At 34.7% G+C, this 57,671-nt stretch carries 48 protein-coding genes and 2 pseudogenes; 9 read left to right on the top strand and 41 right to left on the bottom strand.

Features of this window, described 5'->3' with window-relative positions:
• Nucleotides 1-2: 2 nt before the first annotated feature.
• Both BAQ44_RS18890 and BAQ44_RS18885 read right to left on the bottom strand, forming a co-directional pair.
• Nucleotides 3-539 (bottom strand): TetR/AcrR family transcriptional regulator, encoded by a 537-nt coding sequence (locus BAQ44_RS18890; RefSeq protein ID WP_071722924.1) that lies wholly within the window; start codon nt 537-539, stop codon nt 3-5.
• A 477-nt stretch (nt 540-1,016) separates the two neighbouring features.
• On the bottom strand, nt 1,017-2,243 hold the full coding sequence (locus BAQ44_RS18885; protein WP_071722922.1) for a cytochrome P450: 1,227 nt from the start codon (nt 2,241-2,243) through the stop codon (nt 1,017-1,019).
• 159 nt (nt 2,244-2,402) lie between these two features.
• Between BAQ44_RS18885 and BAQ44_RS18880 the strand changes: the two genes are divergently transcribed.
• The 3 genes from BAQ44_RS18880 to BAQ44_RS18865 all read left to right on the top strand — a co-directional run bounded on the left by BAQ44_RS18880 (nt 2,403) and on the right by BAQ44_RS18865 (nt 5,499).
• Entirely contained in the window at nt 2,403-2,987 is a 585-nt protein-coding gene (locus BAQ44_RS18880) for a TetR/AcrR family transcriptional regulator (protein ID WP_071722920.1), read from the top strand.
• Nucleotides 2,988-3,560: 573 nt separating this feature from the next.
• Nucleotides 3,561-4,502: an alpha/beta hydrolase gene (locus tag BAQ44_RS18870; protein ID WP_071722918.1), complete on the top strand. Its 942-nt coding sequence runs from the start codon at nt 3,561-3,563 to the stop codon at nt 4,500-4,502.
• Between the two features lie 43 nt (nt 4,503-4,545).
• Nucleotides 4,546-5,499: an alpha/beta hydrolase gene (locus BAQ44_RS18865; RefSeq protein ID WP_071722916.1), complete on the top strand. Its 954-nt coding sequence runs from the start codon at nt 4,546-4,548 to the stop codon at nt 5,497-5,499.
• A gap of 274 nt (nt 5,500-5,773) precedes the next feature.
• On the opposite strand, the gene BAQ44_RS18860 is transcribed toward BAQ44_RS18865, so the two are convergent.
• From BAQ44_RS18860 to BAQ44_RS18790, 15 genes are all read right to left on the bottom strand, one after another.
• Complete coding sequence (locus BAQ44_RS18860; RefSeq protein ID WP_071722913.1) at nt 5,774-6,226, bottom strand: hypothetical protein; 453 nt, start codon at nt 6,224-6,226, stop codon at nt 5,774-5,776.
• A 139-nt stretch (nt 6,227-6,365) separates the two neighbouring features.
• Nucleotides 6,366-7,076, bottom strand: a complete 711-nt coding sequence (locus tag BAQ44_RS18855) for an alpha/beta hydrolase (protein WP_071722911.1) — start codon at nt 7,074-7,076, stop codon at nt 6,366-6,368.
• 103 nt (nt 7,077-7,179) lie between these two features.
• Entirely contained in the window at nt 7,180-7,635 is a 456-nt protein-coding gene (locus tag BAQ44_RS18850; RefSeq protein WP_071722908.1) for a TspO/MBR family protein, read from the bottom strand.
• Nucleotides 7,636-7,746: 111 nt separating this feature from the next.
• A complete protein-coding gene (locus BAQ44_RS18845) occupies nt 7,747-9,177 on the bottom strand; it encodes a cryptochrome/photolyase family protein (protein ID WP_071722906.1) in 1,431 nt (476 codons plus the stop codon).
• Between the two features lie 85 nt (nt 9,178-9,262).
• Entirely contained in the window at nt 9,263-9,775 is a 513-nt protein-coding gene (locus BAQ44_RS18840) for a carbonic anhydrase (protein ID WP_071722903.1), read from the bottom strand.
• 80 nt (nt 9,776-9,855) lie between these two features.
• Nucleotides 9,856-12,477, bottom strand: coding sequence for a DUF2309 domain-containing protein (locus BAQ44_RS18835; protein ID WP_071722901.1), 2,622 nt, complete (start codon nt 12,475-12,477; stop codon nt 9,856-9,858).
• Nucleotides 12,477-14,009 carry an NADH dehydrogenase subunit 5 gene (locus BAQ44_RS18830; protein ID WP_071722899.1) on the bottom strand — a complete coding sequence of 511 codons (1,533 nt, stop codon included), beginning with the start codon at nt 14,007-14,009 and terminating at the stop codon, nt 12,477-12,479. Before BAQ44_RS18830 ends, BAQ44_RS18835 begins: the two co-directional genes overlap by 1 nt.
• A gap of 588 nt (nt 14,010-14,597) precedes the next feature.
• Nucleotides 14,598-14,960, bottom strand: coding sequence for a Na-translocating system protein MpsC family protein (locus BAQ44_RS18825; RefSeq protein ID WP_000798165.1), 363 nt, complete (start codon nt 14,958-14,960; stop codon nt 14,598-14,600).
• A 419-nt stretch (nt 14,961-15,379) separates the two neighbouring features.
• Nucleotides 15,380-16,075, bottom strand: a complete 696-nt coding sequence (locus BAQ44_RS18820; RefSeq protein WP_061678347.1) for a hypothetical protein — start codon at nt 16,073-16,075, stop codon at nt 15,380-15,382.
• Between the two features lie 12 nt (nt 16,076-16,087).
• On the bottom strand, nt 16,088-17,185 hold the full coding sequence (locus BAQ44_RS18815; protein WP_071722897.1) for a DUF58 domain-containing protein: 1,098 nt from the start codon (nt 17,183-17,185) through the stop codon (nt 16,088-16,090).
• Nucleotides 17,182-18,111 carry an AAA family ATPase gene (locus tag BAQ44_RS18810; protein WP_061678345.1) on the bottom strand — a complete coding sequence of 310 codons (930 nt, stop codon included), beginning with the start codon at nt 18,109-18,111 and terminating at the stop codon, nt 17,182-17,184. The genes BAQ44_RS18815 and BAQ44_RS18810 overlap by 4 nt, the downstream gene beginning before the upstream one ends.
• A gap of 917 nt (nt 18,112-19,028) precedes the next feature.
• A complete protein-coding gene (locus BAQ44_RS18805; protein ID WP_071722896.1) occupies nt 19,029-19,871 on the bottom strand; it encodes a polysaccharide deacetylase family protein in 843 nt (280 codons plus the stop codon).
• Nucleotides 19,872-20,126: 255 nt separating this feature from the next.
• Nucleotides 20,127-20,810: an N-acetylmuramoyl-L-alanine amidase family protein gene (locus BAQ44_RS18800; RefSeq protein ID WP_063263375.1), complete on the bottom strand. Its 684-nt coding sequence runs from the start codon at nt 20,808-20,810 to the stop codon at nt 20,127-20,129.
• Nucleotides 20,811-20,936: 126 nt separating this feature from the next.
• On the bottom strand, nt 20,937-22,721 hold the full coding sequence (locus BAQ44_RS18795) for a sensor histidine kinase (protein ID WP_071722893.1): 1,785 nt from the start codon (nt 22,719-22,721) through the stop codon (nt 20,937-20,939).
• Nucleotides 22,718-23,086, bottom strand: a complete 369-nt coding sequence (locus BAQ44_RS18790; RefSeq protein WP_063263377.1) for a response regulator — start codon at nt 23,084-23,086, stop codon at nt 22,718-22,720. The genes BAQ44_RS18795 and BAQ44_RS18790 overlap by 4 nt, the downstream gene beginning before the upstream one ends.
• A 404-nt stretch (nt 23,087-23,490) precedes the next feature.
• Here BAQ44_RS18790 and satA point away from each other — a divergent pair, with 404 nt between their 5' ends.
• Nucleotides 23,491-24,042 carry a streptothricin N-acetyltransferase SatA gene (gene satA / locus BAQ44_RS18775; RefSeq protein WP_071722891.1) on the top strand — a complete coding sequence of 184 codons (552 nt, stop codon included), beginning with the start codon at nt 23,491-23,493 and terminating at the stop codon, nt 24,040-24,042.
• Nucleotides 24,043-24,141: 99 nt separating this feature from the next.
• On the opposite strand, the gene menA is transcribed toward satA, so the two are convergent.
• Both menA and BAQ44_RS18765 read right to left on the bottom strand, forming a co-directional pair.
• The gene (gene menA / locus BAQ44_RS18770) at nt 24,142-25,053 is read right to left on the bottom strand and encodes a 1,4-dihydroxy-2-naphthoate polyprenyltransferase (RefSeq protein WP_071722888.1); all 912 of its coding nucleotides are present in this window, start codon (nt 25,051-25,053) and stop codon (nt 24,142-24,144) included.
• 366 nt (nt 25,054-25,419) lie between these two features.
• The gene (locus tag BAQ44_RS18765; RefSeq protein ID WP_071722886.1) at nt 25,420-25,905 is read right to left on the bottom strand and encodes a GNAT family N-acetyltransferase; all 486 of its coding nucleotides are present in this window, start codon (nt 25,903-25,905) and stop codon (nt 25,420-25,422) included.
• A 142-nt stretch (nt 25,906-26,047) separates the two neighbouring features.
• On the opposite strand from BAQ44_RS18765, the gene BAQ44_RS18760 reads away from it, so the two are divergent.
• On the top strand, nt 26,048-26,488 hold the full coding sequence (locus BAQ44_RS18760) for a MarR family winged helix-turn-helix transcriptional regulator (protein WP_063262073.1): 441 nt from the start codon (nt 26,048-26,050) through the stop codon (nt 26,486-26,488).
• Nucleotides 26,489-26,769: 281 nt separating this feature from the next.
• On the opposite strand, the gene BAQ44_RS18755 is transcribed toward BAQ44_RS18760, so the two are convergent.
• Both BAQ44_RS18755 and BAQ44_RS18750 read right to left on the bottom strand, forming a co-directional pair.
• Nucleotides 26,770-27,654 carry an alpha/beta fold hydrolase gene (locus tag BAQ44_RS18755; RefSeq protein ID WP_071722883.1) on the bottom strand — a complete coding sequence of 295 codons (885 nt, stop codon included), beginning with the start codon at nt 27,652-27,654 and terminating at the stop codon, nt 26,770-26,772.
• 176 nt (nt 27,655-27,830) lie between these two features.
• Nucleotides 27,831-28,628: pseudogene (locus BAQ44_RS18750) on the bottom strand (CgeB family protein).
• Nucleotides 28,629-28,971: 343 nt separating this feature from the next.
• Here BAQ44_RS18750 and BAQ44_RS18745 point away from each other — a divergent pair.
• From BAQ44_RS18745 to BAQ44_RS18730, 4 genes are all read left to right on the top strand, one after another.
• Nucleotides 28,972-29,727, top strand: a complete 756-nt coding sequence (locus BAQ44_RS18745; RefSeq protein WP_071722876.1) for an ABC transporter ATP-binding protein — start codon at nt 28,972-28,974, stop codon at nt 29,725-29,727.
• Nucleotides 29,728-29,750: 23 nt separating this feature from the next.
• Nucleotides 29,751-31,721: an FtsX-like permease family protein gene (locus BAQ44_RS18740; protein WP_071722874.1), complete on the top strand. Its 1,971-nt coding sequence runs from the start codon at nt 29,751-29,753 to the stop codon at nt 31,719-31,721.
• Between the two features lie 79 nt (nt 31,722-31,800).
• Nucleotides 31,801-33,390: an ATP-binding protein gene (locus BAQ44_RS18735; protein WP_071722872.1), complete on the top strand. Its 1,590-nt coding sequence runs from the start codon at nt 31,801-31,803 to the stop codon at nt 33,388-33,390.
• Nucleotides 33,368-33,970, top strand: a complete 603-nt coding sequence (locus tag BAQ44_RS18730; protein ID WP_071722870.1) for a response regulator transcription factor — start codon at nt 33,368-33,370, stop codon at nt 33,968-33,970. Before BAQ44_RS18735 ends, BAQ44_RS18730 begins: the two co-directional genes overlap by 23 nt.
• 236 nt (nt 33,971-34,206) lie before the next feature.
• On the opposite strand, the gene mntA is transcribed toward BAQ44_RS18730, so the two are convergent.
• From mntA to BAQ44_RS18630, 20 genes and pseudogenes are all read right to left on the bottom strand, one after another.
• Nucleotides 34,207-35,142 carry a manganese ABC transporter substrate-binding protein/adhesin MntA gene (gene mntA, locus BAQ44_RS18725; RefSeq protein WP_071722868.1) on the bottom strand — a complete coding sequence of 312 codons (936 nt, stop codon included), beginning with the start codon at nt 35,140-35,142 and terminating at the stop codon, nt 34,207-34,209.
• Nucleotides 35,143-35,159: 17 nt separating this feature from the next.
• The gene (locus BAQ44_RS18720; protein WP_000706177.1) at nt 35,160-36,026 is read right to left on the bottom strand and encodes a metal ABC transporter permease; all 867 of its coding nucleotides are present in this window, start codon (nt 36,024-36,026) and stop codon (nt 35,160-35,162) included.
• A complete protein-coding gene (locus BAQ44_RS18715; protein ID WP_071722866.1) occupies nt 36,023-36,772 on the bottom strand; it encodes a metal ABC transporter ATP-binding protein in 750 nt (249 codons plus the stop codon). Before BAQ44_RS18715 ends, BAQ44_RS18720 begins: the two co-directional genes overlap by 4 nt.
• A 470-nt stretch (nt 36,773-37,242) precedes the next feature.
• The gene (locus BAQ44_RS18710) at nt 37,243-37,842 is read right to left on the bottom strand and encodes a DJ-1/PfpI family protein (RefSeq protein ID WP_071722864.1); all 600 of its coding nucleotides are present in this window, start codon (nt 37,840-37,842) and stop codon (nt 37,243-37,245) included.
• A 218-nt stretch (nt 37,843-38,060) separates the two neighbouring features.
• Nucleotides 38,061-41,531 carry a glycosyl hydrolase family 95 catalytic domain-containing protein gene (locus tag BAQ44_RS18705; protein WP_071722862.1) on the bottom strand — a complete coding sequence of 1,157 codons (3,471 nt, stop codon included), beginning with the start codon at nt 41,529-41,531 and terminating at the stop codon, nt 38,061-38,063.
• Nucleotides 41,532-41,685: 154 nt separating this feature from the next.
• Nucleotides 41,686-43,755 carry a bifunctional aldolase/short-chain dehydrogenase gene (locus BAQ44_RS18700; protein ID WP_071722860.1) on the bottom strand — a complete coding sequence of 690 codons (2,070 nt, stop codon included), beginning with the start codon at nt 43,753-43,755 and terminating at the stop codon, nt 41,686-41,688.
• Between the two features lie 166 nt (nt 43,756-43,921).
• Nucleotides 43,922-45,712, bottom strand: a complete 1,791-nt coding sequence (locus BAQ44_RS18695) for an L-fucose isomerase (RefSeq protein WP_071722858.1) — start codon at nt 45,710-45,712, stop codon at nt 43,922-43,924.
• Nucleotide 45,713: 1 nt separating this feature from the next.
• Entirely contained in the window at nt 45,714-47,207 is a 1,494-nt protein-coding gene (locus BAQ44_RS18690; protein ID WP_071722855.1) for a rhamnulokinase, read from the bottom strand.
• A 27-nt stretch (nt 47,208-47,234) separates the two neighbouring features.
• A complete protein-coding gene (locus tag BAQ44_RS18685; RefSeq protein WP_071722852.1) occupies nt 47,235-47,885 on the bottom strand; it encodes a class II aldolase/adducin family protein in 651 nt (216 codons plus the stop codon).
• A gap of 53 nt (nt 47,886-47,938) precedes the next feature.
• On the bottom strand, nt 47,939-48,934 hold the full coding sequence (locus BAQ44_RS18680; protein ID WP_071722850.1) for an ABC transporter substrate-binding protein: 996 nt from the start codon (nt 48,932-48,934) through the stop codon (nt 47,939-47,941).
• A 47-nt stretch (nt 48,935-48,981) separates the two neighbouring features.
• Entirely contained in the window at nt 48,982-49,986 is a 1,005-nt protein-coding gene (locus BAQ44_RS18675; protein WP_084669566.1) for an ABC transporter permease, read from the bottom strand.
• A gap of 34 nt (nt 49,987-50,020) precedes the next feature.
• Nucleotides 50,021-51,526 carry a sugar ABC transporter ATP-binding protein gene (locus BAQ44_RS18670; RefSeq protein ID WP_071722848.1) on the bottom strand — a complete coding sequence of 502 codons (1,506 nt, stop codon included), beginning with the start codon at nt 51,524-51,526 and terminating at the stop codon, nt 50,021-50,023.
• 59 nt (nt 51,527-51,585) lie between these two features.
• Entirely contained in the window at nt 51,586-52,017 is a 432-nt protein-coding gene (fucU, locus tag BAQ44_RS18665; RefSeq protein WP_071722846.1) for an L-fucose mutarotase, read from the bottom strand.
• Nucleotides 52,018-52,070: 53 nt separating this feature from the next.
• A complete protein-coding gene (locus BAQ44_RS18660) occupies nt 52,071-53,081 on the bottom strand; it encodes a LacI family DNA-binding transcriptional regulator (protein WP_071722844.1) in 1,011 nt (336 codons plus the stop codon).
• 304 nt (nt 53,082-53,385) lie between these two features.
• Nucleotides 53,386-54,387: a phosphotransferase enzyme family protein gene (locus tag BAQ44_RS18655; protein WP_071722842.1), complete on the bottom strand. Its 1,002-nt coding sequence runs from the start codon at nt 54,385-54,387 to the stop codon at nt 53,386-53,388.
• A gap of 56 nt (nt 54,388-54,443) precedes the next feature.
• A complete protein-coding gene (locus BAQ44_RS18650) occupies nt 54,444-55,274 on the bottom strand; it encodes a GNAT family N-acetyltransferase (RefSeq protein WP_071722840.1) in 831 nt (276 codons plus the stop codon).
• 136 nt (nt 55,275-55,410) lie between these two features.
• Nucleotides 55,411-55,815, bottom strand: a complete 405-nt coding sequence (gene arsC / locus BAQ44_RS18645) for an arsenate reductase (thioredoxin) (protein WP_071722838.1) — start codon at nt 55,813-55,815, stop codon at nt 55,411-55,413.
• A 25-nt stretch (nt 55,816-55,840) separates the two neighbouring features.
• Complete coding sequence (gene arsB, locus BAQ44_RS18640) at nt 55,841-56,881, bottom strand: ACR3 family arsenite efflux transporter (protein ID WP_071722836.1); 1,041 nt, start codon at nt 56,879-56,881, stop codon at nt 55,841-55,843.
• 18 nt (nt 56,882-56,899) lie between these two features.
• A pseudogene (locus BAQ44_RS18635) lies at nt 56,900-57,220 on the bottom strand (ArsI/CadI family heavy metal resistance metalloenzyme); the annotation flags it as partial.
• An 83-nt stretch (nt 57,221-57,303) separates the two neighbouring features.
• On the bottom strand, nt 57,304-57,671 hold a 368-nt coding region (locus BAQ44_RS18630), incomplete at its 5' end, for an RNA-guided endonuclease TnpB family protein (protein ID WP_145925752.1).

Below are 57,671 nucleotides of genomic sequence, written 5' to 3'. Positions count from 1 at the left end.
ATCTATAAGTTCTTAGAAATTTGAATTAATTCTTCTTTTGTATATGAATATTCATTGTTTAACCATTTTTTTATAATCTCAAAAAAACCACTACAGTAGAAATCACATAATACCATTGGATAATCGGAGTTTTTGATTCGTTTGGAAAGTGGATCATTATATTCCATTGAATTTTCATATAAATTTTCTGCACCAAACTGAATCAATTTCTTGTATAACTCAAGGCTATTATTTTTACTTGTAATATTAAAAAACAATGTACGATTAACGTCTATGTATTCGATTATTTCCTCAAACAATGTACGTTCTAAATCGGAAGCCTGCTTTGTTTGTTCAAAAAGGTTTATTGCGATGAAATTTGACACATCACTAAATAGCTCATATTTATCTTCGTAATGACGGTAAAATGTGCTTCTATGAACCATTGCCTTTTCACATATATGATTAATTGTGATGGATGAAAATGTTTTTTCTTTTAATAATTCCATGAACGCATCTTTTATTATGTTTTGTGTGCGTAAACGTGTAAAATTGCTCAAATTAAATACCCTCCTATATCAAATTCTTAACATTGTTTAAATTTATAGTCATTTTTCCAATATAGTCCCCATTCCCTATATCCGTTAGCAATTCATACACTTTTCATTAAAGGTGAATTTATCGATATATGAATGTAACTACACCTTGAGTTGACCACCGAAATACAATATTTTCGAGCTTGCATGCCTCTAAGGCTTCGTAATATTTTAATTTCTCCACTGATAAGGATTATTTTTTCCCATTAATATTTGCGCAACTCAGGGAGCGTTTCGGTTCATTCATACTAATTGAATAGCCTGTTTTATTTCGTAGCAGTCATACGGGATGTTTTACATCACCAGCAAGCTAAAAATAATGTTGTACCCAAATCCCAAAAACGATTCAACTAACTATAGAAAGATACATTTTTATTTTAGAATGTACATTTGAAGTAAAGCCCTGATGCACCTGCATCAGGGCTTTACTATTTATTTTATTTAGATCATTTCACTTTTCACCGGAAAAGATTTTAATCCATATACAGAACTACTATTTGAGATAGGGATTGGAAGATTAGTATCAATGAACGAAAATGATTTATATTTTTTAATTAATTCCGTCAAGACAATTGTAGCTTCTAACCTAGCTAGTCGAGCACCTAAGCAAAAGTGGATTCCATGACCAAATGCAAGATGGGGATTGCGCTTACGGTGTATGTTGAAACTATCAGCATCTTTGAAATAATTAGAATCTCGATTAGCTGATCCGACCCAAGCTGAGACGATTTGATCTACTTGTAAAGTTTGGCCATTTAATTGCATCTCTTTTTTTACTCTGCGTACAACTCTTTGAGCCGGTGAACGATAACGTAATACTTCTTCAATTGCTTTTGGAATAAGAGCTGTATCCTGTTGTATTTGTTTATAAACATCTGGATGTTCAATTAAACAATATAATAAGTTGCCGAGCAAGTTGGTTGTTGTTTCATTTCCTGCTACTAATAGTAGTTTACAAAATGATACTATTTCTTTTCCTGAAATTTTTTCGTCTACTTCACTTTGTACTAATAAAGAGATAATATCATTTGAATCTTTATTGGAATTTCCTCGATTGAGTTGTAGGATTTCTTCAAAAAAATCCCCTAATTCATTTTCTGCTTGTAAACGTGTATGAAAAAAGTCTGTTAAATAATCCGCATCATCATGACTGGGTGAACTTACGATAATGTCAGACCAATTCTTGAATCTGTCCATATCATTAGTAGAAACACCTAACATCTCCGCTATTACTATAACCGGTAAAGGATAAAACAACTCCTGGACAATATCAAAATTTTCGCGATTAGATAATTGAGTAAGGATATCTTCTGTGATTTCTTGTATTCTAGGCTCCCATACCTCTAATGCTTTAGGTGTGAAAGAACGATTTACGATAGACCGAATTTGCGTATGCTTTGGTTGATCCATTCCAAGGATACTTTGGGGAAATGGAGGCTTCTTCTTTTCGGGCATAATATTAGAAAAATACTCTTTATCCTCTAAAACTCTTTTTACATCGTCGTACAAAAAAACATTCCACATGTCAACCTGAGGATTAAAACAAATAGGCTCTTCCTCTCGCATTTCTTTATACCATGCAAATGGATCATATGGATCTTCTAAGGCCTTTTTTCCTATCAGCTTATTTGTAGGAATCATAATAATTGACTCATAAGGTGTTTTCATATATACAATCTCCCCTCAAAAAATCATTTACATTAAACCGAATGTAATTCACCGAACCTCATTCGGTGTATTGAAGATTATATAACAACAAAACATATTTTCAAACTACTTTTTCATTTTTAAGATATCAGTTAATATATAATCAAGGAGGAATAAACCTTGTATAAAAAAAATTTAACGAAAAGAAAACAACAAGCTCTACTAACACAAAACAATATATTCCTTGTGTTTTTAAATTTAACGAAAGAAAAAAAATTTGAGAATATAACAATTGAAGATATTTGTAAAAAAGCAAATGTCTCAGTAGGAACTTTTTATCATTATTTCTCTTCCAAAGAGGATATTTATAAAAAATTATTTCAACAAATTGAGGAAAACCTACATGTTGAATTAGAAAACATAGCACAACATACAACAGCGCAAAGAACGATTTTGAATTTCTTCCAATGCATAGCTGAATATACAACTAAATTAGAATTACATATAAATCTTCTTAACGATTACAATAAAAGGATATTCACATATCAACCTTCATTAATTTACAAAACTCTAAATGATTTTGTTTATAAAGGACAACTCGAAAAAGAACTAACAAATGATATGAGTGTAGAAGAAATAACAACGTATCTTTTTATAATTGCTAGAGGGCTTATATTAGACTGGTGTGTTGCAGATAGAGAATACTCACTAGAACAGAGAATGGATACATATATACAATTAGCATTGAAGTCTTTAAAATCATAAATTTCATTCAAACTCTATGCTCTCTTGCCCTATGTTTTATATTTAAGTCTGTTTTATTTTTTCAAGGTACAAAGCAGCTGAAGTAGAAAAAGCATCAATCTTCTTTCCTGTATTAGAAAGAAGATTGATGCTTTTTCTTTTTTATACTACAACATATAAAGTGAAACTTTAATCAGTGGGGGTTTTCTTCATCCCCACTGATTATCAGCCCTCACCAATCGGACTTTAATGGGCAGCCCGACCCCACCTAAATTCTTTGCTTTCGCTGTATTTTGAGGTGGGGGTCTTACTGCCCATTAAAGTGGGATTACTCCCCTCATTAGTTAATAAATACGCACTAAAATACGTGTATAAAGACAAGAGTCATGAATAAATTTGATTACTAATTTTGCTACATACCGCTAGAAATTTATTAAGAAATGAGCCAATTTGAGAGTTTTGTCTCATTTTGAAACACATACACATTTTTGATTATCGTTTTCCTCTAATGCCTATGATAAATTGCTAAACATAGCTAGCTAAAAAACAATATTTCACCTTTCAGACAAAACATTATAAAAAGGAGTTTTTAAAATGAAAAATCGAGTAAATCCAGAGTTATTAGCAGGCTTAGAAATGTATCCAGATCAAGATTTACGCCCAGAGTGTTTGCAAGCAATGAGAGAAGAGGCTTCACGAGTATTCCCACCTACCATTGTTGATGAAACTCTTTCTGTAACAGATGAAGTTATTGAGGGACCTGATGCGAATCCATTACGATTAAAAATTTATCGTCCAAAATCAAATAAGGAATCCTTACCTGTCCTGTTGTGGATACATGGTGGCGGTTATATCTTGGGTTCTATAAATGATAATGATGATCTTGCTGTAAAAATTGCAAAAGAAGCCAACTGTATGGTTGTTTCTGTAGATTACCGTTTAGCTCCTGAACATCCTTATCCAGCCCCAATTGAAGATTGTTATGCAGCATTAAAATGGATTGCTGATAATGCAGAGACATTAAACATTGATTCGAATCGAATTGGTGTTGCCGGAGTGAGCGCTGGGGGCGGACTTACAGCAGCATTAACGTTATTAGCCCGTGATCGACAATACCCTTCTATTTGTTTCCAAATGCCGCTCTATCCAATGATTGATGATCGTAACAATACACCTTCTGCGAATGAAATTAAAGAAGGGTTTGTTTGGAATCAAAAGTCAAATGAAGCTGGCTGGAAAATGTATTTAGGAGAATTACATGGGACGGATCATATTCCTGCTTATGCAGCTGCTGCTCGAGCAGAAGATTATCGTAATTTACCACGTACCTACACATGTGTTGGTCAATTAGACCCATTCCGTAGTGAAACATTAACATATGTAACGAAACTTGCAGAAGCTGGTGTTGATGTCGAGTTCCATTTATATCCTGGGGCTTATCATGGGTTCGAAATGATGCATCCAGATGCTGATATATCTATTCACGCTTGGAATGATTATGTACGAGCAGTTAAGACTGGTTTCGCAAAAAAATAGCTAAAGTAGCGACAAAAGCTTTCAAAATAAAGGAGGATTTATAATGAAGAATAGAGTTCATCCAGAATTAAGAGAAATGTTTTCTGTATTACCAGCTATGGATAATGGTCCGGAAAATTTCCAACAATATAGAAAATGGGCTAATGAAACCTTTGCTACAACTGATTTAACGTCGAATGATAAAATTACCGTATCCAATCGATTCATACCTGGACCTGAAGGAGCACCCGAAGTTAGAGTTCGCATTTATGAACCAACTAAAAACACAAAAGCTTTACCAGGGGTTCTCTGGATTCACGGTGGTGGATACCAAGTGGGATTGCCCGAAATGGATGATAGACTTTGTGAAAAATTTGTATTGGAAGCCAACTGCGTAGTAGTTTCAGTTGATTATCGATTGGCACCGGAACATCCATTCCCTGCACCACTTGAAGACTGCTATGCAGCTTTACAGTGGGTTTCTGATCATGCAGAAGATATCGGGATCGATTCTTCTCGAATTGCAATTTCCGGCATGAGTGCAGGCGGTGGACTTACAGCAGCCCTCGCTCTTTTAGCAAGAGATAGAAAGGGACCTTCAATCATATTCCAAATGCCACTATGCCCAATGATTGATGACCGTAATATTACACCTTCTACTTTTGAAATAACGGATCCAAAAGTATGGAACAGAGAAGCTAATATTATTGGATGGAAAATGTATTTAGGTTCAGCTTACGGTGAAGAGGTATCTCCACACGCTGCACCAGCTCGTGCAACTGACCTTACAGGACTTCCACCAACGTATACGATGGTGGGTGAAATAGACCCATTCCGCGACGAAACAGTTGAATACGCAAATAGATTAATGCAAGCTGGAGTACCAACGGAATTTCATGTTTATCCTGGTGGCTACCACGGATTCGAATTAATAGTGCCTAATGCTGAAATTAGCCAAAGAGCTGAGAAAGAATATATCAGTGCATTAAAACGAGCATTACAAAAAACAGAAGTTTAAATGGCAGCTTAATGAAAAATTGATTTTTTCTACTAGCTATTTATATATTTTCCAATCAGACTCTATCCAATGATTGATAATCGTAACAATACACCTTCTCTGAATGAAATTAAACAAAGATTCATTCAGAATTAAAAATAAAATAAATCTGGCTGAAAAATATATTTACACAAAACCACTCACAAATCGTACGATTTTATGAGTGGTTTTTTACCTTTCAAACTTATATGTCTATTCTTATTAAAGATAGTAAATAAATAAAAAATAACCTGATTTAATCAGTTTTTTTCATTCCTTTACCTTCTACAGTCCAAAGAGTCGTCTTCGTTTCTGCATCAGCGATAAGATATTTTACTCGGAAGCTTTTTTTCTTTTCTGTCCAAGATGCTATTAAGTAAATTTGTCTATTCGGGTTAATTTTAGGATTTTCTTGTGTACCTGTTGTTCTACTTACCCATGGTCCTATTTCAGATTCCATAGTCGATTGTAAATCTTTATATAGAACCGTTTTCTGCAAATGATTTTCAGCTTCTTTAAAAGGAACATAGAAAGAACTATACGTATGATTTTTAATCTTACTATAAAAAACTTTTGGGTTTTCAAAAATTTTATTTGCATTGTTTTCTATATAAGAAACTTCTTTTGAAGAATCCTCTGCTTCTACCATCCCATGTACACCTAATAAAAGAAAACTGCAAGTGAACAAAATTGCTATAATTTTTTTCATATTAAACCCCTTCTATTTTTTAATATTTATACCCAATTGAGGGCATTTCATGTGAATTTATCCACTAAAGATCTAGAGCAATTACTAAAAAAAGACTCTTATATAGTAAGAGTCTTCAATCGATTTATTACATTCATTATCATTGTTTCAATAACCATTCTTCAATTACTTTCACAGTTTCATCTCGTTGTGCTTTAGGCGTAATTAAGCTTGCATTATCACCTTTTTGCTCACCGTACATGCCAAAATGAGCATGGTTTCCGCCTTTTATCATGTACATAGTCGTATTCTTTGACATTAACTTTTTATTGTTCTCTATTTTTTCTACAGTTGCTAAAGCGTCTACTTCTCCATAAATAGATAACATCGGCATCGATTTCGTAGAGAAATCATCTGCAGGGTACGAACCTAAGAAAATGATCCCGTCTACTTTGTCTTCATGTTGAAAGGCATACTTAGAAATCATAGCTCCTCCCATTGAATGCCCTGCAACATACCATTTTTGAACTTCAGGATACTGTTCCATTACACTATCTACTGCATTGATTCCAAATATCGCTAAATTTAATGGCAACTTAGGCATTACTACAAAGTGCCCATCTTTTGCAAGAGCTTCCCCTAAGTAACTATAAGCCTCAGCTTCTACTTTAGCTCCTTGATAAAAAATAACCCCTACTTTAGCATCTTTCTCTCCAAAAACGATATGATCTTCATCTTTTTTATCATCCACTAACGACAAAGCCTCTTTCGTCGGTTTATAACTAAACTGAGACCATACAAAAAAACTAATACTTCCTATAAGTAAAATACCAAGTAAAGAGTACAGAATACTTTTCATCCATTTCTTCACAAAGATGACCTCCCTAAGATGTATATATTCTATATTTTAGATTATCATTAATCAACATAAAAACTCGAGCATTTTTATTATGCTCAAGTTTTTATTTACGTCTTTAATTTATACTATAAATGGTCCAAGATAAATATGTAGCAAATGTAGACCATACAAAATATGGAATTAGCAACCATGCCGATACTTTAGATAATTTGGAAGAAACCGCTATGAGAAGTAACGTAGTAATAGCGACTAATAAACAATCTACTGTTGCTAAAAACAAATTTTTTTGACTGAATTGAAAGTAGCTGAACGCTTGATTGCATATATAATTTAAAAGGAATATAAACCAAAATGTTTTTGGCTTACATCCATATTTGCTGTAAATAATTGCAACTGATAATGCAATAAATCCATATAATACAGCCCAAACTATACCGATTGTCATACCAGAAGGTGTCCAAGACGGCTTTTCTAGCGCATCGTACCACATACGATCGATAGGAAATAAAATACTAGAAACATAAAACAAACCATACGTTAGTAAAAACACTATAATACTAGATTTTTTCATAAACATTCTCCTTTTTACTAAAAGATTATAGAAACTGTATATGATTAGTGTGTCCTTGTAATGGATAAAATTCTAATATTAAAATTTCAAATACATATTATTTAATCTATTTCATACGAATTCTTTCATACTTTTATATGCACAAAGTGCTCTCTCTCGTGCTGCCTTATGATCAACAACTGGCAAAGGATATGTATTGCCAAGCTGTATATTGGCCTTTTGTAAAATATGCTCAGGTGCTTCCCAAGGTTTATGTATATATTTATTAGGCATATCTCTTAATTCTGGTACCCATTTTCTTATATACTCCCCATCTTTATCAAACTTTTCTCCTTGTGTGATGGGATTAAAAATACGAAAGTACGGTGATGCATCTGCTCCACTTCCAGCAACCCATTGCCACCCCATTGTATTATTTGCAATATCAGCATCTAGTAGTGTATCCATAAACCATTTTGCTCCTTCTTGCCACGGAATTAACAAATGCTTTACAAGAAAAGAGGATACAGCCATTCTTGCCCGATTATGCATAAAACCTGTTTGCCATAGTTCCCGCATTCCCGCATCAATAAACGGATAACCAGTTTCACCCTTCTGCCATACTGTTAATAATTCCTCTTCATTATTCCACGGAAAATGTTCAAAGCTCTTATTAAGAGGTTTATATACTGTAAACGGATAATGATATAGCAAATAATAAGAAAACTCTCGCCAAATTAATTGACGTATAAAACTATTCACTTGTTTTTCAAAAAGACTACATTGTCTTTCGGTACTTTTATTTATTAAGTAATGATACATCCACCTAACTGATATTTGGCCAAATGAAAGATAAGGTGCCAACATCGAATGAGCATTTTCATTTGGAAAATCTCTTCCTTCACTATAAGAGGCTAATTTGCTAGAGAAAAATTTCTGACATGTTTTGTATGCTCCTTCTTCTGTAGGCTCCCATATTGATTCCATATGAGATGTCCACCGTATAGTCGGCAGCAAGTGTAATTCTGAAACAGATAAGCTTGCTGGTAAAGAGTTTCCTCCTTTTATACGCTGCACTTTACTAATAGGTTTAGGTATTACCTGCTTTTGAAATGCATTGTAAAAAGGCGTAAACACCTTATATTCAGTGTTATCTTTCTTTTTAATAATCCACGGTTCTAATAATAAATGCGAATTAAATTCCTTACAGGTAATACCTTTATCTTCTAACATCATTTTCATTTTTTGATTAGATTGTAATCTGTCCGGATCATAACAAATATTCCAATATACAGCCGTTATACCTAACTGTTCTATGAGAGAAAGTATTTCTTCCTGTGTATTTCCTTTACGAATTATTAAAGTAGAGCCCAATGCCTCAAGTTGCTTTTGAACATCTATTATAGCATGGTGTAACCACCACTTTGACGCACTTCCCATTGAAAAAGTTTCGTCATGTACATATACCGGAACAACCTCACCGGACTGAGTAGCTTCAAATAAAGCCGGGTTATCATATAAGCGAAAATCTTTTTGAAACATAACAATAATTTTATTTTGCATGGCTACCTCTTCTGATTCTTAAAACATAATAAAATTTATTATACAACAGCAATTTATACATAAGAATTTATTTGTCTTCAATAAATTAATTAACTGTTTCAACTACTTTATTAGCAGAAACTTTAACAACCATTTCTTTTCCACCTGTTTTATCAATCATGAAGCCATGAACTTTAACATTAGAAGGTACTAATGGATGATGACGAATCATATCTATACTCTTCTCAATATTTTCACTAACATTTTCTTGTCCGCTTAGCCATGCATTCAAGCTACTACTTGAAAATTCAGGCATGCAATTTTTAAAGAGATAGTCTATTTCTCTATTATTTTTTATGGAATCACGTTGAATTTGTAGATTAACTACATCAGTTTCTTTATCCTCTATTCCGACAACAAAAATTTCTTCTACATTTTCTTCATAAATAGCAATAATAACAGATCTCATTATATCTCCATAAGGATGTACAATTACAGAATCATAGCTGTGTATAGTCAACATGTTTTCTTGTTGAATGTTAGTTACTTGCTGGATAATAGGCTCTATTCTGTGTTCAATGTCTGTTAATACTAATACTTTTTTATTCTTTGGATTCATATGGAAGCACTCCTTCTTCATTATTGTATTTATGGAACTTTTAAACTCGTAACGATAGTTGATTATTCATGACATGATTGTTACCAATTTTTCCATTGTCCTTCTGGATCAACACTTGCCAGTCTAATCCATCCATTTTGAACCTTTTCTCGAAATGTGAAATCCTTATTTAGCAAACGCTCTATATATTCAATAGGCGCTTGAATTACAATTAGTAAACGAAGTGGTGAATGATACATCTCACTATCTGACTGCATAACGGATTGCCAAGGTAAGCCTGGCAACAAGTCACTTGCGTTTCCTTGCATAACACCGAGACCCGCCGTTACAGTTTGGGTTGTTTTATTTCCACTACCATAATAATGAGGTGCTACAGTTGAAGCGTAATATTGCAGGTTTATCCACTGAGCTACTGTTCCTGGTCCCGCTATGATGCTAGCTAATATATCACCGCTTTTATCCTGTTTCCAATCATAATTATGAAGGAAAGCTCTTCCTTCTAAGTCACAATCCTGAGTTAATTCACGCTGCCCGATAATGAAAGATGCATTACGGGCCAATCCCCATTCCGGACGTATTTCACTCCAATCTTCTGCAAATCGTTGTGCCTCTTTACTCGGATTATTTATTTTCGTTTTAAAATTAGGTAATTGCATTAAACGCTCTCTATTTGCATGTTGGCTGACATTCGGCATAACCGACTCAATACTATCAAATACTTCTTGCGCAGTTTCCGAAAGTTCTGGGACGTAAATCCATTCCAATTCATCCACTGTTGTTTTATGTTCAGCTGCTGCAAAAATGGTATCCTCCGGAATGTTAATACCTTCAGCAGACAAAGCATCTCTTACTTCTGGAAGGTTACATAAAGTAGCGAAAACTTTTGCATTGAATCCTCCCGCTGCTCCGCCACAAGCACCACATTCAAGCGCTGCAGCATAAGGGTTGTTCGTACTTTGACTACTATGGCCGCACATTACAACTAAAGGCGCGAATTTTTCTGTCAATCCCACCATTTTTAAAGCTTGGCGCACATAGTTCACTTTTTCTTCTTTCGTAAAACCGATAGGTATCTCACATTTTGTATCACGAACATGATTAAGCGAGAATGTTGTATCAGGCTTTTGTAACATCGTTTTACGAAGGTTACGAATGAAACTACCTACTCTTCTTGGCACAAAACTCCTTGTCACCATTTGTAAACCAAGTACAGGGCCACTTACCTCAGGTAGTAACATACTTGTCAGTACATTTTGTTTCATCGTTTTAAACGTATAACTTACTGAGCTGTCTATCTTCTTGCGTTGTTGATAATTTTTAAATTCATTTTCATCCGTGAGCTCTTTTATTTGATGTTTCGGTTTTAATATAACTGGCAAAGAAGGATGACTGTCTTTACTACCTAGTTCACTAGTCGCAATTGGTAATCCAAAGAAACCAGCTATTCCAAACGTTTCGAACGGACCTAATTTTTCTAGGTGGCGACGAAACGGTTCTGAACGTACATCAATACAGAATGCTAATTGAGCTAATACACGTTTTTTATCATTAGTTGCACGTTGCTTAAAAACAATCTTTTCCCTTAATTGCTCTGCATGCGTCTGTTCCCAAGCTTCCAGCCAAAGTTTCCTGCGAATATTTTCATCAAAACGATAAGCAAATGCTAAGAATTCACGTTGTTCAGCTGCAGACATTTGTGACCATTCCCGGGTTGAAATATTCCCCCAATAGGTCCAAGAAGCTATAAGTGGAACAATCGCAACTTTTTTCTCAGCCTTTTGATTTTTTATAGGTAAATACGGTTTGATAATGGCCAGCTCCATAGAAATTCGAACTGCTAAATATTCTATGAGAAGTTCCTGCTCCTGAGTCGACTGTTGGGAACGCCATAGTATCATTCCTGCCCATCCAGGCAAAGCAAGCAAGTGTCCTTCAAGGTAAGCTTGCATGTTAGATTCAGAAATTCCTAGTTCAGATAACGCTCTCGTTAAAGCTACCTCGGCATCCTGTGGCCAATCCTTTAAAACTTTACGCTCATTTTTACTGAGCGCTGGATCAAATGTAATAAGGTGATGCCATGCACGATACAAACCTTTCTCTCGATTTGGCATCGTCCAACTTGAACCAGAGTCATCAAGATATAATTTACACCATTTAATGATATGATAATTAAGAATATCAGATAGGTTTTCACCCTTTTGATTCTCTAAAAGTGAACTTACAGGTTGCATTGAAGAGTCTTTCATATTTCCTGTATTTATATAACTCATTTCTTCTGCCAGTTTATTTAATTGTGGCGATGATAATAGACTAGAAGGTAATCCCTCTAATTTTAAAGCTGCTTGGCAAAACTGCTCCGCTTTCTTTCGCGGGATATGAAAAGATTGTGAATCAAGCCAACGAGACAAGCCACTTTGTAAAAATGATTCCTCAATTTCACCTTTCGCCTTTGCCGAATGAATCATAGAAGCACTAGGATATATATCCACATTACGAATTTCTTTTAACCAATTTGCGACTTGTTCAAATGATTGCTTTTCAAGTCCCATCCAAGGGTGATGAGCTGCAAATGTAGCGATCGGCCAAAGTGGTGCAACAACTCGGCTAGCAGATTCAACTAAATTATTCATATTCTTTTCTTGTACTTCAATGTTTGTATCTTTCTTTTTTAAAGTTTCTTTCGTTACTGACGATATGCTCATCACTGATTACCTCCCTTTGATACATAATGTTTCAGATAGCTTGGATGACTTTCTACTGACTTTTGTCTCGCCTCACCTACTCGAACGAACCAAAGATACACTACAGCAAATATTGTAGAGGATTGATTACGAGTAACGAGAGTATTAATAGCACTACCAAATAATAAGAGACATATAACAAAAATAACGGCTGAAGCTGAAGGTTGAACATTTTGATACATGTCAGTATGCAACCATTTATAAAGCGAGTTATGAACGGTAAAGTAAATGAGAGAAAATCCAGCTAAAATAAATACGCCAACAATTCGTCCCATTCTTCCCTCTCCGAAAACAACAAGTTGTTTCCATGAAAAGTACAATGACCACCCTAAGATGAACGCACTAACTAATTGATACCCTTCTCCAGAAGTCGTAAACCAAAAAGCAATCGCTATAAATAATCCGAAAACACGTCCGACCATAATCCATAAATTAGATATCCCTTCATTAGACTGCTTCACTGCCCCAAAACGTTGCACGGAAGAACCAGCTTGTAAAAACAGTGTAGCTTTAAACAAACCATGTAAAATTAAATGAATAACAGCCGCTAAATAGGCTCCTAATGCGCATTGAATAAGCATAAACCCCATTTGTGCAATAGTTGACCCCACTAGTTGACGTTTATAATCAACTTGAACTAGGCTAATTCCTGTACCTATTAAGATAGAAATACTTGAGAAAATTAGTAAAATGATTTGTGCAATATCATCATGAAAAAGAGGTGAAAATCTAGTTAACATGATACCGCCAGCATTTACTAAACCAGCATGCATAATAGCAGAAACAGGAGTTGGAGCAACAGCTGACTCAATTAACCATCTTTGAAAAGGCCATTGTGCTGCTGGAATCATCACAGCTACTATAATCAATAAGTTAATTCCTGTTTTCTCCAATGTTCCAAATTGAGCTACATTTTCATTCGTTAAAACTGATGTTAACTGCCACTGTCCAGTGACTTGAAAAAGCCAGATGATAGCTACTAGCAAAGCGATCCAGCTTATTGTAAATAAATAACTAGAAGTTTTTGTTGCTTCGCTAACTACTTTCCACCCTTTATTTAGCCCGATGAGTAAAACCAATCCTATAAGAGTTGCTCCCCAACAAATAATCATGAAACGAAGATCATTACTTAACCATGCAACCGAAGATACACCTGTAGTACATGTAAAAAGTGCAAAGTATTTTCGATATGAGCGATCTCCCAGTAAGTAACGTACAGAAAAACGCTGAATGATTAAACCAATTGTAAGAACAAAGAAAGCCATGAACCAAGCTAAAGTATCTAAATGCCAAGGCCCTACAACGCTATCTCCATTGTGATTAACAAGTGCGAGTAAAGAAACTAACGAAGGCAATGCAGCGATACCAATATGGATATGAACAAAACGTAAAGGCATCCTTGCATGTAAAAACAATAATCCACTTAGCCAAGAAGCACTAAGCGCCATAAAAAATAATGTTAACAGTGTCGATGAACTCAGCGAAATTAACATGTACAATACTCCCTTCCAAACGAAAATAACCTATAAAAATTTCTTTTAAGATAGTTTTTTAATTTCAAATTTCATTCACTCTTTTTAGTACATCGTTTTTTTCCATAAAAAAAACCGACAACTTCCATAATTCAATGATTTTATATCATCATTGAATTATGGAGATTGTCGGTTTCCCTTCAACTAACTTCAATAAAGTTTTTTTGAAGAGCTCCCATTTTATAAAGGAATGTATGTATTACTCCTATTAAAAAGAAAAGTATATTTCTGATCTCCTAGATTATGCAATCAATATATCAATTTATGTTATACGCTATCTTTTAATTAAGAAACTTTTTCATTTAGTCAATATTACATATTAAAAAAATGCTAAAGCCTTAATTATAGAAAACTGTTAAAATGAGCATCTATCAATTTTTTAAAACAATTATAAGATAAACCATATTAAATAGTTTGTCAATTTATTTATCCGTTTTTAAGATTTATTATACCTAAATAACTTCAAATTTTTAATTGTTAGTATGTTAATAAAATGCAAAACTTGTAGGTTTCTTAATCCTTCCACTAATCTTAAGATGTTTTTTATTTTTAAAACTTCTCCTCAAGATTATGAAGCAATTTAAAAATCATTACTCGTTCACCTGTACGGGAACTTATATCCGTATGAAAGCTTTTCACTTTCTCTCCAGTTAATTCTAGTATAATCTCTTTTAAATCTTCAATTCCAGATTCAACTAGCTCCGAACGATTTTTCTTTATCGTTAGCATACCGTCTTTTGTTTCGCACACAGTATATTCAGCCGGCGTTAAAATACCTTGTAAATTTACAATAATCATATCCCGTAATATATCTGTCTTAACGGATATAGACCCGCGTCCTAGATAGTCCTTTTCCCAGTGAGTAATTGCTTTACTTATCTCTGATTCAATAGAACCTTTTGAGTTTTTCATTTATGTATCCTCCTTCAATAAAATAAATTTACAATAACAATATAATAATCTGGATTGATTTTATTTTCAATTATTGAGAAGAATTTATTGGGATTGTTGCAAGGTATCCTTTCATATCATAGCGATTTTTTATATTACAATATGGAATTTTTAATCATTCCCAACAAGATACGCTTACTATAAAGGCTTTGTTGCATAGATTTCTAAAAAGGACATTCCGGAGAAAGTAAGGGAGTTCTTGTGACATAATACACAAATGAAAGAGCCTACTCTGATGAGTAGACTCTTTCTCTTTTTAATAGCTCTGCTACAGTTGAATCAACTGTAGCACTAAAGGCCGTACTCCCCAAACGATGGCATACGATTTTTTCCCATCTTTTTTTCTGACTTAAGTCAATCCGATTATATCATTCTACAGCTTATATATGTTTTTGTATCCATTCATGTATAAATTGTTTTTCACCTGGAGTAAAGGCTAGATCCCCATAACGAATTTTCTCGTACACTTCTACAATTTCATGTGAACAACCGATACGTGTTAACCATTGTTGAATCGTTTCATAGGAACGTCTTTGTTTAGATAATGGCAAATTCCGTTCCCATTTCACTAATTCAGCACGTATAGGATTATGAGGCAATGCATTTATTTTTTTCTTTCCAATAGGAGATTGATCTATTTGGTACGGGAGGGGGTTTTCATCTATCTTATCTTGTAGCAATTGTTTTTTATTTCTTCTGGACTTATAAATGAGTCCAACAATAAATAATATGATAATACAAGAGTAAATTATTATATTATTCTTAGATGTAATTTCTCCCTTTAAAAGAGGAATGTGTGAACTTTCATCCCCCGGTTCTCTAGGTTCATCAATCCATAATTTCCCGCCCTTTTCGTCATCCGATTTATTATTCGCTTCACCATAAAAGTCTTCCTTACCCTTTCCACCGGTCAACGTTTCTGCAAAACCATCTATAAGATAAAATTTTGTGTTATTAATCATCCATTCCTGAAATATTTCGCGTGAATATAGGGCTCCTTGTGTTAGAAAAAAGGCAACAATTATAGTAATACAAAATACAATTAAGCGAAACCTAGCAACCATCCACTTGTCCATACTATCTCCTTTCTATTTTACAACCTGCAACCAGTTTGTTTGCTGCTTTGGTGGATATCCAATTATAAGTGGGATAGCACCCGGTTCTTGCTTTCGGAAACCGGTTTTATAAAATACCTCTGAGGACACAGGCTGGTCGTTTTCCGTAATTGTAGACAACAATTGTAAAGCCTTATATAATTGTGAGCGATTTCCTCCCGAACGGATTTGTAAAATACCGTTATTATGTACACTATTTACCCATAGTTCAAAAGAGCAATCTTGTACAAGTAACTGCTTACACACCCCAGTCGTTACCTCAATTAGCCATTCTATATCTGTACGCCATGTATAAGAATTCTTACCAACAAGATTGAGATAAATCGCATAACGGTCCCCTTGCGAAGGTTCGTATTTTTTAGCACTTAATACTCCTGTTCTTGCAGTTGCTCCCCAATGAATAGACCGAAACGCTTCTCCTTCATATGGTTTTACACCTATAATTTTTGTTTCGTTATATAAAGGCGAAACCGTTGCTGTACGGTACCCTTGTTGCCATCGCTTCGTTTCTGGGATAGTTACCTTCGCGATTCTTGGATAAACATGAAATAAAGGCACTTGTTTATATTTGTATGTATAATGTAAAGTAACGAGGCGAAAAGGATCACTCATTACAATTTCTATATGATCCCATTTCCATTTACCACGTTGCTTAGCTTGCGCATACAAATCAATGACAATCTCCTCATTTTTCGAAAGAGATAATGGAATACTATAAAAGTTTCCATGCTTTACCCAGTTTTCTTTTATATGCCAGTCTATCCCTCTTTGTGAACGAAAGCAGAAATTGAGAAAGGGAATAGGCATTTTCATATCATTTTGAATATATATTTTACAATGTCCCTTTTCATCAATAAAAAGCCGCTCATGATACTGTACAATTCTCCATTTTACTTTAGAGATTTTACTAACATACCAATGGGCAAATCCAATTAATAAAAAATAAGAAAACAACAAAAGAAATACAACGAAATTTTGATAAATTAACCAAAGAATAACAGTTATAATTATAAATACTATAATACTAGATAACTCTGCTATACGATGTTTTATAACGATAGTCTCCATCAGACTGACTCCACTGGAGCTGATACAGTTTCTAAAATTTCTTGTATAACTTGTGTCTTAGTTGTTTTCATTTCTCCTTCAATCGTTAGCGTTAATCGATGTGAGCAAACTGGTTTTGCAAGAAATCGAAAGTCTTCTGGTGTACAATAACTACGTCCATTTAATAATGCTCTTGACTGGGCGGCACGCATAAAAGCTAAAGAACCTCGCGGACTAACACCAATTTCTACCAAATTATGTTCGCGAGTAGCCTTAACAATATCTAATAGATAGTTTTCTACTTCTTCGTGGATTAAAATATTCTGAGCTTGTTGTTGTAAATCTAGAATCTCTTCACATGATAAAACACTTTGTAAAGACTCCATTGGATTCCCTAGACGAAATCTACGTAGCATTTCTCTTTCATGTTCCCTATTTGGATACCCCTGTCGAACAGTTAATAAAAAACGATCCAATTGTGCATCTGGGAGTGGAAATGTACCAGATGATTCCAAAGGATTTTGTGTAGCTACTACTAAAAACGGGCTCGGCAATTTGTAAGTATGACCAGAAATAGTTACAGTACGCTCCTCCATTACTTCTAATAAGGCCGATTGTGTACGAGGTACCGCACGATTAATCTCATCTACAAGTGCGATATTTGCGAAAACAGGACCCATTCGAGTTTTAAAATCAGATTCTTTCATATCAAAGTATTCGAGACCAATGACATCACCTGGTAATGTATCAGATGTAAATTGTAAACGTTGGAACTTACCATCTATACTTCTTGCTAAACTTTTTGCCAATGATGTTTTTCCTGTTCCAGGAACATCCTCTAAAAGGATATGTCCGTTTGCTACCAAAGCAATCATGACTAGTTCAATTGCAGCGTCATTTCCAACAATGATCTGAGCAATATTATTTTTAACCGCCTTCAATATATCCATCTAGCCCTCTCCTTTAATCAAGAAATTCTTTATTCTTCTAATGTATTAGTTTTGTAAACTAGTGCAGTTTAAATTCTGATATTGATATATAAAAATAAATTTATGCATTTTATCACCCATTTACTTTTCCATAAACTACTAATTTTAATGCAACATCTTAAATCGGCTTACCAACTGTACATGAGCATCTAAAGACCACAGTAGACCCACAAGATTTTCCAGCCTTATAATCCCAAACATCATAAGTATGATTACCCATATAAGATGTACACTTAGAATTAGGACTGCAATGATATCTAACACTACCATCACATACTATAGCTCCTAATAAATCACTCATCTTAACACTCCACTTTTTTAAAAAATAACAAATTTTCTTTATATTGTAAATAGTTTATTTTTTACAAAATATATACATTTTATCCGCAGTGAACCTTGGTAATTCAGCAGTTTGTTGCTACATGTTCAACAAAAGAAATGTGGGAAACAACTGAATGTTATAATCTTTCATAAACTCTGGAGACCCTAAAAGCGTTAGAAATTGAAAGTATAATTTTATACAAAGGGATTAAAAAGGTACACACTCTTATATAATTTAGACCTTGTTTCTTCTTTCATGTCACACTATTTCCCTCATTATATTTATAAGTCGCGTACCACCACATACCCATCGATTTAAGAATTCAGTTCCTTTTGTTTTTATCAGCTTACTAGGTGTGGCGCTATCCCTTTATAAACAGTTTGTAATACGAATGTCATTTGAAAATAAGGTCAATATATTCACCTTAAAGCACAAGCTTCATTCACGAAGCAAAATTTCATAAAAAAAGCCGATTTCTTTATCGTATAGGAAATCGACTTTTGGCTTAATTATTGATTTAGTAATAAAAAAACTTTTTAAGATATTTATGTTTATACTATAGACGTTGATCTTTCTGGAAGTTTAGTCGAAAATGATCTGCATCATTGTAAACACCAAATTCATATCCATTTTCCTTATAGAATTTAATGATTTCCGGAAGAGCATGTAATGTTTGCGCCTTTTCATGCATTAATACAACTTCTACTTCTTCTGTTGTTTGTTTCTTTACATTTTCGATAATCTGAGTTGAATTATCTTTTAATTTCCAATCATTTGAGTCTATTGTCCAATCCCAAACTTTTATTGCTGCTTCTACAATTTGATTACGAATTTCCTCACCCTTTAATCCTGGTGCAGATCCATATGGTGGACGGACTAGTTTAGGCGTTGTACCCGTAATATTATGGATAAGAGCTAACGTTTCTTTCATTTCCGGTACAAATTGTCCCTTTTTGTATAGCTTATCACTATTATGTGTCATACTATGTGCACCAATATAATGTCCTTCTTTCACCGCTCTTTTTACGTTTTCCTGAAAACCTGTATTTTGTAAATTACTACCTTGCATAAAAAATGTCGAGGCAACATTTTGCTCTTTTAGTACATCTAAAAATTTCCCAGTTAGTTCGCTAGGACCGTCATCGAATGTTAAATACACAACTTTTCCTACCGGTTTTCCATCAGGTCTTTTCTGTTTTGCTGGTGGTGTTTCCTTTTTCTTTTCTTGTTGTTGCGTACTAACTTGATTACTACTTTCATTAGCTACTCCCTTCGCTGGAGTAGAGTTCCATTTCCCAATTAAGAATAATGTGAAAAAGGTCGTTGCTAAAACAACTCCTAAAGATATGATTGCCTTCGTTACTACACTTGTTTTTTTCTTATTTTTCGATTCTTTCATGATTTTCCGATCCTTTCCCTATTAATTTTCATATTCATTATTTGTAAGGCTGAATTATTAGTTTCAACCGGTGTTTACAATAAATAGATTAATAGAGATGGATAAAGATAAAATGCAGATAATGTCGAAATCAGTTAAAGAATAAAGTTAAGTTAATTCTTAAATTTGAAAACTGGATATACACTCAAAATAAAAAATACTACTCTTTCTAATTAAGATTTAGAAAGAATAGTATTTTTCTACTTGCCTATTTTATTACATAATAAAATAATTAATAATGCCATCCACAATACCTTGTTGCGATTTTGCCTGGAATTCTTCTGAATTCATTCTTTTTTCATCACTGGCATTAGATGTAAATCCTAACTCAATTAAGATAGCCGGGGAAGGATTTTCTCGTAAGACAAGAAAATCACTGCCATGAACGCCTCGATCTCGGCTGTCTATATTTTGATCAAAAATAGCTTCTTGTACGACCTTTGCTAATTTTTTATCTTTCCTTTTATTAGATCCATAATGAGTTGTTACTCCTTTTACATTTGTATCCTCAAAAGCATCATGATGAATGCTAATATAAAGATCCGCCGCATGGTCTTTCGCTACTTTGACACGCGCTTGTAATTCTTCTTTTTGTTTTGTTTCTGGAAGTAAACTCATATCTTTTTCGCGTGTTAATATAACTTTTGCATCCGTTCTTTCTTCTAATCCTTTCTTTATATTTTGTGCTACTTTTAAATTAAGTTCTTTTTCAACCGTTCCAAATTTCTTTCCTTTCGTCCCTCTATCTCCTCCACCGTGCCCCGGATCAATTACAATTGTTTTTCCTTCTAATCGTAAATCCTCTTTTGATATATTTTTGTGCCCCTTAGCATGTATGAAACTAACACCTGTACCCATTATTATTATAATAAGCAAAAGCAATATCGCTCTTTTTTTCATTTTAACAATCTCCTTATCAGCTTTTCATTCCGTTTCTAATGAAAATAGTAATGAATGCTCATAAAGATAAAATGCAGATAATGTCGATTTCATTTAAAAATGATAAAAACGTGTAGAACAAAAATTCTACACGTTTTTATTTAAATAGAAATAAAATAATACTCCATCTTCTGTATTCGAAACACCATATTCCGCACCATGCAACTCTAATATATTCTTTGAAATAGCAAGGCCTAATCCTGTTCCACCTTTGGAGCGTTGACGAGACGTATCTCCACGATAAAAACGATCCCATATTTTTTCTAAATGTTCTAGTTCAATATGTGCACCTTTATTTTCTACACATACTTTTACACGTTCATTCTCTTCTATTGTAGAAATAATAATATTCTCCTGCTCTGGTGTATAGCGAATCGCATTCGTAATAAAATTCGTTATAACTTGTTCTATGCGATGTTGGTTTGCAACAACCTCAATTTTAGAAAGTTGTTTATGGACATGCAATTGCTTAGCTGTTATATCCGAAACTAATTGCTCGCATATATAATCAATCATCTCATCGATATGGAAAACACTCATATCCATTTTATACGTACCCGACTCGAATTTTGCTAACTCCAGCATATCTATAATGAGCATATCCATTTTATCTACTTCTTTGGACATTGCTTTAAAGTAATACTCCTTTTTATTACTAGCAACACCATCTTCCAAAATTGAAATGCAGCTCTTCATAATACTTAAAGGTGTTTTTAACTCATGTGAAACACCCGCGATAAATTCTTTACGTGTATTTTCTAATTGCTTTTCTTTTTCTATATCTTGCTGCAATTGATGAATATACGAATGCAAAGCTGTAGAAAGCGTATTAATATTTTGTGATAAATCACCTATTTCATCGTTTGTAGTAATAGGTATCGTCTCAGAGAAATCTAAACCTGCAATTTTTTTGGTAGTGTTATTTATTTGTAATAATGGTTTGGCTATTTTTTTTGAGTAATAGAACGATATCAACACAATTAAAATTAGTACAAAGATAATTAAATATACATAATAATCCTTTATCATTTGTACTGCTTCATCAACTGGTTGCAATGATGTCATAGCAAAAATATAGTTTATCTCACCATCTGTAGCTGTTGTTGGTTTGATTAATAGCTTATATTTAATATTATTTTCTTCGTAATCCATTATTTCTGTAGAAGTAGCATCATTAGATTTTTGATTCAATAATAAATCAACCTGAAATTGCTTTATTCTATCTATAAGCACACGATTTCCATATATAAAGTTCGTTCCTACAGCCCCCTCTGGTAATTCCACGTTCTGAATGCTTCCTGCTAAATATAATTGTGAACTTTCTTTTGAAGATACAGCTTTTGGCCCATACAATCTTTCTGACAGTTGCTTGTTCTCCAGCCCAACATTTTTCTCTTTTATCGTTAACATCGCAGGGACTGCTATATCCCCCTTCTGTACTCCATCGATAATAATATGGCTCCCTTGTTCTAAACTATATTTCATCCTTTCTATATCTTCTAAATTGATAAAACTATACAACGGTATGTGAATGGAACGTTCAGAAAATCTCTTATTTTCGCTAGGGTCTAATTGAATTTCTAAAGAGAAATCATTTGCATATTTTATATTACCTGCACGATCTAACGTTGTAATCCATGTCGCATTCTCTTGATAGAAATTTTGTTCCAATTTTTGAATTGCTTTCGCGTCATCCCCAGCTTTTACATATGCTTTTTCAAAGGATTGAATATTTGTTTTAATATCATTCACTTTTCGATTTGCGTAGTATTGCTTAAAAAATATAGTTTGTCCAATAAAAATAGTTACTAAAATAAGTGTGCATAATGCTGTTGTTAATATAAATAACTTTAATACAATTCCTTTTTTCATACTTGTCCCTCAAATTTATAACCAGCTCGTACAACAGTTACAATACAAGCTGCCTTTTGTCCTAATTTATGACGCAAATTACGAATATGACTATTAACAGTGCGATCCTCCTCATCCACCCGAGCTGTTAGCATAATAATAGGTACATTAGATTTCTTCCGAATTCGCCGACAGACCGCCCAGCCATCTAATTCCAGTAACATAATATCTAAAATAATTAAATGCACCTCATGCTCTTCAAATATAAATAACGCTTCTTTTCCATCAATCGCCTCTAAGACGTTATACCCTTCGTTTAATAAGTAATCCTTCATAATCTCACGTAAAATATCTTCATCTTCTACAATTAATATTGTTCTTTGCATCTTTTATCTTCTCCACGATTTATTTTATCCCGCTTTAATGGGCAGTAAGACCCCCACCTGAAAATGCAGCGAAAGCAAAGAATTTAGCTGGGGTCGGGCTGCCCATAAAAGTCCGATTGGTGAGGGCTGATAATCAGTGGGGGATGAAGAAAACCCCCACTGATTAAAGTTTCACTTTATTGTTAGGAAGAAATAGTTCATTTTATATATTAACCAATTAGAAATCTTTCACTATTTCCGTCACTACTACATACAACATAGTTATATCAAGATAATAGCATGATGGTATAAAGATAAAATGCAGAGATAGCCTTACTATTGAAATTCTATTATTATTTTGCAATTGGAATGAATTGGAATCACATAAAGAACCAGAAGAAATACTATTATTTGGAGGTATCACGATGAGCCTTTTAATTAGAGCGTTAGAAACAAATGATTTAGACAATCTCCCGGAAATTGATGACAGTTTCATAGTGAATGCTCGGTTAATTCTTTCTCTTTCAAAAGTAAATGGACGCATAAAATATACAGTAGAAGACGTTCCGAGTTATGAAAAAAGTTATTTACAAAATGATAATGAAGAACTGGCCAACAATGAATATATAAATAAGCCCAATCAAGTAATTTACATAGCACTGTTACATAACCAAATCATTGGACTCATAGTATTGAAAAAGAATTGGAATCACTATGCTTACATAGAAGATATAGCGGTGGATAAAAAATATCGTACACTCGGAGTTGGTAAAAGATTAGTTGATCAAGCAAAGCAGTGGGCAAAAGAAGGCAACTTGCCAGGTATCATGCTTGAAACGCAAAATAATAATGTCGCAGCATGTAAATTTTATGAAAAATGCGGATTTATAATTGGTGGGTTTGATTTTCTTGTTTATAGAGCTTTGGATATAACAAGTAATGAAGTTGCAATTTATTGGTATTTTCATTTCAAATGAAAATGTTCTTACCGTTAAACAAAAACAAAATAAATTAACCCCAATCTCTCCATATTAAAATTGAGAAATCGGGGTTAATTTATTTCATCATATTTTTATTTAAAACAAATAACTAATTAATAACCCTGCTGATAATAAAAAGCCGTAAATCGTATTTGTCATCGCTGTTGATTTCATTGCGATGCGTATATATCCGGGATCCTTTGCTCCTTTTTGGAAACTTTGAATGGCAGAGATTGGCTTTCTCAAACCTAGGAACATAACTAATGCCCAAGGGCTTATATAACCCATCAATACAATCACCGCGATCCATACATAAGCAATGAAGAAGGCTACAGCTAGTGTTACGATTGCTTTCTCTCTCCCAAGGAGGATTACTAATGTCTTTCTTCCACCTTTAATATCTTCTTCGATATCTCGGATGTTATTCGACATGTTGATTGCACCGACTAAAATTCCAATTGGAACGGAAATTAATATACTTTCAATTGTTATCGTATTTGTTTGAATAAAGAAAGCAATGAGTACAAAACATGTCCCCATCAACAATCCAGAAACTAATTCTCCAAACGGAGTGTACGCAATTGGTAATGGACCACCTGTATATAAATAGCCAACCGCCATCCCGATTAAACCGATAACGACTAACCACCAGCTGCTATTCATACAAATATAAACTCCAATAATTGCTGCTACTACATACAATAAAAGCGCAACTGTTAACACATTTTTCGGTTTCAATCCATGACGGACAATTCCACCACCGATACCAACAGAATCAGCGGTATCTAATCCACGTTTGAAATCATAGTACTCATTAAATAAGTTCGTTGCGATTTGCAATGCTAAACATGCAACCATCATCGCAATAAATAAAAGCCAATGAATGTCTGTAACATAAAGTGATGCTACTGTTCCTAAAATTACAGGAGAAAACGTCGCCGTTAATGTATGCGGGCGCGTCATCTTCCATATTAATTTAGCGGAACTAATTTCTTTTTCTGTCCCCATAACTCTGTTCAATCTCCCAACATTTTAAATATAAATGACTAGCAGTATCTTTCTATCTATTTTCTGCTTCACATCTATTATATCAAAAAAAGAATTGGCGATAGAACTTTAATGCTCTTGCCTGCACCATAACTTTGCATCAAAATATCGTTTTTTCTAATAATAGGTACAGCCGCATGCTCATCAAGCTAACAAAGTAAATTACTAGATATGAAACGATCCATGTTTCGCATCTAATAATTTATAGAAAAGTAGGCATACTAAAGAAGCCTATTAAAACGTGATTTTTTCGCTTGAAACAGTAACAGAAAGTAATCTTTAATTATAAAAATCGCTTTGTATTCGCTCAACTCCTGCTCTTTCTTTTCAAATAGAGGCGTTTAAAGATTTTATATACCATGCATCCATAGTAGAGTGTTCAGAACCTGGTAGGGGTTCATTTAAAAGTATAAATTCAAATTTTTCATATAATAGACATGCAGTTTTTAATTCATGCATTGTTTCTAAATAGCACTTTCCATAATGTGTAGCGGCAAATGACAAAGCTGTTTCCATTAGTTTCTTGGAAAGCCCTAAACCTTGTGCTTTTGGACTTAAGTATAGCTTTTGTAATTCGCAAACTTTATCATGTTCGTTAAACGGTGCTATACCAATTCCACCAACAACTTCTCCTTCCATTTCCACTACCCAATAGTTCGCATGTTTTAGATTATTATAATATTGGTGTAGGTCATTAAGTTGAGGGTCAAAATAAGCTGTTCCAGGAAGCGCTAATCCAAGTGATTTTAATGAATCTTGTATAATTTCTTTTACTCTTGCATTGTCTTCTTTTTTCATTTCTCGAATCATCATATACAATCTCCTTCAATTAAATTTTATTAAAGATTACGACAGATTTTTGAAAATGGCCCCTCTAAATGTTGACTAAGTCCATATTTTAAGGGTACAGTTATATTAATATTAAATGTGGACTTAGTCAACTAAAGGAGACTATATGGATAAAAAAATTATTTATGACATCAGACAATTCAACCGATTTTATACAAAGGTACTTGGTTTATTTAATAATCAAATTCTAGATACAGATTATTCATTAACCGAAACACGAATACTATTTGAAATAAGCGAAAGAACAGAGTGTATTGCGAATAATCTTGTGCAAGAACTTAATATTGACAGAAGCTATATGAGTAGAATTTTACGTAGATTTGAGAAGGAAGAATTAATAGAGAAACGAAGCTCACTAAAAGACAGCAGAAAAAACTTGCTCTTTTTAACAAAAAAAGGAGAGGAACTACTAGATATAATTCATATTCAGTCAGATGAACAAATAAATCAATTGTTTAACGGACTAAGTGATAGTGAGATTAATGAGATTCGTATTTCCATGATGATAATAAAAGAAAAATTAAATAAAAACATTAAACAAAAGTAAAAAAATGAATTGGGGTAGCGTCACATATCCATCAACTTAACAGAACAGGTTACCCCTAAAACGGTAAAAGTGAACTTTGATGCTATTTTTGTTTAGTGAGTACTTTAAAATATTAGCTTGATGGTGATGAGGTACAGCCGAGATACATAAATATTAGGCTTACAACCTTTTGAACTTATCACTAGGTTTTATTATGTCTATTTACAAGGAACTGGCTATAACAACTACATTAGGTCTTTCAAAAGGAAATCCGTTGCTCAAATTCGAACAACGGACCTTCTTTATATGAACCAATGTAAAACATCCTCGGCAATCTCTTCCGGTCTATCCCAATGCATTAGGTGCCCTGTATTTGTATAAAGCTTAGGCGTAATATCAATATGCTTCCTAAATTCCGCGATCTGCAATTCTCTTATTTCTAAATAATTATCTGGAAGATCACAATACAATAGTAAAATATCATTTTTAATTTTATGCGATTTCAATGTCTTATACACCGTATATTGAAACTTAATTACACTTCTAGCGGTATCGCCAGTAGCATGCCATTTCACTTTATTATCTTCTTCTCTCATTAAATCATAAACCGCACGCTCTATTAATGGCGACCATCTAGTGTAAACCATTTTTTCTGATTGGATGAACGCTTCTTTACTGTCAAAAATATATTCATCAAAATTTTTCTCATAATGGGTGATTTCTTCTTCTAATGACCGCGGTGGGCACTCTCCTTCTTTCGCATCTTTATATAGCTCCGCAAAATATTTTGCATTCATTTTACCATGATGATAACCACCATCTAACAAAACCATTTTATTCACTTTTTCTGTACATTCTGCTGCATAGTGAAGCGCAACGCTTGCTCCCCATGAATGTGCTACTATATGAAATGTTTCTTTTCCTATCTGCTCAAGTAATGCTACTACCCAATTTGTTAAATGAGATGCACCGTAATCTTCATCCTTCCCAAAACTTGGTGTTTTCCCATGTCCAGGTAGATCAAACGATACAATATGATAGCTATCTTTTAAAAGTTCTGCTATTTCGATAAAACTTAATTTTGTACTTCCTAAACCATGAAAACAAATGATTTGAGGATTACTTTTATCTCCCCATTCACAAACACTTGCTTCATACTCGCCAAATTCTACAAAAAATTGATTCATTGTTAATCTCCTCTAATTATTAAATGTAAATTAGTTTGTATGCAAAATCGTCTTTTCAGAATAAATAAATTCAACAAAATTATCCAAATCCCTTTTTCGTAAATAATTTTTATAGAATACGAGAGTTAACTCTCGTTGAAAGCACCCAACGCTTATCATTTCAGTTAATGGTTAAACTACATCTTCACGCCTATGAAATTAATATAGTTTAATAATTGTAATACACGTCTATCATATGTGTGATGTTTCAAAGTCCTATCCAGCCCATTTTTTCTATTTGTTTTCTTTCTTGTACATGTTCCAAATAAAACTCTGGTGCACTATTAAACGTTTCTATTTCAACACCTGGTATGTAATGCTTCGCTACATCTGGTCGTATATCAGTTAATTGAAAAGAACCTACAGCATTAATGTCAAAAGTTCTATTATTTACTGAATATGCTTGGATATTTGCAGCATTACAATTCAATTCTTTATCATTTGGTGAACGGTGTAAATTTATATTAATTTTAGTAGCTACGTAATATTGCAATGCATCCTCATAATTCACAAGTGGAAAAGGTTGTATTTTATCCTTTAATCGTTCATATTTTTTTAACTTCTCCCAACCAAACCCACAATTTTTATGTTTTTTTCTGCTAAATACTCTGAAATTGAATCAACAAAAGTAAGTCTATTTTTAAATGCTGTGCCTATAAAACTAAGATCATACTTTTATGTTTCTTCTTTATGAGAAGGTTTAAATACATCTTGATTTGCTGCTAAAGGAAGATGAAACACATTATTACATTCTATCTCTCTATAAAATCTGGTTTCACTTTTAACGCGGTTTTTATAGCTTTTTCTGGGTTTACCATAATTGTATTACTGTTTATCTTTTGTGAACTATTCAAAATTGCTTCTTCGATCATTGGATAATAAAAAGCGATTCCTGATTGAATAAGTAAAATTTTCTTAGGCGTTTTGTCTTTCATATCATGCCCCCTATTTCTCCTTAATCAAAGTGCACGAAAATTAGCAGTCTTTATTCACTTTATGACATCTTACTTTACATGTATAAGCAACGTTTATGTCCATTATATTGCCCTTCCCTCTTTTCACAGGTTAACGACCATGCTTCTTTTATTCATATCCCTATCATGATGTATCTATAATTTTTTATCGCTTATACAACTCCATAAAAGAAAAACAAAATTATTTTCTCCTTTTATTATCAGTTACACCATTTCGTAATACAAAGTTGCGCTTTTTACTCATGCTTATATATATATCAAAAGATACACTTAATATATAAATAATTGAAGAGGAGTAAAGAAGATGAATGCATTAGTATCTGCAAGAAATGTGACAAAGATTTATAACAAGAACCAATTACCGGGACTTAATAAAGTTTCATTTGATATTAAAGCAGGCGAATTTGTAGGTATCATGGGAGCCTCTGGATCTGGAAAAACGACTTTATTAAATATTTTATCCACTATCGACACACCTACAGATGGCGATGTTTTTATAAACGGGGTCAATATCCAAGCGCTTAACAATAATAAATCTGCTGATTTTAGGAAGGATTATTTAGGTTTTATTTTTCAGGAGTATTTTTTACTTAATAGCTTAACAGTAAAAGAAAATATTGCGGTTCCACTTACCTTGTTAAAAAAATCACCAAAGGAAATTGAATCAACAATAGAAAGTTTAGCAAGGCGTTTTGGAATATTTGAGCAATTAAGCAAGTATCCTAGTCAACTGTCGGGTGGACAAAAACAAAGAGCTGCAGCTGCAAGAGCTCTTGCGAAGCAGCCTAGTATTTTATTTGCAGATGAGCCAACAGGCGCATTAGATTCAAATTCTGCAACAGAACTACTTCAAAAATTAAAAGAGGTAAACGAGGAACTTCAAACTACAATTTTAATGGTAACTCATGATGCCTATGCAGCTAGTTTTTCTAGTAGAATTTTAATATTCAAAGACGGGAACATTATAAAAGAATTAAGGAAAAATAAGCAAAATAGAAAAGAATTTTTTGAAGAAATATTAAAAGAAATCTCTAAAATTGATGAACATCGATATAACTAGAAAAATGAAAGGAAGATTGAACTGTGGGATTATTTACAATCGCAAAAAAGAATTTAAAAAATAACTTCTCCTTCTATTCATTCTATTTTATTTCAGTAGCTTTTGTATTGATGGTGTTTTTCTCCTTTATCTCTTTTTCCATGAACGACATTGTTATGGAAAAAATTTCGTCTGACGGTAGAGTAGAAACAATGTCCAAAACGGTGGCGATCTTTGTTATGGCATTTGTACTATTCTATATGTCATATTCTAATACATTTTTTATGAAAAAAAGAATGAACGAACTCGGCATTTACTCCCTTTTAGGATATAGAAAATCAACGATGCTAAAACTGTTAACTTTTGAAAATATTATAATTTGCTTTGCTGCCCTACTTTTAGGAATTATTTTTGGTGCTATTGCTCATAAAGGAATTGTAGGAGTGATAATTAAAATATTAAAATTACAAATAGATACTTCTAAAGTACCATTTATTAACCTTGATGCAGTACTATTCACCTTTATTTTTATCTTTGCTGTTCTTTTTGTTTTATCTTTATCAAATTGGATTATCCTTCGAAAAAGTTCCTTACTAACTTTAGTACGTATGGAACAAAAGGAAGAAAATAAGTTGAAAATTAATACAGCTTTTTCACTACTAGGATTATTTTTAATTTTAATTGGCTATTTCTTAGCTATCGATATTACACGGGGCATGAAATCCTTGTGGAAAACAATTGGCTTTTCACCAATTGCACTCTTAACAATGTTCAGTGTCATATTAGGGACGATCTTCTTTATTCACTCTTTTTTACCATATGCGATTCAAAAGCTGAAGAAAAATAAAATATGGTTTTATAAAGAATCCAATATTATTGTCGTCCCAAACTTTATATTTAAAATTCGTTCAAAAGCAAAAACATTAATTTTGTTAACCTTATTAACCGCTGGAACTTTAGCTATTTTCAGTTCTACTCTACTGACACTTTACTATCCAGTTGTCGCTACAGAACGTATCGTACCTTCAGCTATTGAATTTCCATTAGAAGATAAAGAAGTAGCCAATAAAGCACTACAAATTGTACAAAAAACTGTCGGTAAAGAAAGTATAAACTATACAGAAACAACCATTATTAACGTGAAATCTAATTCTGAGAGTTTACCAAAAGAATATAGTATAAAAAAGGAGCACGGATTTGATCTTATCTCTGAGTCTGATTACAGAAGGTTAATAAATGTTCAAGATAAAAATGTAGAATTTAATACTTTAGCTCAAAATGAAAGCATCCTAGTAAAATATCGCCCTGAAAAAGAAGACCTAGCTAAAGGGAAAATATATACTTTAAACTTCCCCCCTACAACTAATATAGACGTTAAAGTAAAAGACACTACATTACTTAATCCCATTGGATTTGCAAATAGTGTAGGAACACTTATTATCTCGGATCAACTGTATAAAGAAATAAAAACTTTAGGGCTACCTGAAAAAACGATAGTGAGTTTTAATGGAAAAGATATGAGGAATAATGAAGCAGTTTATGAAAACTTAGCCCCACTATTTAAAAATAATATGTATTTTACAAGCAGTTACCAAAAAAATGATTATATTATTCAGCAAAATAGCTCAACGTTCTTGCTCATTAGTTTCGTTACTATCATTTTCTTTATTGCAACAGGCAGTATTCTCTATTTCCATAACCTTTCAAGTATGATGTCAAATAAAAATGAATTTATTATCTTAAATAGAATGGGCTATAACAAGAAGAAGCTAAAAAGAATAATAAGTAAAGAGATTTTCACCTTGTTTAGCATTCCTTACATAATAGGATTAGCACATAGCATTTTTGCATTAGTTGCCTATAAAACCGCGTTAATGGATGACCTATTAGGAAAAAGTAGTGCATTTATATTACCAATTCTTTTCGCAGTAATCATTTTTACTGTTGTATATATCGTTTATTATTTGTTAACAAAAAGAGCATGTTATAAAATTATATTTAACAATAAAAAATAAACACTTAAAAATAAAGCTGATGCTACATAAAAAAACATCAGCTTTATCTGTATGTAATCTAACAAAGGTAAGTGAATTTATGAAAAAGTACTATGAACAAAAACAAATTTTAATTTTAATTAATCAACTTTGGATGATTATTTTTTTGTGCTATGAATTTTCAATGAACAATATTATAGGAACAGCAAAATTACTCCCTTTACTGTTTATAACGATCATGTCCATTTATGGATCATATATTAGTTTTATCAATTTAAAAAACAATACTCTATTATCACAGTTTTCGAGTTTACTACTTTTTACTTCTTGGCAGTTTTTACTTACACTAAATGATGAACAGATTTTTCGTACGTTCAGTACACTACTGAGTGTCTTGATTCTATATAACATCGTGCAATTTATACTCCTATTCTTTTTCCAAGATTCTATTTATAGTTATAAAAAAGAAAAGGATTGGATTTTACGAGTTACATGTTTACTAACATTAAGCGTATATTTCATAAACGATAGAATATTTTCTATTCTATTTTCATTTCAATGGCTTATTAGTGTTAGTTGTATTATTTTTCTGTTCCTGCAACATTACAAACGAATACAATTTGTTTGTAAAAGTGAAAAAAAGCATTTACTTAAATCTACTGCAATTCTTATCGTTCCTTTTATCGTATATGTTACGTTATTTGGAAAGAGTCCCGAATACGTAAATAATTTAGGATGGTACATAATAATTTTGTTTCCCTTATTTAGTATTCATGCAATAGCTTTTAAAAATCATATGTCTATGAAACAGTATTTCCCCTTAAAAAAAGGCGCAATTACTTTTATGTTTTTATGTATTTTTATTTTTATGAGTGTACTCGGGGTACTATTTCAATTTAATATGATAACTTATTTCATTTTTATACATACAATTATTTGGTTCGTTCAGCTTTATTTCACATTATTATTTCAAGACACAAAAAACACTATCTCAAATTTGAATACAAAAGAATTAAAAACTTTACCAGACAGTTCTTATGTTCATAACTTAGTACAAATAGTGAAAGAAGAACAATTAAAAAGTGGATTTTCTAATTATTTACACGATGAAATACTACAAGACATATTAGCTGTTAAAAATATGATGAACAAATCTAACAAAAAAGAAATTCATGACATGATTGTAGCGGCACTGGACCACTTAAGTCATACAATACGCATTGAAATGCAAGAGTATCATCCAACTCTATTAAAAACACTTACATTAAAAGAAAATTATCGTAATTTACTCAAAATGATACAAAAAAAATTTGAAATGAAACATGTTAATATATCCTTTAAGTGTAATGACGACTTATTTTTAGTAGAACCCTATCAGCTTGTCATATATCGAATTTTAAAAGAACTAATAACGAATGCATTCAAACATTCAAATTGTTCACAGATACATGTAGATTTAACACAACAAAATGGTGAAATAAGACTTATTGTAAAAGATGATGGTAAAGGTTTAACAACTACCGAAGCAGACATTCTAAATGGTCATAAAGGATTGAATTCAATTAAAGAACAGCTACTTTTATTAAATGGTGAAATGACCATTTCAAATAGTAATCCTTCTGGTTTATGCATTACTATTTTTATTCCGATGAAAGGAGACGATTCCTATAAACATTTTATTAATAGATGATCACGCTTTGTTTGCAAAAAGCTTGGAAATAGCCTTAGAAGATTATCCTGAAATAGATGCCTTTCACTCATTACAAAATATCGAAAATGTCATTACAATTATCAATCAGTTTAAACCAGATATTATCTTATTAGATATTAATTTAAGCAATATCAGTAGTGAAGATGGTTTGGAAGTAGCTAAAATGATTTTTGATAGTAAATGTAATACAAAAATAGTTATATTAACCGGTTATGATTTACCCGTTTACCAGTATGAAGCTCAAAAACTAGGTGTGAGTGGTTTTATTAATAAAAATATTTTACCCGAAGTATTGGTACAAATATTAAATGACATTAATAAAGGCGCATTTCATTTTCCAACCTTTACAGAAATAATTGAAGAATTAACTCATAGTGAAAAACAAATTTTACAATTACTATGTGATGGCTATAAGCGCAAAGAAATTGCTTCTATGTTATACGCTAGCGAACGTACAATCTCTAATCACATTCAACACGTATTTGATAAATTAAATGTTTCCTCTTCTTTAGAAGCTGTCACGAAGGGAATAAAATTAGGTTATATTCAGCCTAATTAATAATAAAGCATGATACATAAAAGAAAGAGCCAATTCATATGAGTTGGCTCTTTCTGATTTTATAAAGTGAAACTTTAATCAGTGGGGGTTTTCTTCATCCCCCACTGATTATTAGCCCTCACCAATCGGACTTTAATGGGCAGCCCGACCCCCACCTAACTTCTTTGCTTTCGCTGCATTTTGAGGTGGGGGTCTTACTACCCATTAAAGCGGGATAAAACTTCAATAGCTAGATTTTACTTTTGTAACCCATTAATAATTGTATCTATATTCCATTTCATCATTTTCAAATACGTATCTCCATCCTCACCTGATTTACCTAGTGAGTCTGTAAAAATTGTCCCTGCAATCGGCACGTTTGTTTCTTTTGAAACAGTTTCCATGCTACGTCGATCTACACTTGTTTCAACAAATAACGCTGGCACTTTGTTTGTTTGAATTACACTTACAACATCTCTAATTTGGTCTGGCGTACCTTGGTTTTCTGAGTTAATTTCCCAAATGTATCCCGTCTTCATATCATATGCTTTTCCAAAGTATTTAAAAGCACCTTCACTAGAGATTAAGAAACGTTTTTCTTCAGGAATTTGATGCATTCTATTCACTGTCTCATCGTGTAACTTTTGAAGATCTGCTACATACTTGTCGGCATTTTTAGTATAGAACTCTTTATTTTTAGGTTCTTCTTTAATTAATGCCTTTTTCACATTTTCAGCATATGCAATACCGTTTTTAATATTCATCCATGCATGTGGGTCTGGTTCTTTTTCTAATCCTTTTGTTTCTAAGTAAATAGCTTCTACACCTTCACTTACTTTATAAACAGGTGCATCTTTTTCTGATTTATTTGCCGTTTTTAATAGTTTTTTAAACCATGCTCCGCCTTCTTCTAGGTTTAGCCCATTGTAAAATACCATATCTGCATCTGTCATTTTCATAACATCTTTTGGTAGTGGATCATATTCATGCGGGTTAGCTCCAATCGGAACAAGACTATGAATCTCAACTTTATCTCCACCAATTTGCTTCACCATATCATATATAATGGAGTATGTAGTTACAACTTTTAATTTTCCACTGCCCTCTTCTTTTCCATTGGTGTTACTCGAACACGCTGTTAATGCAAATACGAAAATACAAAGTATCGATAATAAAACATTTTTAAATTTCATCTTTATCCTCCAATCAATTATGACAACTCTGCTCTATTTTTTCTAATTTTGATAGCTCTCCAAAACAAACCTTGTGACGGTGAGAAAAAGAATGCTAATGCGAACAAGAATGTTGCGACAAGAACAATTGTTGCACCTGAAGCAAGATTATAAGAGAAACTAAAATATAGCCCTACTACAGATGAAAGTGCACCAATACCTGCAGCTAAATAAATCATGACCCATAAACGATTTGTTAATAAATACGCTGTAGCCGCTGGTGTAATAAGCATAGCGACAACTAAAATAATTCCTACAGTTTGAAGCGACGCTACTGTAACCATTGTAAGTAGAATCATTAAGCCGTAATGAATCCATTTGTTTGGTAATCCGTAACTTTGCGCCATCGTTGGATCAAAAGTGGATACGAGTAATTCTTTATAAAACAACATCACAAGCCCAATAATGACTACTCCGATAATAAGTGTCATCCACATATCAGAAGAACGAACTGACAGGACATTCCCGAATAAAATATGATACAAATCAGAACTACTCTTCATAAAGGTAATTAAAATAATCCCTACGGCAAAAACAGATGTAAACATAATCCCTATCGCCATATCATGCTTAATTCGACTGTTTTGACTTACAAACCCAATTCCAACTGCAGTAATAACACCAGTTAAAACAGCCCCTATAAAATAGTTCATACCAATCATATAAGAAAGCGCTACTCCGGGAAGAACAGCATGTGAGATTGCATCACCCATTAATGCCATGCCTCGTAAAATAATAAAACATCCAATTACACCGCAAATAACTCCTACCATAACGGAAGTTAATAACGCTTTCTGCAGAAAACCGTACTGCATTAATGCATCTATAAATTCTACAATCTTCATGATGAATGTACCTCCGCTGCATTATTAAACAATATGCCATGATTTACATATGCTTTTGACATAACAGTTGGTTCTAATACTTGCCTTACTTCTCCGTAATGAATTAAGCTCTTATTCAATAATAGTAATTTATCAAAATAAGACTCTGCTTTACTTAGGTCGTGATGTACAACAACAATCGTTTTCCCTTCTGTACGTAATTCTCTAAGAATTTTAATAATGGTCTCTTCACTTGTTACATCTATTCCAACAAACGGTTCATCTAAGAAGAAGATTTCCGCCTTTTGCGCTAAAGCTCTCGCTAAAAAGACACGTTGTTGTTGTCCACCTGAAAGCTCACCAATTTGGCGATTTTTAAACTCTTCCATTCCAACTTTTTTGAGGCACTCAAATGCCCAATCCCGCTGCCCTTTCTTCGGTCTTTTCATCATCCCTAAAGATGGATATGTTCCGATTAGCACCACATCTATAACTGTTATCGGAAAATCCCAATCTATATCACTTCTTTGCGGTACATACGCAACACACTTCCTAACACTTCGAATATCCTCTCCAAGAATTCGAATATATCCCTTATCATTCGGAATCAAATCTAAAACAGCTTTCATTAAAGTAGATTTCCCTGCACCGTTTGGACCAATAATTCCAACGAGTTTTCCTTTTTCAATATCGAAGGAAACATTTTGAACTACTTGATTCCCTTGATAAGATACAAACAAATCTTTGACAATTATAGCCTCATCCATTTTTTATGCATTCCCCTTTCTTTTTTTCGTATATATAATTATTTTGCACCAAGGCAACTTTTAAACAAAAAAATATAATGCGAATGGAAATCCGCACTTAAGTTGCCTTAAGGAAACTTTTTTATATGAGTCAAATTATATAATCCGGATGCAAATTTGTAAACTACTTTTTACTAATTTATAAATATATAATAAAAATCATTATCACTATAAAACAAAATACATGATCCATTCTATGCTCTTTCGGAAAGGATATTACTGTAAAAAGTAGTAGTATATAAAGTGAAACTTTAATCAGCCCTCACCAATCGGACGTTTACGGACAGCCCGACTCCCACCTAACTTCTTTGCTCCAACTGAATTTTGAAGTGGGAGTTCTACTGTCCGTTAACGCGGGATAAACGAAAGAGCCCACTCATACAAGTAGGCTTTTTTTCTTTAAAATCTGTAAAACTATGATTACAGTCAAATCACTTCCAAACAACACCTCGCCGCTCGTATTCCATTCTATATTCAACAGCAGCTGCAATTTTAGGACTTGCGAACCTTTCCGTAATCCAAAGTCCTAAGTCAACTCCTGAAGTAACTCCTCTTGCAGTAATAACATTTCCTTGATCTACAATTCTGTAAGGAAGAAGCTCTGCTCCATATTCACTCATTTCACTCTGCGCCAAATGATGCATTGTCGCCTTTTTACCATTCACTATACCGGATGCAGCTAGTAACATACCTCCAGTACAAACTCCCGCAACAATCGTTCCTTCATTATGCATCTCTCTAATTATTTTAGTTAAAATACCAAGCTCAGCTTCCTTTCGCACTCCATGTTCAGCTTTATGATTCCAACCACCACCAGGTACAATTAACAAATCTGGGCGATTATCCATTCGTAAAAAATCATGTAGTGTAATCGTCACTCCAAACGAAGTAGTAACCTCTTGTTTTTGTTCACTTGCTACGAATTCGACTGTAAACGGAGCCCCTTCTTCAATTGCTCTTTTCAGTACTTCAAAAGGTGCAAAGGAGACAAGTTCTCCAAAACCATCAAACAATACAATTTGTATTTTCATTTTTGAACACCTCATCGTTAAAAATCACTTTATCGGTTATTTACGAGCTGTAGGCAAAAAATATAACTTTATATAATACTTTAGATAAGACGTCTTGAATTCCTCTAACAAATAAGTAACATACATCAAATGTAAAAATACACATACAAAAACGCTATTCTTTCCTATCATTCTACAGAAAGAATAGCGTTTTTTATTTTAGATTTGTTAGCCTATCTTTATTTATAACTCAACCAAGCATCGCCCCAGTCGGCATGATCGTTTCCAATACCGTTACCTGCATCGTCAACTACTAGTTTTAATTCTTTCTTACCGGTAAGATCAACATCAACAAATTTGGCTGGGGTAATATAGTACATTGTGCCGCTATTAAATACTTCTACTCCATCAAGTAGTACTTTAAACACGACTGAACCACCTTTACCGCCAGGTTCCTGATCAATTCCTACATAAGAATTAAATTGTTTGTAAGTTGCATTTGATATGTCATAGGTAACTTCTGATTTCGCATGAGTTCCGATTCCTTTTTTATACGTAATCGGTCCTGTTGTTCCGAGTAATGAAATTGGGTTTCCATCGGTACTTTTATCTTTTTGAACGGTTGCCCATCCAGCAGTTGCTTTTACCCACGGAATGTCACTCAGATAAATACCACCAGAAGCGACTTGCACTTTCGTTGAAGTTACCACCGAATTCCCCAATTTTACGGAGACCCCAACTTCTTTCATTCCTTTAAACTGAGTTGGCGGAGTGATAACAAACGAATATGTTTCTTCTCCTCCTGCTTGTAATTGAAAGTCGGTTGTTGATGGCTGCGCATTCCAGCCTTCTGGTAATTGCAATTCAATTTTTCCAGGTGTCACTTTTTCCTTTATCTCATTTTGAACTTTTACTTTTAATGTAGTAGAGCCACCTTCAACAATAATTGGATTTGGTTCTACCTTTGCCGAAATAAGCTTTACTGCTGGAGTTACTTCTATTTGATTCGATTTACTAACCGTTCCACTATCTGTATTTACTTCCGCTTCAATGGCGTACTTGTTAGCAACTATATCAATTGGAACAGGTAAATCCGCCTCAATTGTTTTAGATCCTCCTGGTTCCATACCTTCAAAAGCTACTTTAATTGGTTTCACATTCCAACTCTCAGGACCCTTTACAACCACTTCTCCAGAAGAAGATTTCAATGTACCAAAGTTTGATAAATGAGCTTTTACCTTCACTGTATTTCCTGCTGTTACACTGTTCGTAGATTCTAAATCGAAATTGAGCATAGACTCAATTTTATACTTTTTACCTTGTTCCGTTTTAAATGAAATCGTATCGCCATCCTTCGTATATTTCACTGGTGTATTCGTTCCGATTCTTGTCACAGTAACTGGTGTATTGAACATCGGACTTTTTAACTTTACATCGTTTCCGTGATCAGAAGTGACCTGAATGACTGTAGGCATACCATTTTTCCAGTTCGCATCAATCGTAAACGCACCGCGTGCTCTTAGTCCTTTATAAGAACCGTCCTTCCAAGCTTTCGGAAGTGCAGGCAATAATTGAATGGAGTCAGTATGGCTTTGAATTAACATTTCAGCAATTCCTGATGTCGCGCCAAAATTTCCATCAATTTGAAACGGTGGATGCGTATCAAATAAGTTGCTGAGCGTACTTCCTGTAAGTTGCCCTTGCAAAATTTTATAAGCATGATCACCATCTAATAAACGTGCCCATAAGTTAATTTTGTTCGCTTTACTCCAACCTGTTCCCTCATCACCACGATGGTTTAAAGTAACTTTAGCAGCCTCAAGCCATTCCGGTGTATTGTGATTAATCATACTTCCTGGATATAGTGCAACTAGCTGAGATATATGCCTATGCGTTTCACCAGGATCGTCTATATCATCCTTCCACTCTTGCACTTGACCGTATCTACCAATTTGAATCGGCGGGAATAATTTATCCCTTTTTGCCTTTAACTCATTTCGAAACACATTATCAATCTGTAAAACTTCACTCGCTTCAATTACATTTGAGAACAACTCATACACTAACTGTTGGTCAAAGGCACATCCATTGGAAATACCACCAAGCTCTGGAGACCAGCACGGAGAAACAACCAACTTCTTGTTTTGATCTTCCACTAAAAACTTACTATGAAACTCAGCAGCTTCTTTCAGTATCGGATAAATCTTTTCTTGTAAGTATTGTTTATCATCTGTAAATTTATAATGTTCCCAAACGTTTTGACCAATGAAGGCGTTCGCACTAGGTGCCCAGCCCCAGCCTAATCCCCAGCCAGGCGCAGTAAATCCAAATGGATTATTCATCGTGTTAACAGTCCATCCGCCGCCCTTAACACCGAAATGTTTTTCAGCTGAAACTCTTCCTGGTTCTCTTAATGAATCCACATAATCCATTAATGGCACAGCTGTTTCAGATAGATTTGTCACTTCTGCCGGCCAATAATTCATTTGCAAGTTAATATTGAAATGATAGTCACTTTCCCACGGTGGTGTGTTCGAATTATTCCATACACCTTGTAAATTTGCAGGAAGCGTTCCTGGTCTGGAAGAAGAAATAAGCAAATACCTTCCATATTGGAAGAATAGTTCCTCCAAATACTTACTGTTTTCTTTACTGTAAGACGCTAGTAGTTCATTTGTTGGAACAGATGGTTGTTCTCCTCCTAAATTTAAAGAAACACGATTAAATAAAGAGTGATAGTCTTTAATATGTGTATATTTTAAAACCTCATAACTCTTTTTCGAAATAGCAGACATGACTTTTTCAACCTTTTGATGTGGATCTTCTCCTTTATAAGTAGGGTATTTATTTTCATAATCAGTTGCCGCAGTCATAATAATTGTTAAGCTATCTGCATTTGCTACTTTAATTTTTCCATTCTCTGCTGTTAATGTACCGCCCTCATTCAATACTTTGAATGCTGCTTCATATTTCATTCCATTATTCGTGATTTGTCCTTTCATCGTGATTTTATTATCTACGGACGTTACTTCCCCTCCTTGTGCACTCGTTGGTCTAACATCTAATGAAATCTTTTTCGCTTCACTCGCCGTTAAACGCATAACCATAACGCGATCAGGATAACTTGTGAAATATTCTCTATTGTATTGAACATCTTTATAGTTATAAGAAACAGTAGCAATTCCCTCATTTACATTTAATTCCCTGCGATAATTAGAAAATGAAGACGCATCTGGCATATTAAAATCTAAGTATATGTCTCCAAAATTTTGATAGGAACCAAACCCTTTTTGAAGACCTGTAAGAAATTGTGAAGATTCCCTTTCTGCTCCTGATTTATCACCTTTTGATAACTTTTCTCTAATGCTCCCTAAATGACTTGCTGCTCCATCACGGTTCCCGAAAGTATACTCACTCGTACTGCTCGGTCCGCCAGTCCAAAGTGTTTTTTCATTAAACTGAATACGTTCTTGCTGGACTCCGCCAAAGACCATACCGCCCATATAGCCATTACCGATTGGCAATGCTTGTTTTTCCCAATCTTTTGCTGGTTGATTGTACCAAAGCGTTAATTTCTTTCCTTCTGGTTTTGGAGTTTCAATTGTAATAGGTGATGTTGCCTCTACCTTACTAAACTCTCCTGTGCTTCCTAAAGAGAATAATAAAGTACCGAAAAGCAATCCCCCTGTTAATAAGTTTTTAAGTTTCAAATTTCCATCCCCTTTTGAAAAGCGAATGTAAAATGTCCCCTTCTACGCATTGACTTATTCTATTCTCCCCATGAAATTCGCTATTCTTTTATATGAAAGTATAATAGGCAAAAAACATTTGCCCATTATACTTCTTGTTATATACGCGACATGATTATCTAGTAAATGCTGCGGTTACACCACCATCAACCGTAATCATACATCCCGTTGTTTTATCCGCCTTTGAAGAAGCAAAGAAAGCAATCGATTCAGCGATGTCTTTCGAATAAATATTAACCAATAATGTTGTGCGTTTACGGTAATGCTCCTCTAACTGATCAGGCTCGATACCGTATGCCGCGGCACGTTCTTCGCGCCATTTTGAACCCCAAATAGCTGATCCTTGCAGAACCGCATCTGGAAGAACTGAATTTACACGAATACCATACTCACCGCCTTCAGCTGCAATACATCTCGCTAAATGTGTTTCAAGTGCTTTTACAGAGCTATATGCCGAAGCATTTTTACCGGCATATACAGAGTTTTTTGAGCCAACAAATACCATATTCCCTCCAATGCCTTGCTGTTTCATTTGCTTGAATGCTTCTCGTGCTACTAAAAAGTATCCCGTTCCAAGCACGTTCATATTTAAATTCCATTCCTGAAGTGTTGTTTCATCAAATGGACTAGACGTCGCAAGCCCTGCATTGTTTACGATACAATCAATGCCTCCGTAAGCAAGTGCTGCCTGTTCAAATGCCGCTTTCACTTCTTCTTCTTTTGTTACATCCATTTTTACCGCGAGCGCACGATTTTCGCCATACTTCTCGTTAATTTCAGCCGCAACTTTTTCTGCTCCTTCAAAGTTCAAATCAGCAAGCACTACATGCGCGCCTTCTGAAACGAGGCAACGTCCTGTTTCACTTCCAATTCCGCCAGCCCCACCTGTAATAAAAGCAACTTTGCGAGAAAATTCCGCTTCAGCTGGTGCTAACGATAATTTATACAGCTCTAATGGCCAGTACTCCACATTGTAAGATTCATTTTCATTTAGAGAAACGAAGCGTCCAAGTGTTGTAGAACCTTTCATTACCGAAATCGCCCTATGATATAGCGCACCACTTACTTTTGACATCGCCACATTTTTACCAGTATTCACCATGCCGATACCAGGAATTAAAATAACGCGAGGTGCAGATTCAAACATTTGGTCTCCTTCGTATTTGTTACGTTCAAAGTAAGCTTTATACTCTTCTTTAAAGCTTTCCACACCAGCTTTCACTTTCTCTATTAATCCGTCCGTGTCTTTCGTTTGCGGATCCCAATCGATATAAAGAGGACTGCGCTTTGTATGAACTAAATGATCTGGACAAGCCGCCCCAACTTGCGAAAGCTCTCGTGCATTGTGGCTGTTTACAAATTGAAGTACTTCATCTGCCTCATCATAAGATAATAGCATTTTCTTTTCATCACTAACTGCCCCGCGAATAATCGGCATTACTTTTGCAAGAATACTTCTACGCTCTTCTACTGAAACTGCTTCGTATTTTTGACCTCCAAATACAGTACTTTCATTCACTCTCTCATTGATATATTGTTCTGCCTCATTAATAACAGCAATCGTTTTTTCATAACTTTCCTTCGCCGTATCTCCCCAAACGACTAAGCCGTGTTTTTCCATTAACACTAGTTCAGCATTTGGATTATTTTTCACGCCTTCTGCAATCATTTTTGATAACGTAAATCCAGGACGTACATACGGAACCCAAACGAAACGATTACCGTAAATCTCCTCGGCAATTTGTCTTCCATTATGCGCGCAGCAAAGACTAATAATGGCATCTGGATGTGTATGATCTACATGTTTAAAAGGCAAGAAAGCATGCAATAAAGTTTCGATGGACGCACGCGGATGCTTGCTGTCAATCATACAATGTGCTAAGTACTCTACCATTTCTTCATCTGGCATTTCTTCGCGCTCCATTAATAAACGAATGTCTTCCATTCTTAAACCAGTAAAGTTTTGTGCTTTCATAGTCGCTAAATCAGATCCGCTTCCTTTCACCCACATGACCTCTACATCATGACCGCGAAAATCTTTTTCCACTGTTTTTACCGATGTATTTCCGCCGCCCCAATTACATACTGCACGGTCTGTTCCAATTAAATTCGAACGATACACTAATTCGTCTACTCCTTGCGATAATTGTGATTCCTTTGTTTCGTTCCATAAACTTTTAACCATATTTTTACCCCCGTTATTTTTATTGTTTTATTATTTCGGATACGAAAATAGTGTGTATCCGTACTTGCAATTCTTTTCAGCACTACAGTTGGTACAATTTCATTCCAATGCGAAAAAATATGCTCTATAGTACCCCCCCGACGTACGATCAGGGGGGATTTTTAACTTAATGGTATAATGGGCCAAAGTTTTGGCAGGCGCGGTAATCTGCTGCTTCTGGATCTTTCGTTCCGAACATACCCCATGCACTCGGTCTGAAGATACTCTCTTCTTTGACATTATGCATATTTACAGGAATTCGGAGCATGGAAGCAAGAGTAATTAAATCATTACCAATATGCCCGTAGCTAATTACGCAGTGGTTAGCACCCCAATTATTCATTACAGTGTAAACATCTTTAAAAGCACCTTCTCCTGTTAAATTTGGTACAAACCAAGTTGTTGGCCAAGTTGGATCGGTTCTTTCATCCAATACGTCATGAACCTCTTCTGGTATTTCAACTGTGTAACCTTCTGCAATTTGTAAAACAGGACCTAATCCTTTTACAAGGTTGAGACGAGCTGCTGTTACAGGCATATTTCCCTTCGTTAAGAAATCACTTGAGAATCCACCTCCGCGGAAATAGCCTGTTGAAGCTGGTCTCCAAGAAGTCGCCGCTAGACAATTTTGAGCTTCTTCCTCCGTAATTTCCCAAAACGGTTTTATAGCAGGCTTTCCATCTTTCGTTTGTTGTCCTGTACCATCAAGCGCAGCGGAACCGGAGTTAATCATATGAATAAATCCATTTGCCGCCAATCCTTCCGGTTTATGCCCTGTCACGCGTTCTACCGCCTCCGGGCTCCAATACGTTCTTACATCTGCAAAAACTTGAGCCGTATTTGTTAATAGATGGCCAAATAACATCGTAACCCCATTTAAACTATCATTTTCAGTAGCCATAATGTATGGAGGACGAATTCCGTTCCAATCAAAGGACGAATTTAAGATGGTTTCCATAAAATCACCATTCGGGAAATGGTCCGTCCATTGGCGCTGACCTTGGAAACCTGCAGAAATGGCGTTGTGTCCTAATGCTTCTTCACCATGGCCAAGTTCCTCTAATTTCGGATTTCCAACCATAAGATCTCTTGCAATTAACGTCATTTTCACGCTCGTTTCCCAATCTTTATTCTTTTGCTCCCTTGAGCGTTGCGTCTCTTCCGCATTATTATCTGGGCCTTCTGGACAATACTCCTTCACCCAGTTTAAAGCCATTGCATATTCTTCCTTATCATAAATCTCTTCATCTATCCTTCTTACAAATTCAGACATGTCGATGTATTCATTTCTCATTCCTAAATAATCTTGGAAAAATTCAGGTTGGACTGAACTACCAGCAATCCCCATAGAGACAGATCCCATCGAAAGATACGATTTTCCTTTTAAAGTAGCAACAACAAGACCCGACTTTGCAAATTGGAGTAACTTTTCCTGCACATCTTCGGGAATAGATGTATCACTTAAATCTTGCACATCTTTCCCGTATATGCCGAAAGCCGGAATTCCCTTTTGATTGTGGGCAGCTAGGACAGCCGCAAGATACACTGCCCCAGGACGTTCTGTTCCATTAAATCCCCATACTGCTTTTGGAATATCGGGATTCATATCCATTGTTTCAGAACCATAACACCAGCATGGTGTAACAGTGATCGAAACACCGACTCCCTCTCTTGCAAATTTTTCAGCCGCTTTAGCCGATTCAGCGACACCGCCAATGCAAGTATCAGCAATGACACATTCTACTGCTTCTCCATTATAGTGACGCAAATTTTCAGTTAATAAGTTCGCTACCGATTTTGCTAGATTCATCGTCATATCTTCAAGCGATTCACGTACACCATTTCTTCTCCCATCAATAGTTGGTCTTATACCGATTTTTGGTAATTTATTGTAAAATCTATTATGAACAGTTTTCATTTTAAAACCCCTTTTTCATTACATTTTGGTCGATTATTTCGGTAAAGCGGCCGTATGCTTCCTGCCATTCTGATTGATTTTGAGGTTGATAGTGTTTAACAGGAAACGAATTTTCAACAATGTCTCTACCTTCCTTTAAATCTTTTATTTTCCCTAGTGCGATCCATTGGGATAATGCATTTCCAATCGCACTCGCTTCAACCGGTCCTGCTATAACAGGGCGGTTTGTCGCATTTGCAGTAAATTGACAAAATAAATCATTTTGAATGCCACCGCCACCCATATGGATAACCTCTATTGATCTTCCAGTTAAAGCTTCTAGTTTTTCTAAAACCCACCTATACCTGAGTGAAAGACTCTCCAAAATACACCGGAGGAAACTCCCTTCCGTTTCAGGCGGCTGTTGACTACTCTTTATACAGTAATCCCGTATTTGTTTCGGCATATTTTCTGGATTAAAGAAAGCAGGATCATCAGGATCTATGAAATGTGTAAACGGTTTTGTATGTCGAATCAACTCTGCTTCTTCTTCGTAAGTAAAAATCGTCCCTTCTTTTGCCCAAACGGCTCTACATTCTTGCATGAGCCATAATCCCATAATATTTTTGAGTAACCGGAACTCGCCATCTGCTGTTCCTTCATTTGTAAAGCCCCATTCTAAGGCCTGTTTATTAACGATTGGATCTTTTACTTGAACGCCCATTAAGATCCACGTACCGCAACTCATAAATACTGAATTTTCTGATTTTATAGGCAATGCAGCAAGAGCACAGGCTGTATCATGTCCCGTTCCAGCAATAACCTTAACAGGCTGTATTCCAAATTCGTTGTGAATCGAAGAAAGCGTCGGACCAAGAGTCGTTCCTGGCATCACAATATTTGCCATGATTTCTGTAGGAAGGCTAAGCTCGGTCATAAGGGCAGTATCCCAATTGTGCTCATGAATATGAAATAGCGATGTCGTTGTACTAATCGTATATTCATTCGCCTTTACACCGGAAAATAAATAACTCAATAAGTTTGGTGTTAATAAAAGAGTTTTTGCCTTTTCCATTAAATCTGGATTATTCTTTTTTATCGTATACAGCTGGCAAATCGTATTAATGGCTGCTGGTGTAACTCCCGATCGAGAGAACAAAACATTCGGCGGAATGACTTCCGTAATTTCCTTCAGGCTATCATTTGTATGCGGATCTCTATAAGAATACGGATTGCTAAGCAATTCACCTGTTTCAGATAGAAGCCCGAAATCAACTCCCCACGTATCGATGGACAAACTTTCAATTGATTTATGTCCGTTTCTAATACTTTTACCAATTCCATTTTTCATCTCCTGGAATATCCTTAACACATCCCAATAATAATGACCTGTTGCGTAAACCGGACGATTGGAGAACCTGTGAACCTCTTCAATATAAAGGCGTTTTCCATCAAATCCACTTACCATTAAACGCCCATTGGATGCACCTAAATCAAAAGCCCAAACTTTTTCCATTCATTCACACCCTTCAGAAACATATAACTACTCCGCATCTTTTAATAGTTGTAATCTATATTTCTCGGAAGATAGATTTCTTAAATCGTGACATTCATCCTCTGTAAGCACTCTTGGCACGCCTATTGTTGATGCAATCGTATATACTTTTGCCGCTTCTTCTAGAATTTGCATCAGAAAATATGCTTCTTTCATCGTTTTACCGACCGTCAGTACGCCGTGATTTCTCATTACTATTACATCATTTTCTTCAATCACGCCCGATACTGCGTTAGCCAATACTTCTGTAGTCGGTATCATATAGTCAAGATAAGCCACGCTTTGAATCATTGCCGGAAAATCTGGGAATAGACTCGGAATCGTATGGCCAGTACATGATACCCCTACCGAATAGCTTGGATGCGCATGTAAAACAGCTGTTATATCAGGACGCTTACGAAAACATTCCAAATGCATCAATATTTCAGAAGATGGTTTTAAATCATCTAATATCTCACCAGTTTCAATATCGACACGTACCCACTGATTGTCTTCTATCTCTTGCAAATCAAAACCGCTAGGAGAGATATACATGATATTCCCATCTCTCATACTTAAATTTCCACCTGCCCCTACTACAAGACCAGTTTGGACAATCTTATTTGCATATAATTTCAAATCATTTATTACACTCTGCAATGTTATACACCTCAGTTTCTATCTTATTTGCACCGCTAGTTTCGTTTTATATTTTATTGATATAGAACTTCCTTAATTTTTGGATCATCGATGTTCTTTTTATCGTACCAATAGAAACCAGTGTCGATTGTTTTTGATACTTGTTTCCCATCTAAGTTTTCAACAGCGGCTTTCACAGTTTCATAACCAATTCCAATTGGATTTTGTGTAATCGCACCTGCCATTACTCCGCTCTTAATCGCATCAATTTGTAGTTTTCCAGAATCAAAGCCAACTACTACGACACTCTTTTTGTTCAATTCTTTCACAGCATTTACTACACCGATTGCAGAACCTTCATTTGTACCGAAAATCCCTTTTACATTTGGGTGTGCTTGCATAATTGCCTTAGCAGCGTCAGTCGATTTTAATTGGTCACCGCTACCATATTGAATGTCTACAATTTTGATGTTCGGATACTTTGATTTGATTGTATTTACAAAGCCATCTCGGCGTTCAACACCCGTTTTACTTGTCTGATCATGAGCAACTACTGCTACTTCCCCTTTTTCATCAATTAATCCAGCCATTTTCTCAGCTGCAAGAGCCGCTGCCGCTTTATTATCTGTTGCAGCTGTTGCTACAGGTATATCTCCCTCAACACCTGAGTCAAATGCAACAATCGGAATTTTTTTGTTTTTTGCTTGTTCTAATAAAGGAAGAGCAGCCTTAGAGTCTAATGCAGCAAAACCAATCGCATCTGGTTTTTTATCAAGTGTGCTACGCAACATTTCCACTTGTTTATCAACCTGTGCTTCCGTTTCAGGACCTACAAATGTAATATTTACCTTATATTCATCTGCTGCTTGCTCAGCCCCTTTTTTAACTGCTTGCCAGAACTGGTGCTGGAAACCTTTTGAAATGATCGCAACATAACGTTTACCGTCATCTTTTGGAGGAGCACTACTATCCTTACTTCCCGTGCTTGCATTGTTTGAAGAACACGCTCCCATAATCATTGAGATTGCGAGAATTGACGATAAAACGATGCCTTTTTTTGCTTTTTTCATCTAAAATTCCCCCTATATATTGTTTTATATTAAACACAGTATCTCAGTTAATTCTTCGCTTTTTTGTTTCGCAACACATCTGCGTAAACTGCTAATAAGATAACAGCTCCAACAACTACTGTTTGCCATTCTTGCGGCACTGAAAGGATTTGTAGACCATTTGTTAACACACTCATAATCAATGCACCAATTACAGTTCCAAGAATTGTTCCTTTACCACCACTTAAAGACGTTCCTCCGATAACGACTGCCGCAATTGCTTCTAATTCATATCCTGCTCCTAAAGCAGGCTGAGCAGAATTTAAACGAGATGCCATTATAATCCCTGCAACACCAGTAAAAACACCTGCAATCATGTAGATAATTATTTTCCACTTATCTACATTCACTCCAGAAAGACGAGTTGCTTCTTCGTTACTTCCTAGTGCAAATGTATACCTTCCGATTATCGTTTTATTTAAAATTAAGCTTGCGAAAATAGCCATTCCAAAAAAGATGAAAACTGCATTCGGAATAGCAAAACCAGGAATAATAGAACCCATCGCAATTTTGTTAAAACTCGGTATAGAAGTGAAATAGATTGGAGTCGCTTTCGAAATAACGAGTGCCAATCCTTTCGCGATCATCATCATCGCTAACGTTGCAATAAATGGTGGAATCTTCAATTTTGCAATCGCAGCTCCAGAAATCAAACCTACTACGGCACCTATTAAAATGCCTCCGATAACAGCTACCCAAACCGGTAAACCTAAGTTGACAGCAAAAACGCCTGTCATAACCGAAGACAACGTCAGTACGGTTCCACATGATAAATCAATTCCACTTGTTACGATAATCATCGTTGCCCCTAAAGCAAGGATGCCTGTAACAGCTGTCGATAGAAAGATTCCTATAATGTTATCAAATTGCAGAAAATTAGCTGAAGCAATTGAAAAAATGAAAACAAGTACGATTAAACTTGCAAATGCTAGAAGCTGCTGAAGAGCATTTGAATTCATCCCTTTCCTCAACTTCCCTTCAACCGGAAACTCTACTGCTTTTGGCATTTCCATTCCTGTTCACTCCTTTATCATCCGTTAATATTCATTACATAATTCGTTTTGTTGCAAGCGTCATAATCGCTTCTTGCGATGCTTTTTCATCATTTTTCAATTCTCCAGTTATCTTTCCTTCACACATGACAATTACACGGTGACTTATTCTTAAAATTTCAGGAAGTTCTGAGGAAATCATAATGATAGATTTTCCTTGCTCAGCTAAATCGTGTAGTAACTTATAAATTTCGTCTTTTGCCCCAATATCAATTCCGCGTGTAGGCTCATCAAAGATTAAGATATCTGAATCTCTAGTCAACCACTTGCCAATAACTACTTTTTGCTGATTTCCACCTGAAAGGTTTTTCACCAATTGATTAGCTGATGGCGTTTTTATTTTTAACCTTTTAATTAATTCCTCAGACTGTTCATCAATTTTAGATACATGCATCAAGCCAAGAGGTTTTACATAATCTTTCATGGATGCCATTGCAATATTTGTTTTGACATCCATCCCAACTAGAAGCCCAAACTGTTTTCGATCTTCGGACAAATAGCCAATTCCATGTTGTACTGCATCCGTCGGGCTTTTTATACTCATCCTTTTTCCATTTATGAAAATCTCCCCTGAATCTAATGGATCGGCTCCAAATATGGCACGGGCTACTTCCGTTCTTCCAGCTCCCATCAATCCAGCGAAGCCAACGATTTCCCCTTTATACAGTTCAAAACTTACATCCTTTATCGTGTTCCCTCTCTTTAAATTTTTCACTTCAAACACTTTTTCTCGCGTTTTCTCTTTCATTTCTGGTTTTTGATTGTTATCAATTTTTCTTCCAACCATCATAGAAATAATTTGTTCAATCGTTGCATCCTTCGTGTTCATCGTTCCTACGTATGTACCGTCTCGCATAATCGATACACGGTCCGTAATTTTCTTTAGCTCTTCCATACGGTGAGAAATATAAACAATTCCTACACCGTCCCCTCGTAATTTCCGAATCATAACAAACAATGAATCGATTTCAGTATCCGTTAAGGCTGCGGTTGGTTCATCCATAATCAATACTTTTGAATCAAAGGAAAGAGCTTTAGCGATTTCCACCATTTGTTGTTTCGCAACTGTTAAATCTCCTACCAATTCTCTTGGGTCTAAATGAATATTTAACCTTTCAAATAGTTTTTTCGCCCTGTTATTTAGTTCTTTTTCATCTAAAAAAAGATTAAATAACCCTTTCGGTTCTCTTCCAATAAAAATGTTTTGAGCAACTGTTAAATGCGGAGCTAAATTAAGTTCCTGATGAATAATACTGATCCCTAGTCTTTGTGCTGCTTTTGTATCAGGAACCTCAATTTCTCTTCCTTCGTACGCAATCGTTCCAGTATCCCTTTGATAAATACCTGTTAAAATTTTCATTAATGTAGATTTCCCAGCTCCATTCTCTCCTAAAAGTGCGTGAACTTCGCCTTTTTTTAATTCAAACCGCACGTTAGAAAGCGCTTGCACACCAGGGAACGCTTTACTAATTCCATCCATTTTCAGTAGCACTTCACTCATCCCATCACCTACTACCCTATGATTTTTTAAATGAAACAATATATGAGTTTCATACTTTGCTAATCCGTAACCACGCCCTTTTTTAAAATGATATTGGCATAAAGAGCACTCTCACTCGTTGCAACAATTGCATAAGCCTTCTTTGCTCTCTCATAAAATGCAAAGCGATCAATCATCTCAAAACTATCAAAGTGAGTATCATATTGTTTAATCGCTGCATCATACGTTTCCCAAATGACGGGCGTGGTAGGATCTCCTTTTACAACCTTCATTAATGAAACGGAATGATCACTATACGTATCGAGCGGGAAGAATTGTAAAATTGCCTGTAGTACTTCAAGGACCCCATGCCCTTCACACCGGATGAGCTTCGCCCCGCAAGAGGCAGCGGGGAAATTTCCATCCGCTAACACAATCTCATCCCCATGCCCCATTTCTAAAAGAATTTTCATTAAATCTGGACTAATTATTTTCGGTATTCCTTTTAGCATTTCTATCTCCCTTCTGGTTTTTATCTGAACGAAAAGCACCATTCCTAATCGTTTTAACTACTTACACTTTGTGCATCTATTAGTAATTTCGGTGTAAATATTTCATTAAAAGGACCTTCTTCATTATTTAAACGCTTTAGTAAAATATCACCTACTCTTTCTCCCATTTCATATGGTTTGTGCGCTACTGATATAATCCCAGGTGCTCGTAATAATTGCGCTGCTTCCACATCACCAAATGAAGCTACCACTATGTCCTCTGGTACTGAGTATCCTCTCTTCGTTAATTCAAGAAGAACACCGAATGCCATTTCATTGTTCAAAGTTAGAATAGCTGACGGTTTCTCAGTGAAATTAAGAAAATAATCAACTGCTTTCATTCCACCTTCTCTTGTGAAAGTGCTATTAAACGTATAATTCTCATCTTCCTGAACACCAAACTCTTCCAAAGCTTTTTGAAATCCTTCATAGCGCTCTTTACCTGTACTAACGCTCAACAATCCATTCACAAGACCAATCGATCTATGCCCCTGTTTTAAAAGATAGGTCGTTAATGTATAAGCACTTTCAAAATTACTTTCTATAACCGAATCTAATTTTGGACCTCCAATCTCAACAGTCCGGTCAACTAAAACAATTGGTACACCGGCTTGATGAATACTTCTTACTCTTTCTTCACAACCTCCAGCAGTCGCCAACACAATCGCATCTACCCGTTGTTCTACTAGTAGCTGCAACAATTTATCCTCTTTTTTAGGATTTTCATGACTACTACAAAAAATAAGGTTATAGCCCTTTTGCTGTACAATATCTTCAATCGCCTTTGAAATTGTCATGTAATACTGGTTTGTGATATCTGGAATCACAACACCAATCGTGTATGTTTTATCTTGCTTTAAACTTCTAGCAATCGCATTCGGTTGATAATTAAGTTTTTTCACAGCTAAATAAACACGATCTTTAATGTCGTCACTTACAAATCCGCTTTCATTTAACACCCGAGATACTGTAGCTGTAGACACATTTGCTTCCATTGCAACATCTTTAATTGTAGACTTAGCCATTTCATCACTCTTTCTAAGTTTTCAAGAAATCGTTTACTTCAGTTTCGTTTAAACCCTTAATTCATCCATGTAAACGATTACTTAGTAGTTTACATGGATAATAATAATTTAATTTTCAAAATATTTCAACACTTTTTAAAACATTTTTTTCATAAAAAATACGACTATACATCAGATAACCTGTAAAGTGTGAAAAAGATCATTTTTTATGATGAAATGTGCGTTTTTCACACTTATATTCTATGGAAGGAATGCCGCAACATCGTTCTATTACGAAGATTCGTAGTACATAAAAAGAAAGAGCCTACTCGTGTGAGTTGGCTCTTTCTCTACTTACTAATACAGATAGATTTTCTCCCCTTATGTTATAAACTCTCAAATGTTCTACTAATTCACTCTCGTCATCTACTAGACTCAACGTCTTTTTAACAAAGTTCCAATTTAGACTACCGGATAACCATAGTAGTGAAGAAAGTCTTTTACATGCATTTGAATTTAAAATGTTACTAGCTCCATACCCTTTTAAAAATGCTCTAGCAACTTCCGAACATACTACATGTGACTCTATTCCTTCTGTCCGGGAATACCATTTTATTAAAAAGGCTAGTCCTTCCATACGATCAATATATCCAATCGATTCAAAATCTATAATTCCTTTTACACATTGATTTGCATCCCATATGACATTTAAAGGATTTAAATCCGTTTGCACAATAAACTCCAAATCACTCGTATGTGCGCATTCTATATGATGCTTAGCGAGATCCATATATCCTCGCAATTCCTGGCATGTACCACCCTTATTTTCTAATAGCTTTATAAACTCACCATATCCATCTAAATGAGATTTCTTTTGAAAAGTCGAGCTTTGAAACGTACTAGCAATATCGTGTATCTTTCTTGCTTCCTTTCCAAAGACTTCTGCAATCGCTTCTGTACAATAAGTAATATGTTTCCCTTCCATCCAAGTAGACAATACAAAGCGGTACTGTTCCTCATTCCAAGTGACACATGTAAATGACTCTCCCGCCCTATTCTCCTTAATCTGCATAAACGGAATTCCATGCTCTCGTAAATAATACGTAAAGCGTACTTGCTCTTTCAATTGTTCATTTGATAACGTCCCAAAGGCCGGATTGCTTGTTCGATCGCTATTTATAAACCTTGCGGAATATCGATCTCCATTTACGATGATTTTATAATGCAAATCTGTATGCCAACTATTCTTATGTAGTTCTTCTTCTACTACTAATGTATGAATTTCTTTAAAATAATTTATTAATATATCTTTTATTATTTGTTTCATCCTATTCTCCTTACATGTAAAAAACCTCGATGATAGTTTTGTAACATATACTTCATTTACTCAAAAGGAAAATAATAACCTACATAATTAAACACATTTGTAAAACCTACATTTTCTACAACGGCCATAGAAGGCTTATTTAATTCCATGCAGTCCCAATATGGAATAATATTATTCTCCAAACACTCTTTTACGAAATTATGAGCTATCGTTTGCGCTAATTTTCTACCTTGGTGACCTTCTATCGTTTCAATATCTATACAGTGTATATTGTCAAAGACGAACCCCGAAAAACAAACACTTACAATCATGTTGTCAAAAACTATACAATAGCCTATTCCCTCGTTAAAAAACTCATCAGGTGAGGACCAAAACTCTAAAATTTTTGATTGTAAAAATTCAACATTCTTCAATACATTCCCTTGATTTTCATAGAGAGCTTTACTCATCTTTATCACTGTATACCCTTGTTCAATTTTAGGTTCATGATTACCCTCATAATCCTCTTTCTTTAGCGTATACACTCTTTGATTCCAACTCTTTAATTCACGATCGTGAAATATTTTTTCGATTGTTTTATTCCACTTTGAATGATTACCGATTCCTTCAAAGCAAGTTAGTCCAACCTTTCTAGCCTCAAGTATTATTACATTATCAATAAAGCTATTCATTTCATTATTAAATTTTTCATTTTCAGCATCTCCAATAAAGAAGAAGCCATCATTATTCCCTAACCAAATGAGTCCCGAATTAGGAGAAGTCATGTTATCTACAAATATACGACCAGGATTCACTCCTGCAATTACAGCCTTTACTTCTAATTGCCCTTTTTCATTTAGTAAACTGTTACATTTATAATAATCATCCTTTTTCAATTCAGAAATCATACGTTACGCCCCTCCCTGAAACTGCTCTATTCTAACTTTACCATCATGACAGAATATTCTCTATTCATTTTAATAGTTGCTTTAAATCAATAAAAAAGAGCCAATCTCCTATACAATAGAAGATTGACTCTTTATTTTACTCTCCTGTTTCAGAAAATCGCTTTATACGTTCTCCAATTTCATCTCTAACACGTCGAAATTCAGACCATTCTTTTCCTGCTGGATCATCGAATCCCCAGTGAACACGATTTACGTGGGGAGGTGTCGACGGACAAACAGAATCTGCATGACTACAAAGGGTAACGACTAAGTCAGCGTTATTTAAAATGTTTGCATCAATTATATCCGATGTTTGGTTTGTTATGTCGATATTTACTTCTTTCATCGCTTTAATAGCATTTGGATTTACTCCGTGTGCTTCAATACCTGCAGAATATACATTCCACTTATCCCCTACATATTGTTGGCCCCACGCTTCTGCCATTTGGCTTCGGCATGAATTTCCTGTGCATAAGAAATAAATTGTCTTTTTGTTTTCCATGTTGTTTTCCGCCTTTGTTTTTAAATTATACTGGTTGATCACTAAAATATTTTCGCTTAAACCAAAAAGCGACGTTTACAAGTGCAATCATTACAGGTACTTCAACCAATGGCCCGATAACAGCTGCAAATGCTGCGCCTGAATGAATACCAAACACACCAACTGCTACTGCAATCGCTAACTCAAAGTTATTACTACCTGCTGTAAATGCTAACGTTGTAGTCACTGGATAGTTTGCACCAATTTTTCTTCCCATAAAGAAAGAAACAAAAAACATGACAATAAAATAGATTAATAACGGAATTGCTATTCTTACTACATCTAATGGTACGCTAACAATCATTTCCCCTTTTAAAGAGAACATAACGATAATCGTAAATAGCAATGCAATCAATGTAAGTGGACTAATTTTAGGTATAAACACCTTTTCATACCACTGTCTTCCTTTTAACTTAACGAGTACAAAGCGTGTCAGCATACCTGCTATAAAAGGAATTCCCAAGTAGATAAATACGGATTTTGCCACTTCTACCATTGTAATATCGACAATAGCCCCTTCAATTCCTAACCATTCTGGAATGACTGTTACAAACACGTATGCATAAACGGAGAAGAAAAGCATTTGGAATACGGAGTTAAAAGCCACTAAACCTGCTGCATACTCTTTATCCCCATCTGCAAGGTCGTTCCAAACAATTACCATTGCAATACAACGTGCTAAACCAATCATAATGAGTCCGACCATGTATTCTGGCTTATCCGGAAGAAAAATAATTGCTAAAACAAACATAAGTACAGGTCCGATAATCCAGTTTTGTACTAAAGATAAAACCAATACTTTTACATCTTTAAATACTCGGCCCATTTCCTCGTAACGAACCTTTGCTAATGGTGGATACATCATGACAATTAAACCGACAGCTAGCGGGATAGACGTTGTTCCAACTTGTAATGTATCCAGTCCGTCTACTACACTAGGAAATACAAACCCTAAACCAATCCCAACAGCCATAGCTAGAAAAATCCATAGTGTTAAATATCGATCTAGAAAAGATAAACGTTTCATTTTATTTTCCATCTCCTATTAACAACAAGAATTTTGTTCTACTACGTTAGAAGTCGTGCAACAAGATGACTCTTCTATTTTGTGAACATCACTCTGTGCTTTTGTATAAAAGAATTCCCACTCGTTCCCATCAGGATCCGTTACCCAAAACTTATCTTGAACCGCATAGCAACAAGTCGTATCCATCTCATCACGCGCAAAGAAACCTTCTTTTTCTAATCTTTCTTTATGTAACGTAATTTCTTCAGCTGTATCCACTTGGAAACCGAAATGATTTACCTGATTTCCCTTCACTTCATCTCGTACGTTTAGCGTGAAATTAAGTCCTGGCGTCTCTATTGAACTACTCACCACTTAACGTCCTTACGGACTGTTTGAAGTGGGAGATTCCTAAGTACAGAAGCCTAGTGGCTTCTAATTCATTAGGCTATCCCCGTAGTTCCTACGGTTAGAAGCCTTAAAGCTTCATTTTTAAGATTGATACTTGCGTTAATATCTCTGTCGTGATGACTATTGCACGCAGGACAATCCCATTCACGAAGATTTAGATTCTTAACGTCTTTATTTTGATACCCACAACAAGAACATAATTGGCTTGAAGCAAATGTTTTGGATACCGGAATGACTTGTTTTCCATACCATTTTGCCTTGTATTCTAGCAACGTTCTAAATTGTGACCAAGATACTTCACTAATCGCTTTTGCTAACTTATGATTTTTTAACATATTCGATACTTGCAAATCTTCTATACCGATAACATCGTGGTTTTTGATGATTTCAGTTGAGATTT

It is taken from the genome of Bacillus mobilis (genome assembly GCF_001884045.1).
Lineage (GTDB): Bacteria > Bacillota > Bacilli > Bacillales > Bacillaceae_G > Bacillus_A > Bacillus_A mobilis.
This window is presented reverse-complemented; position numbering and strand designations above follow the sequence as displayed.

What these genes read in the sequence shown, in the direction of transcription:
- BAQ44_RS18885 (WP_071722922.1), bottom strand. Translation starts at nt 2,243, where the DNA reads ATGAAAACACCTTATGAGTCAATTATTATGATTCCTACAAATAAGCTG.
- BAQ44_RS18870 (WP_071722918.1), top strand. Translation starts at nt 3,561, where the DNA reads ATGAAAAATCGAGTAAATCCAGAGTTATTAGCAGGCTTAGAAATGTAT.
- BAQ44_RS18865 (WP_071722916.1), top strand. Translation starts at nt 4,546, where the DNA reads ATGAAGAATAGAGTTCATCCAGAATTAAGAGAAATGTTTTCTGTATTA.
- BAQ44_RS18860 (WP_071722913.1), bottom strand. Translation starts at nt 6,226, where the DNA reads ATGAAAAAAATTATAGCAATTTTGTTCACTTGCAGTTTTCTTTTATTA.
- BAQ44_RS18850 (WP_071722908.1), bottom strand. Translation starts at nt 7,635, where the DNA reads ATGAAAAAATCTAGTATTATAGTGTTTTTACTAACGTATGGTTTGTTT.
- BAQ44_RS18845 (WP_071722906.1), bottom strand. Translation starts at nt 9,177, where the DNA reads ATGCAAAATAAAATTATTGTTATGTTTCAAAAAGATTTTCGCTTATAT.
- BAQ44_RS18840 (WP_071722903.1), bottom strand. Translation starts at nt 9,775, where the DNA reads ATGAATCCAAAGAATAAAAAAGTATTAGTATTAACAGACATTGAACAC.
- BAQ44_RS18835 (WP_071722901.1), bottom strand. Translation starts at nt 12,477, where the DNA reads ATGAGCATATCGTCAGTAACGAAAGAAACTTTAAAAAAGAAAGATACA.
- BAQ44_RS18830 (WP_071722899.1), bottom strand. Translation starts at nt 14,009, where the DNA reads ATGTTAATTTCGCTGAGTTCATCGACACTGTTAACATTATTTTTTATG.
- BAQ44_RS18825 (WP_000798165.1), bottom strand. Translation starts at nt 14,960, where the DNA reads ATGAAAAACTCAAAAGGTTCTATTGAATCAGAGATAAGTAAAGCAATT.
- BAQ44_RS18820 (WP_061678347.1), bottom strand. Translation starts at nt 16,075, where the DNA reads ATGGACAAGTGGATGGTTGCTAGGTTTCGCTTAATTGTATTTTGTATT.
- BAQ44_RS18810 (WP_061678345.1), bottom strand. Translation starts at nt 18,111, where the DNA reads ATGGATATATTGAAGGCGGTTAAAAATAATATTGCTCAGATCATTGTT.
- BAQ44_RS18805 (WP_071722896.1), bottom strand. Translation starts at nt 19,871, where the DNA reads ATGAAAGAATCGAAAAATAAGAAAAAAACAAGTGTAGTAACGAAGGCA.
- BAQ44_RS18800 (WP_063263375.1), bottom strand. Translation starts at nt 20,810, where the DNA reads ATGAAAAAAAGAGCGATATTGCTTTTGCTTATTATAATAATAATGGGT.
- BAQ44_RS18795 (WP_071722893.1), bottom strand. Translation starts at nt 22,721, where the DNA reads ATGAAAAAAGGAATTGTATTAAAGTTATTTATATTAACAACAGCATTA.
- BAQ44_RS18790 (WP_063263377.1), bottom strand. Translation starts at nt 23,086, where the DNA reads ATGCAAAGAACAATATTAATTGTAGAAGATGAAGATATTTTACGTGAG.
- satA (WP_071722891.1), top strand. Translation starts at nt 23,491, where the DNA reads ATGAGCCTTTTAATTAGAGCGTTAGAAACAAATGATTTAGACAATCTC.
- menA (WP_071722888.1), bottom strand. Translation starts at nt 25,053, where the DNA reads ATGGGGACAGAAAAAGAAATTAGTTCCGCTAAATTAATATGGAAGATG.
- BAQ44_RS18765 (WP_071722886.1), bottom strand. Translation starts at nt 25,905, where the DNA reads ATGATGATTCGAGAAATGAAAAAAGAAGACAATGCAAGAGTAAAAGAA.
- BAQ44_RS18760 (WP_063262073.1), top strand. Translation starts at nt 26,048, where the DNA reads ATGGATAAAAAAATTATTTATGACATCAGACAATTCAACCGATTTTAT.
- BAQ44_RS18755 (WP_071722883.1), bottom strand. Translation starts at nt 27,654, where the DNA reads ATGAATCAATTTTTTGTAGAATTTGGCGAGTATGAAGCAAGTGTTTGT.
- BAQ44_RS18745 (WP_071722876.1), top strand. Translation starts at nt 28,972, where the DNA reads ATGAATGCATTAGTATCTGCAAGAAATGTGACAAAGATTTATAACAAG.
- BAQ44_RS18735 (WP_071722872.1), top strand. Translation starts at nt 31,801, where the DNA reads ATGAAAAAGTACTATGAACAAAAACAAATTTTAATTTTAATTAATCAA.
- mntA (WP_071722868.1), bottom strand. Translation starts at nt 35,142, where the DNA reads ATGAAATTTAAAAATGTTTTATTATCGATACTTTGTATTTTCGTATTT.
- BAQ44_RS18720 (WP_000706177.1), bottom strand. Translation starts at nt 36,026, where the DNA reads ATGAAGATTGTAGAATTTATAGATGCATTAATGCAGTACGGTTTTCTG.
- BAQ44_RS18715 (WP_071722866.1), bottom strand. Translation starts at nt 36,772, where the DNA reads ATGGATGAGGCTATAATTGTCAAAGATTTGTTTGTATCTTATCAAGGG.
- BAQ44_RS18710 (WP_071722864.1), bottom strand. Translation starts at nt 37,842, where the DNA reads ATGAAAATACAAATTGTATTGTTTGATGGTTTTGGAGAACTTGTCTCC.
- BAQ44_RS18700 (WP_071722860.1), bottom strand. Translation starts at nt 43,755, where the DNA reads ATGGTTAAAAGTTTATGGAACGAAACAAAGGAATCACAATTATCGCAA.
- BAQ44_RS18695 (WP_071722858.1), bottom strand. Translation starts at nt 45,712, where the DNA reads ATGAAAACTGTTCATAATAGATTTTACAATAAATTACCAAAAATCGGT.
- BAQ44_RS18690 (WP_071722855.1), bottom strand. Translation starts at nt 47,207, where the DNA reads ATGGAAAAAGTTTGGGCTTTTGATTTAGGTGCATCCAATGGGCGTTTA.
- BAQ44_RS18680 (WP_071722850.1), bottom strand. Translation starts at nt 48,934, where the DNA reads ATGAAAAAAGCAAAAAAAGGCATCGTTTTATCGTCAATTCTCGCAATC.
- BAQ44_RS18675 (WP_084669566.1), bottom strand. Translation starts at nt 49,986, where the DNA reads ATGGAAATGCCAAAAGCAGTAGAGTTTCCGGTTGAAGGGAAGTTGAGG.
- BAQ44_RS18670 (WP_071722848.1), bottom strand. Translation starts at nt 51,526, where the DNA reads ATGAGTGAAGTGCTACTGAAAATGGATGGAATTAGTAAAGCGTTCCCT.
- fucU (WP_071722846.1), bottom strand. Translation starts at nt 52,017, where the DNA reads ATGCTAAAAGGAATACCGAAAATAATTAGTCCAGATTTAATGAAAATT.
- BAQ44_RS18660 (WP_071722844.1), bottom strand. Translation starts at nt 53,081, where the DNA reads ATGGCTAAGTCTACAATTAAAGATGTTGCAATGGAAGCAAATGTGTCT.
- BAQ44_RS18655 (WP_071722842.1), bottom strand. Translation starts at nt 54,387, where the DNA reads ATGAAACAAATAATAAAAGATATATTAATAAATTATTTTAAAGAAATT.
- BAQ44_RS18650 (WP_071722840.1), bottom strand. Translation starts at nt 55,274, where the DNA reads ATGATTTCTGAATTGAAAAAGGATGATTATTATAAATGTAACAGTTTA.
- arsC (WP_071722838.1), bottom strand. Translation starts at nt 55,815, where the DNA reads ATGGAAAACAAAAAGACAATTTATTTCTTATGCACAGGAAATTCATGC.
- arsB (WP_071722836.1), bottom strand. Translation starts at nt 56,881, where the DNA reads ATGAAACGTTTATCTTTTCTAGATCGATATTTAACACTATGGATTTTT.